Annotated in this window: 44 protein-coding genes (1 of these 44 only partly in view); 25 read left to right on the forward strand and 19 right to left on the reverse strand. The window is 50.0% G+C overall.

All coding sequences use genetic code 11. The features are described from left to right. Positions 1 to 691 carry the 5' portion of a lysophospholipid acyltransferase family protein gene (locus GK091_RS26825; protein WP_164043819.1) on the reverse strand. It extends 41 nt beyond the left edge of the window, so only the first 691 of its 732 coding nucleotides appear in the window; its start codon is at positions 689 to 691; its stop codon lies beyond the left edge, outside the window. Positions 692 to 815: 124 nt separating this feature from the next. Beyond that, complete coding sequence (gene purH, locus GK091_RS26830) at positions 816 to 2,360, reverse strand: bifunctional phosphoribosylaminoimidazolecarboxamide formyltransferase/IMP cyclohydrolase (RefSeq protein WP_164043820.1); 1,545 nt, start codon at positions 2,358 to 2,360, stop codon at positions 816 to 818. A gap of 177 nt (positions 2,361 to 2,537) precedes the next feature. Here purH and GK091_RS26835 point away from each other — a divergent pair, with 177 nt between their 5' ends. Next, positions 2,538 to 4,121: a polysaccharide biosynthesis C-terminal domain-containing protein gene (locus GK091_RS26835; protein ID WP_164043821.1), complete on the forward strand. Its 1,584-nt coding sequence runs from the start codon at positions 2,538 to 2,540 to the stop codon at positions 4,119 to 4,121. Positions 4,122 to 4,191: 70 nt separating this feature from the next. On the opposite strand, the gene GK091_RS26840 is transcribed toward GK091_RS26835, so the two are convergent. Both GK091_RS26840 and GK091_RS26845 read right to left on the reverse strand, forming a co-directional pair. Continuing rightward, the gene (locus GK091_RS26840) at positions 4,192 to 5,100 is read right to left on the reverse strand and encodes a DUF4249 domain-containing protein (protein ID WP_164043822.1); all 909 of its coding nucleotides are present in this window, start codon (positions 5,098 to 5,100) and stop codon (positions 4,192 to 4,194) included. 55 nt (positions 5,101 to 5,155) lie between these two features. After that, the gene (locus GK091_RS26845; protein ID WP_164043823.1) at positions 5,156 to 7,585 is read right to left on the reverse strand and encodes a TonB-dependent receptor; all 2,430 of its coding nucleotides are present in this window, start codon (positions 7,583 to 7,585) and stop codon (positions 5,156 to 5,158) included. Positions 7,586 to 7,810: 225 nt separating this feature from the next. On the opposite strand from GK091_RS26845, the gene GK091_RS26850 reads away from it, so the two are divergent. Beyond that, positions 7,811 to 8,665, forward strand: coding sequence for a TraB/GumN family protein (locus tag GK091_RS26850; protein WP_164043824.1), 855 nt, complete (start codon positions 7,811 to 7,813; stop codon positions 8,663 to 8,665). 72 nt (positions 8,666 to 8,737) lie between these two features. Here the strand turns inward: GK091_RS26850 and uvrA are convergent, their stop codons facing one another. Beyond that, positions 8,738 to 11,689 carry an excinuclease ABC subunit UvrA gene (gene uvrA, locus GK091_RS26855; RefSeq protein WP_164043825.1) on the reverse strand — a complete coding sequence of 984 codons (2,952 nt, stop codon included), beginning with the start codon at positions 11,687 to 11,689 and terminating at the stop codon, positions 8,738 to 8,740. A gap of 162 nt (positions 11,690 to 11,851) precedes the next feature. On the opposite strand from uvrA, the gene GK091_RS26860 reads away from it, so the two are divergent. Further along, positions 11,852 to 12,487: an MgtC/SapB family protein gene (locus GK091_RS26860; RefSeq protein WP_164043826.1), complete on the forward strand. Its 636-nt coding sequence runs from the start codon at positions 11,852 to 11,854 to the stop codon at positions 12,485 to 12,487. Positions 12,488 to 12,588: 101 nt separating this feature from the next. Next, positions 12,589 to 13,224 (forward strand): hypothetical protein, encoded by a 636-nt coding sequence (locus tag GK091_RS26865; RefSeq protein WP_164043827.1) that lies wholly within the window; start codon positions 12,589 to 12,591, stop codon positions 13,222 to 13,224. Positions 13,225 to 13,288: 64 nt separating this feature from the next. On the opposite strand, the gene GK091_RS26870 is transcribed toward GK091_RS26865, so the two are convergent. Beyond that, the gene (locus GK091_RS26870) at positions 13,289 to 13,762 is read right to left on the reverse strand and encodes an SGNH/GDSL hydrolase family protein (protein WP_164043865.1); all 474 of its coding nucleotides are present in this window, start codon (positions 13,760 to 13,762) and stop codon (positions 13,289 to 13,291) included. On the opposite strand from GK091_RS26870, the gene GK091_RS26875 reads away from it, so the two are divergent. The 4 genes from GK091_RS26875 (at position 13,763) to GK091_RS26885 (ending at position 16,473) form a co-directional block, all read left to right on the forward strand. Then, positions 13,763 to 13,948 (forward strand): hypothetical protein, encoded by a 186-nt coding sequence (locus tag GK091_RS26875; protein ID WP_164043740.1) that lies wholly within the window; start codon positions 13,763 to 13,765, stop codon positions 13,946 to 13,948. It abuts the gene before it with no gap. A 78-nt stretch (positions 13,949 to 14,026) separates the two neighbouring features. Continuing rightward, positions 14,027 to 14,383, forward strand: a complete 357-nt coding sequence (locus tag GK091_RS29765; protein ID WP_246202442.1) for a hypothetical protein — start codon at positions 14,027 to 14,029, stop codon at positions 14,381 to 14,383. Between the two features lie 42 nt (positions 14,384 to 14,425). Continuing rightward, positions 14,426 to 15,136: an alginate O-acetyltransferase AlgX-related protein gene (locus GK091_RS29770; protein ID WP_317166368.1), complete on the forward strand. Its 711-nt coding sequence runs from the start codon at positions 14,426 to 14,428 to the stop codon at positions 15,134 to 15,136. Between the two features lie 530 nt (positions 15,137 to 15,666). Then, positions 15,667 to 16,473, forward strand: coding sequence for an SMP-30/gluconolactonase/LRE family protein (locus tag GK091_RS26885; protein WP_164043828.1), 807 nt, complete (start codon positions 15,667 to 15,669; stop codon positions 16,471 to 16,473). A gap of 83 nt (positions 16,474 to 16,556) precedes the next feature. Here GK091_RS26885 and GK091_RS26890 read toward each other — a convergent pair whose 3' ends face one another. Both GK091_RS26890 and GK091_RS26895 read right to left on the reverse strand, forming a co-directional pair. Beyond that, entirely contained in the window at positions 16,557 to 17,222 is a 666-nt protein-coding gene (locus GK091_RS26890; RefSeq protein WP_164043829.1) for a phosphatidylserine decarboxylase family protein, read from the reverse strand. A gap of 105 nt (positions 17,223 to 17,327) precedes the next feature. Beyond that, entirely contained in the window at positions 17,328 to 18,602 is a 1,275-nt protein-coding gene (locus GK091_RS26895; protein WP_212593014.1) for a Glu/Leu/Phe/Val family dehydrogenase, read from the reverse strand. 332 nt (positions 18,603 to 18,934) lie between these two features. Between GK091_RS26895 and GK091_RS26900 the strand changes: the two genes are divergently transcribed. The 5 genes from GK091_RS26900 to GK091_RS26920 all read left to right on the forward strand — a co-directional run bounded on the left by GK091_RS26900 (position 18,935) and on the right by GK091_RS26920 (position 21,816). After that, on the forward strand, positions 18,935 to 19,321 hold the full coding sequence (locus GK091_RS26900; protein WP_164043831.1) for a TraR/DksA family transcriptional regulator: 387 nt from the start codon (positions 18,935 to 18,937) through the stop codon (positions 19,319 to 19,321). Between the two features lie 315 nt (positions 19,322 to 19,636). Further along, the gene (locus GK091_RS26905; RefSeq protein ID WP_164043832.1) at positions 19,637 to 20,062 is read left to right on the forward strand and encodes a phage holin family protein; all 426 of its coding nucleotides are present in this window, start codon (positions 19,637 to 19,639) and stop codon (positions 20,060 to 20,062) included. 58 nt (positions 20,063 to 20,120) lie between these two features. Continuing rightward, the gene (locus GK091_RS26910) at positions 20,121 to 20,660 is read left to right on the forward strand and encodes a hypothetical protein (protein WP_164043833.1); all 540 of its coding nucleotides are present in this window, start codon (positions 20,121 to 20,123) and stop codon (positions 20,658 to 20,660) included. Positions 20,661 to 20,688: 28 nt separating this feature from the next. Continuing rightward, positions 20,689 to 21,387, forward strand: coding sequence for a geranylgeranylglyceryl/heptaprenylglyceryl phosphate synthase (locus GK091_RS26915; RefSeq protein ID WP_246202446.1), 699 nt, complete (start codon positions 20,689 to 20,691; stop codon positions 21,385 to 21,387). A 3-nt stretch (positions 21,388 to 21,390) separates the two neighbouring features. Next, complete coding sequence (locus tag GK091_RS26920) at positions 21,391 to 21,816, forward strand: energy transducer TonB (RefSeq protein WP_164043835.1); 426 nt, start codon at positions 21,391 to 21,393, stop codon at positions 21,814 to 21,816. A 41-nt stretch (positions 21,817 to 21,857) separates the two neighbouring features. Here the strand turns inward: GK091_RS26920 and GK091_RS26925 are convergent, their stop codons facing one another. The 3 genes from GK091_RS26925 to GK091_RS26935 all read right to left on the reverse strand — a co-directional run bounded on the left by GK091_RS26925 (position 21,858) and on the right by GK091_RS26935 (position 24,691). Further along, on the reverse strand, positions 21,858 to 22,784 hold the full coding sequence (locus GK091_RS26925) for an AraC family transcriptional regulator (protein ID WP_164043836.1): 927 nt from the start codon (positions 22,782 to 22,784) through the stop codon (positions 21,858 to 21,860). A gap of 174 nt (positions 22,785 to 22,958) precedes the next feature. Beyond that, complete coding sequence (locus GK091_RS26930) at positions 22,959 to 24,128, reverse strand: acyl-CoA dehydrogenase (protein ID WP_164043837.1); 1,170 nt, start codon at positions 24,126 to 24,128, stop codon at positions 22,959 to 22,961. Positions 24,129 to 24,220: 92 nt separating this feature from the next. Next, entirely contained in the window at positions 24,221 to 24,691 is a 471-nt protein-coding gene (locus GK091_RS26935; RefSeq protein WP_164043838.1) for a MaoC family dehydratase, read from the reverse strand. Positions 24,692 to 24,771: 80 nt separating this feature from the next. Here GK091_RS26935 and GK091_RS26940 point away from each other — a divergent pair, with 80 nt between their 5' ends. Then, on the forward strand, positions 24,772 to 25,575 hold the full coding sequence (locus tag GK091_RS26940; protein WP_164043839.1) for an alpha/beta fold hydrolase: 804 nt from the start codon (positions 24,772 to 24,774) through the stop codon (positions 25,573 to 25,575). 19 nt (positions 25,576 to 25,594) lie between these two features. Here GK091_RS26940 and GK091_RS26945 read toward each other — a convergent pair whose 3' ends face one another. Further along, positions 25,595 to 26,266 (reverse strand): TVP38/TMEM64 family protein, encoded by a 672-nt coding sequence (locus GK091_RS26945; protein ID WP_164043840.1) that lies wholly within the window; start codon positions 26,264 to 26,266, stop codon positions 25,595 to 25,597. Positions 26,267 to 26,398: 132 nt separating this feature from the next. Here GK091_RS26945 and GK091_RS26950 point away from each other — a divergent pair, with 132 nt between their 5' ends. Beyond that, positions 26,399 to 27,538 (forward strand): cystathionine gamma-synthase, encoded by a 1,140-nt coding sequence (locus GK091_RS26950; protein WP_164043841.1) that lies wholly within the window; start codon positions 26,399 to 26,401, stop codon positions 27,536 to 27,538. A 38-nt stretch (positions 27,539 to 27,576) separates the two neighbouring features. Here GK091_RS26950 and GK091_RS26955 read toward each other — a convergent pair whose 3' ends face one another. Then, positions 27,577 to 29,988, reverse strand: coding sequence for a TonB-dependent receptor (locus GK091_RS26955; protein ID WP_164043842.1), 2,412 nt, complete (start codon positions 29,986 to 29,988; stop codon positions 27,577 to 27,579). 254 nt (positions 29,989 to 30,242) lie between these two features. On the opposite strand from GK091_RS26955, the gene GK091_RS26960 reads away from it, so the two are divergent. The 5 genes from GK091_RS26960 to serS all read left to right on the forward strand — a co-directional run bounded on the left by GK091_RS26960 (position 30,243) and on the right by serS (position 34,631). Beyond that, positions 30,243 to 30,470 (forward strand): DUF4926 domain-containing protein, encoded by a 228-nt coding sequence (locus GK091_RS26960; protein ID WP_164043843.1) that lies wholly within the window; start codon positions 30,243 to 30,245, stop codon positions 30,468 to 30,470. Between the two features lie 82 nt (positions 30,471 to 30,552). Then, positions 30,553 to 31,248, forward strand: a complete 696-nt coding sequence (locus GK091_RS26965) for a tetratricopeptide repeat protein (protein ID WP_164043844.1) — start codon at positions 30,553 to 30,555, stop codon at positions 31,246 to 31,248. 204 nt (positions 31,249 to 31,452) lie between these two features. Beyond that, a complete protein-coding gene (gene ribH / locus GK091_RS26970; RefSeq protein ID WP_164043845.1) occupies positions 31,453 to 31,953 on the forward strand; it encodes a 6,7-dimethyl-8-ribityllumazine synthase in 501 nt (166 codons plus the stop codon). Between the two features lie 29 nt (positions 31,954 to 31,982). Further along, positions 31,983 to 33,308: an aspartate kinase gene (locus GK091_RS26975; RefSeq protein ID WP_164043846.1), complete on the forward strand. Its 1,326-nt coding sequence runs from the start codon at positions 31,983 to 31,985 to the stop codon at positions 33,306 to 33,308. A 51-nt stretch (positions 33,309 to 33,359) separates the two neighbouring features. Beyond that, entirely contained in the window at positions 33,360 to 34,631 is a 1,272-nt protein-coding gene (gene serS / locus GK091_RS26980; protein ID WP_164043847.1) for a serine--tRNA ligase, read from the forward strand. Here serS and GK091_RS26985 read toward each other — a convergent pair. Both GK091_RS26985 and GK091_RS26990 read right to left on the reverse strand, forming a co-directional pair. Beyond that, complete coding sequence (locus GK091_RS26985) at positions 34,628 to 34,906, reverse strand: hypothetical protein (RefSeq protein WP_164043848.1); 279 nt, start codon at positions 34,904 to 34,906, stop codon at positions 34,628 to 34,630. The two genes, serS and GK091_RS26985, sit on opposite strands and share 4 nt — an antisense overlap. 154 nt (positions 34,907 to 35,060) lie before the next feature. Then, the gene (locus GK091_RS26990) at positions 35,061 to 36,338 is read right to left on the reverse strand and encodes a DUF349 domain-containing protein (protein WP_164043849.1); all 1,278 of its coding nucleotides are present in this window, start codon (positions 36,336 to 36,338) and stop codon (positions 35,061 to 35,063) included. Between the two features lie 75 nt (positions 36,339 to 36,413). Between GK091_RS26990 and ettA the strand changes: the two genes are divergently transcribed. Both ettA and GK091_RS27000 read left to right on the forward strand, forming a co-directional pair. Next, positions 36,414 to 38,081 (forward strand): energy-dependent translational throttle protein EttA, encoded by a 1,668-nt coding sequence (gene ettA, locus GK091_RS26995; protein WP_164043850.1) that lies wholly within the window; start codon positions 36,414 to 36,416, stop codon positions 38,079 to 38,081. Positions 38,082 to 38,150: 69 nt separating this feature from the next. Further along, positions 38,151 to 38,984 (forward strand): aminotransferase class IV, encoded by an 834-nt coding sequence (locus tag GK091_RS27000; protein ID WP_164043851.1) that lies wholly within the window; start codon positions 38,151 to 38,153, stop codon positions 38,982 to 38,984. A 46-nt stretch (positions 38,985 to 39,030) separates the two neighbouring features. Here the strand turns inward: GK091_RS27000 and GK091_RS27005 are convergent, their stop codons facing one another. Beyond that, complete coding sequence (locus GK091_RS27005; RefSeq protein ID WP_164043852.1) at positions 39,031 to 39,537, reverse strand: KdsC family phosphatase; 507 nt, start codon at positions 39,535 to 39,537, stop codon at positions 39,031 to 39,033. A 47-nt stretch (positions 39,538 to 39,584) separates the two neighbouring features. Between GK091_RS27005 and GK091_RS27010 the strand changes: the two genes are divergently transcribed. From GK091_RS27010 to GK091_RS27020, 3 genes are all read left to right on the forward strand, one after another. Next, positions 39,585 to 40,976 (forward strand): methyltransferase RsmF C-terminal domain-like protein, encoded by a 1,392-nt coding sequence (locus tag GK091_RS27010; protein WP_164043853.1) that lies wholly within the window; start codon positions 39,585 to 39,587, stop codon positions 40,974 to 40,976. Then, positions 40,973 to 42,025: an alpha/beta hydrolase gene (locus GK091_RS27015; protein ID WP_164043854.1), complete on the forward strand. Its 1,053-nt coding sequence runs from the start codon at positions 40,973 to 40,975 to the stop codon at positions 42,023 to 42,025. The genes GK091_RS27010 and GK091_RS27015 overlap by 4 nt, the downstream gene beginning before the upstream one ends. A gap of 143 nt (positions 42,026 to 42,168) precedes the next feature. Then, positions 42,169 to 42,990, forward strand: a complete 822-nt coding sequence (locus GK091_RS27020; RefSeq protein WP_164043855.1) for an enoyl-ACP reductase FabI — start codon at positions 42,169 to 42,171, stop codon at positions 42,988 to 42,990. Positions 42,991 to 43,083: 93 nt separating this feature from the next. On the opposite strand, the gene GK091_RS27025 is transcribed toward GK091_RS27020, so the two are convergent. The 3 genes from GK091_RS27025 to GK091_RS27035 form a co-directional block, all read right to left on the reverse strand. Beyond that, positions 43,084 to 44,106 (reverse strand): alkaline phosphatase D family protein, encoded by a 1,023-nt coding sequence (locus tag GK091_RS27025; RefSeq protein ID WP_164043856.1) that lies wholly within the window; start codon positions 44,104 to 44,106, stop codon positions 43,084 to 43,086. 103 nt (positions 44,107 to 44,209) lie between these two features. Then, positions 44,210 to 47,299: an AAA family ATPase gene (locus GK091_RS27030; RefSeq protein WP_164043857.1), complete on the reverse strand. Its 3,090-nt coding sequence runs from the start codon at positions 47,297 to 47,299 to the stop codon at positions 44,210 to 44,212. Continuing rightward, entirely contained in the window at positions 47,296 to 48,522 is a 1,227-nt protein-coding gene (locus tag GK091_RS27035; RefSeq protein ID WP_164043858.1) for a metallophosphoesterase family protein, read from the reverse strand. The genes GK091_RS27030 and GK091_RS27035 overlap by 4 nt, the downstream gene beginning before the upstream one ends. Positions 48,523 to 48,737: the final 215 nt, after the last annotated feature.

Genomic DNA, 48,737 nt, shown 5'->3' on the forward strand with positions numbered 1-48,737 from the left:
TTCGATACGTTTCCTCTTTCAGCCAATCGACACTATCCGCAGTAAGCCCTGTCGTTTCGATCGGCGGGTGAACAATGGCCCTGAGCGGGTGCCAGTGCATTCTGACTGTCTCCGTATCGGGCAAAATTTTATAGTTGGTCAGTAGCGTAATGGGCACGATGGGCACTTGCTGCTGAATCGCCATGATGAACGCTCCATCTTTAAACGGGTGGTGCATGGTAGGCAGTTCTTGCGCATGAATGCCACCTTCCGGAAAGATCATAATACTTCGGCCGGAGGCCAGCGTTCGTATCGACTTCGCCAGCGAATAAGCCCGGCTGTTGGGCTGGCCACGGTCTACCTGAACGTGCAGTTTGGCAAACATGTAACCCAGTAACGGAATTTGCTTCACGTCGCTTTTCCCGACGAAAGCGTAGTAGTTATCAACGACCACACCCATTGCCGCAATGTCCAGATACGAAAAATGGTTCGCGCAGAAGACATACACCTGCTTCGGATCGGGTTTGAAGCGCCGTTTGACACGGACCGGTATTCCGACACCCGCGAAGAACAGTATTCCCCAGATGCGATTGATCTGATGCGCCAAGGGCTTCCATGCCTCGCGTTGCAAACACACAAACTGTATCGGGAACAACACCAGATACAGTACGATCAAATAAACAGCACACCAGATTGTGTACAGCAGTCGCATAAGTGTCTGAACGTTAGTTAGTCTGATTCATCTGACCGACTATGATTTTACATTCGCTTCGTTGAAGCGCTCTGTAGCACAAAATCAGAGTCGGTCAGATAAATCAGACAAATCAACGTCCGGATTAGTGTTTAAAGTGTCTTACGCCGGTCGTGACCATTGCCAGACCGTGGGCATTGCAGTAATCGATCGAATCCTGATCGCGTACTGAACCGCCAGGCTGAACCACCGCCGTTATACCCGCTTGGCCAGCAATTTCAACGCAGTCTGCAAAGGGGAAGAACGCATCCGATGCCATAACCGCTCCGTTCAGATCGAAGCCAAACGAACCCGCTTTTTCAATCGCCTGTCGGAGCGCATCGACGCGGGAAGTCTGTCCCACACCACTCGCCAGCAACTGATCCTTATTCGCCAGTACGATCGTGTTGGACTTTGTATGCTTGCACACCTTCAGCGCAAATTCCAAAGCCTGCATTTCGGCATCGGTCGGCGCTTTTTGCGTAACGACTTTGAACTGACCGGTCGTTTCCGTCTGATTGTCCTTATCCTGTTCCAGAACCCCGTTCAGAATGGTTTTGAACATGACGGTTGGCAGCGCAACCGCGTTCCGTTTCAACAGAATCCGGTTCTTTTTCGATTTCAGCAAGGTCAATGCTTCCGGGGCAAAATCGGGCGCGATCAGGATTTCCATGAACAGCTTGTTCAGTTCTTCCGCCGTCGCCAGATCAACCGTTTCGTTCGTGATCAATACACCACCAAAAGCCGAAACCGGATCGCACGCGAGCGCATTCAAATACGCTTCTTTGGGGGTCAATGCCGTGGCAATACCACAGGCATTGGTGTGCTTAATAATTGCGAACGTACTGCCTGCCGACGCCTGAAATTCGTCGATCAAGCCCACACAGGCGTCAACGTCGACCAGGTTATTGTAGGACAGTTCTTTGCCATGCAGTTTTTCGAACATGGCTTCCAGATTGCCGTAGAACGTCGCCTGCTGATGCGGATTTTCGCCGTAGCGCAGATGATTGGCGGGTAGGTGTTTGAAATCGGTAATGGCTACCGCCGATTCGCTCTCTGCATTTGACTTGGCAAAATACGCCTGAATGGCAGTATCGTACTGCGATGTTACGGCAAACGCTTCCTTGGCATACTGCCGCCGGTCGCTGAGATCCGTTGCTCCTTTTTTCTCGTCCAGTAGTTTTACCACATCGGCGTACTGGCTCCTCGACGAAACGATCAGCACATCGTTATGATTCTTGGCCGCAGCCCGAATGAGGGAGATGCCACCAATGTCGATTTTTTCAATGATATCGTCGTCCGAAGCGCCCGACGCTACTGTTTCCTCAAACGGATACAGATCCACAATTGCCAGATCAATGGGTGGAATGCGGTGCCGTTCGGCCTGCGCCAGATCTTCGGGTAACTCACGACGGTAGAGAATACCTCCCATTACGGCTGGATGAAGTGTTTTGACACGACCGCCAAAAATGGAAGGGTATCCGGTCAGGTCTTCAACGGCCGTAACTGGAATGCCAAGTTGTTCAATAAATGCCTGGGTGCCACCGGTTGAATAGAGCTGTACATTGTGTTCGTGCAGAAGCCGTACCAGTGGTTCGAGACCGTCTTTGTAATAAACGGAGATCAGCGCTGAAGAAATTTTGAGGGACATGCTGTCGGGTGAAACAGCTATAGTGCTGTTTCTGAAAATGGTGATCAAGTAAAGCGAAACAATGAAGACCTGTTTCGAACTGATGCACAAAGATAACCAAAGGTCTTAACTTTGTCTGCCCAGCGCGCGAAAGCCTGATCTTGCCAAGGCGTCATTGAGTAAACGGGTATTATCTGAATGAGTACATTTAAAAAATTAGCCGGTGATACGGCTCTATACGGCGTCAGTACTATTCTTGGGCGAATGCTCAACTTTGCGCTGGTGCCGCTGCAAACCTACGTTTTCAAGCAGCCGAGTGAAATGGCCTCCAACGTCGAGTTATACAGTTGGGTCGGCATTTTGCTGGTTATTTACACGCTTGGGCTCGAAACGGCCTTTTTTCGGTTTACCGCCCGGTCGGGTGGAGCCAGCAATCCGGAGGATCGGATACGGGTATTCAACGAAACGCTCAGTATCGTTATCGCGGTTAGCGTCACGTTTACCACGGCGATCATACTACTGACTCCGCAGATTGTCGTGTGGCTGGGTTATCCGGGGCAGGAGTTGTCTGTTATCTGGGTTGCGCTTATTGTGGCCATTGATGCCATTATGGCGATTCCTTTCGCGCGGCTACGGGTCGAGAATCGGGCGCGTCGGTTTGTTCAGGCAAAGATCATCAACATTCTGATTGTCGTTTTCCTGAACGTTTTTTTTCTGATTATTTGCCGGGATATCTATGCGGAAAAATACCTGTCGTTTCTTAAACCGGCAATCGACCTGATCTACTACCCCAGCATTGGCCCCGGCTATATCCTGCTGGCTAACTTAGTGGGTAACGCTACCTATTTCGTTCTGCTGCGGGATGCCTTTTCCGGGTTTCGCTTCCAGCTCAATAAAGAACAGACAAAGGTACTTCTTGCCTATGCCGCACCACTCATGCTGACGAGTCTGGCCGGACTAATCAATTCCATGACCGACCGGCTGTTTTTGCAACACTGGCTTCCCGAAGGTTTTTACCGGGGATTGACCAGTAAAGATGCGCTGGGTATCTACGGAAATTGCCTGAAACTGTCCGTATTTATGGCGCTGGTGATCCAGTCGTTTAAGTTTGCCGCCGATCCGTTTTTCTTCTCCCGCGCTGAAGACAAAAACTCCCCCAAACTGCTGGCCGATGTTACAAAATGGTTCATTATCGTTTGTGTACTGATCTGGGTGGGCGTCAGCCTGAACCTGGATATTGTCGGGTTGCTAGTGTCGAAAAAGTATCGTTCCGGCCTGTCCATCGTGCCGTTGCTGTTACTGGCTAACCTGTTCCTTGGCGTCTATTACAACATTGCGTTCTGGTTCAAGCTCAGCGATAAAACGCAATTCGGAACGCTCATCACCATCGTTGGAGCGTTGATCACGGTTGCAGGAAACATTATCTTGATTCCGATTATTGGCTACATGGGCTGTGCGGTCGCGTTTCTTGTATCCAGCTTCGCCATGATGGTCATTTGTTACGGGCTGGGGGAGAAGTATTATCCCGTTCCGTACCATGTAAAATCGGCGGTGGGCTATATTCTGGGGGCGGGTTTGCTGATCTACGGGTCACAACAAGTGGAAATAGCCAATTTGTGGTTGTCTGTACCGTATCACATGGCCCTGTTCGGGCTGTTTTTTGCGGTCGTTCTAGTCGTTGAGCGCAGCACGTTCGTGCCCGCTTTGCAACGACTACGCAAACCGAAAGGCGCTGTTCCTACGCCCGTTGGCCCTACCGACGAGCCGATAAGTAAGAAGTAAAGAAGTCGGGTAATTGAGATAATTCAGTTGGTTGCCCAACGTGAATTACCTAACAACTATCGCTTGTTTCTTACAAATCCGGTCGTAAGTTTTCGGTGGCGACGCGGGCGGTGCGACTGCGAACCGCTGATGTCATGAAGAAGCCGACCGCCGTTCGACCGCTGGCGTTGGCATTCACAATATTCGTTGGCACATTAGCCGGCGGGGTAGCAAACAGGCCACCATTCGAAAGCTGCGTTTGTAGTTCCTCCCAAAAGTTAAACGCTTCCAACGTCAGCGACTGTACTTCCACTTTCACCACATCATCGAACGCATACAAGCTATCCGGGTTGATCGACCGACGGATTGGCGCGATAAAAATCAGGCCGTCAGTATTCGCGTTTCCGCGAAACGAGCCATCCTGCGACGTAATAATGTCACGGGCTCTATTAGCCAGCACGCCATTCCGAAAATAGCGAATCCGGTAGTAATCGGTCGCTCCGGCTATATCCTGGGCGTAAAACTGAGCCCGGTAGCCTTCCGTTTTTGATAAGGGATTGATCTTCACTTTGGAAAATACCAGCGAATCAACCGTCGGCACACGGTTCATTCTGGACGTGGCGTTGTACGTTTCCCCCTGAAAATTGATCCGGAGCTGATAGGTACGGCCAATATGCCCCAGCGTGTCCGTGGCTGACCGTGGCTGCCAGACGTAATAACCGTCGTTATCGGGGTCAGTAAAGGCAAATGTCTTTCCCGCATCATCCAACACGGTGACCGTTGCGCTGAGTGCGGCCGGGGGCGTACTGCTGTTGAAATAAGCCGCCGTCTGCGTGAGTCGTATCGTCTGCGGCCCCGGCAGATCGGTCAGAACCGCATCGACCGACAACTGTGTCGGACCCGTAGTAAGCTTGGCATCGATGACCGTCTCGCACCCTGACAGACTACAGAGAGCAAGCAGATAAAAGGCTAACGGATATAAGAAGGGGAGTCGTTTCATCATCTAAACTTGTTATGGAGCTGAATACCTGTAGTATAGGCAAGTACGACGCCCCTTAGAATTTGAAGTTGTAGGTCACGGAGGGGATCACCGTAGCAAACACGGAATATTTGATTGCTTCCGTTACTCTTGGATTGTCTTCGTTGGGTTGAAAAAACACGGAAAATGGATTCTTCCGCCCATAGGCGTTGTAGACCGAGAACACCCAGTTGTCATCTTTGCGCTTGCCGGGTCGTTTGCGCCCCTGTAGCGTGGCTGCCAGATCGAGCCGGTGGTAGGCCGGAATTCGGTAATTGTTGCGTCCGTCGATGACCTGACCAACCTGCCCCTGAAACTCGAATCGATTGGTTGGGAACGTGGCCGGTGTGCCACTGGCAAGGGTGAATGTCGCCGAAAAATTCCAGCGTTTCGCGCGCGGTGGATCGAACAGCAGGACCGATGTTAGTGTGTGTCGTTTGTCGAAGCGCGTGGGATACCAGTCGTTGTTATTGATACCCGCAACCTGCCGTTCCGTTTTTGCCAGCGTATAGCTAATCCAGCCGTTGACGACGCCCGTGTTTCGCTTCACGTAAAATTCGGCACCGTAAGCCCGACCCCGACCACTCAACAAATCCCCTTCCAGGTATTTATTCAGAATCAGACTTGCCCCGTCGATGTAATCGATCTGATTTTGAAGCCATTTGTAATAAACCTCAACTGATGCCTCAAATTCCTGACCTGTTCGGCCAAAGTTTTTGAAATAGCCGCCAGCGATCTGATCGGCAATCTGTGGACGAATATTGTTGGTAGAAGGTGTCCAGATATCCAGTGGCGTTGACGCGGTGGTGTTTGAGATAAGGTGGATATACTGCGCCAGTCGGTTGTAACTTAGCTTGAACGAGCTGTTATTAGCCAGCTCATACTTGGCCGCAAAGCGCGGTTCCCAGTTGCCGTAGGTCTGGATCATATTCTTTCCCCGATAAGCAACGGTCGTAATAACCGTCCGTCGTTCGCCAGCGGGAACATCCGTCTGAAACGTGTATGCTTCGCCCGGTCCAATGTAGTTGAACAGCGAATAACGAAGCCCGTACTGAAGTTGTAATTTCGACGTAACCTGTTGCTCGTTACCAATGTAGAGCGCATTTTCCAGCCCGTATTTACTTTCCAGTCCAAAGGTGCGAATGCTGCCTAAACTGGCTGCCGTTGCCTTGCCCGGCTGAAAATCGTGCAGGATAGACTGTCCGCCGAAGGTGATCGTGCTCTTACCCAGAAATAGGGAAAAATCGGGTTTTATGCTGTAATCGACAATTCGCGAATCGGTCTTGAAATAGTCATTTGGCCGTTTCTGCTTCAGATCGGAGTTGAGCGAGTAATCGTAATTGCTGTAATACGCCGTTGTGTTCAAAAACAGACGATCACTGAATACGTGGTTCCAGCGGGCCGAAACCGTTGTATTGCCCCAGTTGAATCCAAAGTCGGACCCGAAGACATCACGACCCAGATAGCCGGACAGATACACGATATTTTTGTCGTTGATGCGGTAATTTCCTTTCGCGGTTAGGTCGTAAAAATAGAATTTGGCACCTTTCAGATCGCTGTTCAGAAAAGGTTGCGCCAGAATATCGGCATAAGAACGCCGGGCCGCTATGATGAACGAACCTTTGCCGTTGAATAAGGGACGCTCATACGACAAACGACTAAAGATGAGGCCTATACCGCCGTTTAACTCCGGCTTTTTTGCGTTTCCTTCCTTTAGCCGCACATCAAGGATCGAGGCAATCCGACCGCCGTAATTTGCCGGAATACCGCCTTTGATGAGCTTGACGTCTTTAACCGCGTCGGGATTGAATACGGAGAAAAAACCGAACAGGTGCGACGAATTGTAGACAGGCGCTTCATCCAGCAGCACTAAATTCTGATCGATGCTACCCCCCCGAACGTTAAATCCTGTTGCCCCTTCGCCAACGGTCGAAACGCCGGGAAGCAGCTGAATGCTTCGAATAACATCTACTTCGCCCAACAGTGCCGGAATGCGTTTCAGCGTTTTGACATCAATCTGATTAACGCTCATCGCGATATTCTTGACGTTATCGTCTTCCCGTTTGGTCGAAACGACCACTTCCTGCAATTGCCGACCTTCTTCCTTTAATTCGAGGTCGAGCCGAATATTCCGATCGGTCAACGCTATCGTTTTCGTCTGTTTTTCGTAGCCGACGTAGGAGATAACCAGGTTGTAGTTACCGGGCGGCATGGTTACGGCGTAGAAGCCGTAATTGTTCGTGACCGCACCGGTGTTGGTTTCCTTAACGAACACCGATACGCCAATCAGCCCTTCGCCGTTGGCCGCGTCCTTTATGTATCCACTAATGGTCAGTTGAGCCGAAGCTGCTTTATCCGCATTACCCGCCCGAACACTTACATTCTGATCGGTCTGGGCTCGCACGATGTGGCTGCCTGCCAGCGTAAGAAACAGGACGAAGAACGTATTGAGTACATTGTTTTTCATTCGGTTGTTAGTAAATTACCAGACGGGTGTTTTTAATGAACCCGTCATTTTTACAGAAATGCAAAAGTAGGTCAGGTCTGGTTGGGCTTCACAGAAAAATAGATAAACCCACCGAATTGAGGGCTGAACGGCACCGTTTATCGTAGTAAATTACTAGTCCATCAGGGTATGAATGAATTGTATCCGGATGGATTTCCGCTTTTAACTGTTTTATCAACTAGTCTCATGCGCTTTATCCTTGTTATTTTAGTCCTGTTATCAAACATTGCCGTTGCCCAGTCTTTGTTGTGGGAAGTATCCGGAAATGGACTTAAAGAACCGTCTTACCTGTTTGGCACTTATCATATCCTGAAAGACAGTTACCTCGACAAAACCCCCACGGTAAAGACGGCTTTTAACGCGGCTCAGGGCATTGTGGTCGAAACAACCATCGATTCATCGGCGATGTTGAGCATGGCGATGCGGGCCATCATGCCGGGAAACAGCCTGAAAAAACTGCTTTCCGACGCTGATTACAAAGTAGTAGCTGACGAGTTTAAACAGGTTACGGGCTACGATCTGGCCATGTTCAACCAGATGAAGCCCATCATGACGGCTACGACGCTTACGATGAGTTACGCCGAGAAAGAAGTGGATACCCTGAGCAAATTTACCGGGCAGCCGCTCGATCTGTATTTTGCTACGGAAGCCAAAAAACGGGCCAAGGTTTTAACACCACTCGAAACGATGGAACAGCAAATGGCCTTTCTGTTCGATCACGATTCCGTAGAAAAGCAAGCGGCTGATCTGGTTAAACTGGTGAAAGAGAAAAAAGAGCTGGAAGACCAAAGTAAACACCTGACCAATCTATACCTGGCCGGTGATCTGGATGGCATGTGGAAGCTGAGTCAGGCGCACGAAAAAAAGCACGGCGATCTGTCATACCTGGTTAACGAGCGGAACCAGACCTGGATGGGAAAACTCCCTACACTGATGGCACTCCGACCAACCTTCGTGGCGGTTGGTGCGCTGCATCTTCCCGGCCCTACTGGATTGATTGCTCTATTGCGTAAAGGCGGATTTCTGGTGAAACCGTTGTGATCGGGTTCGCAATCAAGCAAACGGGGAGGCCGGTTCGTTAACCAGTCTCCCCGTTTGCTTGATCAAGTCATTTTATAGTTTGTCCCGCAGATACTCCGCCGTGTAATTCGCATCGGTCATTTTGACCATTTCTTCAGGCGTGCCCGTAAAGGTGACATAACCGCCCGTTTCACCACCTTCGGGACCGAGGTCAATAATGTAATCGGCGCTTTTGATCACTTCCATGTTGTGTTCGATGATGATGACCGAGTCGCCCTGATTGACGAGCGCGTTAATGGCCGAAAGTAATTTACGAATGTCGTGGAAGTGAAGACCCGTTGTCGGTTCATCGAAAATAAACAGCGTGCCGCCCTTGTTTGGATTGCCTTTGCTGAGGAACGAGGCCAACTTAACGCGTTGCGCTTCACCCCCGGACAGCGTATTGGCCGATTGACCCAGACCGATGTAGCCCAGGCCGACATCCTGCAAGGGTTGCAGTTTGTCGGCCATTTTGGGTTCTGATTTCCGGAAGAAGTCGATCGCTTCGTCTACCGTCATCTCCAGAATATCGGCGACATTTTTATCATGTAGCGTCACTTCCAGCACTTCCTGCTTGAACCGTTTTCCACCGCAGCCTTCGCACCGGAGGTAAATATCGGCCATGAACTGCATCTCGATCTTCACTTCGCCTTCGCCCTGACACACTTCGCAACGCCCACCATCAACGTTAAACGAGAAGTGACTTGGCTTGTACCCCCGCGATTTGGAAACGGCCTGGTCGGCCATCACCTGACGCAGATAATCATAGGCTTTTATGTATGTGACGGGGTTAGAGCGACTCGATTTTCCAATTGGATTCTGATCGATCATTTCAACCGATGATATCCGGTCGAGGGAGCCACTCAGGCTGTCGTATTTACCGGATTCTTCAGCGGCATCGCCCTTCTCACGCATAAGTGCGGGGTACAGCACCTTCCGAATCAGCGTACTCTTGCCGGAGCCCGATACACCCGTTACAACCGTCAGCATATTGAGCGGGAACCGAACGTCAACGTCTTTGAGGTTATTCTCACGAGCCCCTTTCAGTTCGATAAAATTCGTTCCTTTCCGGCGGAATTTGGGTACTTCAACAATTTCGCGGCCAGTCAGAAAGTCTAGCGTGTGGGATTGGTGAGTAACCGCTGTGTCCTGATCGTCGCTACCGATTTCCAGTCGTCGGGCCGCTTCGTCCTCAATCGTGTCCCACGTTCCTTGGAAGACCAGATGTCCGCCGAGAATACCCGCGTCAGGGCCAATATCGATCAACTGATCGGCGGCCCGCATGACTTCTTCTTCGTGTTCAACGACGATCACCGTGTTACCCATATCGCGCAGGGATTCCAGAACGCTGACCAGTCGTTTCGTATCGCGTGGGTGCAGGCCAATGCTAGGCTCATCCAGAATGTACATCGAACCAACCAGCGCAGAGCCAAGCGATGTCGCCAGTTTAATGCGCTGATACTCACCACCGGACAAGGAGTTGGTCAGGCGATTGAGCGTCAAATAACCTAGCCCAACGCGTTCCATATAATCAAGGCGGTTCCGAATCTCGATCAGAATACGGTTAGCGATCTGCCGTTGCTGGTCAGGGAGCTGAATGTCGCGGAAGAACGTAGTTACCTGGGCGAGCGGCATCAGCACCAGATCCGTGATGGACTTACCGGCAATTTTTACGTAGCCTGCATCCTTACGCAAGCGCGAACCCCGACACTCGGGACACGTTGTTTTACCCCGATAGCGGGACAACATTACCCGGTACTGCACCTTGAAGGTCTGGCTTTCGACGTAACTGAAAAACGAATTCAGACCGTCGAAATACGTGTTTCCTGTCCAGAGTAACTCCTGCTGAGCGGGCGAAAGTTCTTTGTAGGGGCGGTGAATCGGGAAGTCGAAGCGGATGCCATTCTTGAGCAACGGTTTCAGAAACTCCTGATTCATTTTCTCGCTGCGCCAGGGCGCAATGGCTCCTTCAAAAACCGACAGATTCTTATCCGGAATGACTAGATCCGGATCGATACCCAAGACCTTGCCAAAGCCATCGCACCGCCGACACGCACCGTATGGGTTGTTGAACGTAAAGAGGTTGACGCTCGGCTCTTCGAAGACGATACCATCCAGTTCAAACTTATCCGAGAAAACGCGGGATTGACCCGGATCATCGCCCCGGCCCACAATGGCTACGCGGCAGGTGCCTTCGCCTTCGTTGAACGCCGTTTGAACCGAATCCGAAAAGCGGTACTGGTTATCTTCATCGGGATTCCCCTTGTCGTCGTAGATAACGGTTCCGCGGTCAATGAGGATTTCGAGCGACTCATACGATAGGTTAACACCGCCCTCCTTCGTTTCATCAGTCAACAAATCTTCTATCTGGAGCACTTGCTGACCCGTCGGTGATGCGGCATTCTGACCGCCATCGACTACGATCCGGGTGTATCCCTTCTGAAGCAGGATCGTCAGCTCATAGGCCAGCGTCTTGTCGTCGCGAATGCGGAGCGGAGCCAGAATCATTACGCGCTGACCAGCCTCAAAACTATACATGAAGTTGACAACGTCCGTAACCGTATCCTTACGTACTTCGTTGCCCGACAGGGGGGAATAGGTCACACCCGCCCGGCCAAAAAGTAGTTTCAGATAGTCGTAGATTTCGGTCGAGGTGCCGACCGTTGAGCGGGGGTTGCGGGTCGATACTTTTTGCTCGATGGCAATAGCGGGCGAGACCCCCTTAATGTATTCGACCTCAGGCTTTTCCATCCGGCCCAGAAACTGACGGGCGTAGCTGCTCAGGCTCTCGACATACATGCGCTGCCCTTCGGCAAACAGGGTATCGAACGCCAACGACGATTTTCCCGAACCCGAAAGTCCGGTCAGCACAACTAATTTATTGCGTGGAATAGCGACGTCAATTCCTTTCAGATTATGTACTTTCGCCCCTTTGATGATGATAAACTGCTTGGGGTCGAGGTGATCAACCGACTGGATGTGTTCGGCTTTCGTGGTTTGAGTCATTCTTCGTAAACAGGGTAAACTCTATCTAGATTTTAACGGTTTATTTGACGATATGGTTTCTCTTGAGCGATATTCTTGAGGGGACTTCCCGCAATATTAAACCGTAGTTGACGGACCGATGCAACAACCTGGTATTTATGCCCGTATTGGGTAACGAGAGTAATGGAGTTTGCAACTGAAGATATCATTCGCCTGAGTGCCGCGCTGCTTATTGGCGGACTGATTGGAATAGAACGGGAGTATCACGGCAAATCAGCGGGCTTCCGTACGATGATCATGATTTGTGTCGGGTCCGCTTTATTTACGCTGGTATCGGGTCGCATGGGTTCGGGTACCGCCGGCGATCGTATTGCCGCTAACATTGTCAACGGCATTGGTTTTCTGGGAGCGGGCATCATCTTTCGGGACGACAACCGGGTAAAAGGCTTGACCACTGCGGCCACGGTCTGGGCGGTGTCGGCCCTGGGCATGTGTCTGGGTAGTGGTCATTACGACATTGCCCTGATCGGGTTCGTATTTATTATCAGTTCTCTGCTGTTTCTGAACCGGTTTGCCCGCCAGATTCAACGGCTGAACCAGACCCGGGATTACAAGATCGTCACCCAGTTTCGGAACAAGACGCTCAGCCAATACGAAGAATTCTTCGAGGAGTGTGGTCTATCGCCAACCCGTAGCCATCAGCAGCGGATTGGTACCGAAATAATTGGCCAATGGCGCGTGGATGGGACGGAAATAAACCACGAAAAGTGCATTAAACGTTTGTTAAACGATCCTGAAGTAAAAGAATTTACGTTTTAATTTCGTTACATTCGGGACGCTGGATAGTAAACGGTCAACAAGTCAATTAATCCTGTTTTAGTCCGTAGTCTGTACCAGCTTCCTATTTACAAAAACCGACCATGAGTTATAGTCAGAAGTTACTGTTTGTTATCGCTTTATTGAGCAGTAGCGTTGCGTTCGGGCAACTAACAGAAGATCCTGAAGATCGCCGGGATCAGGGCAAAGACCCGCTTAAAACACAAACTGTAGACGGGCAGCCCTTGCCGTTTTCGCAACGACTGCGGTTTGGTGGTGGCATCAACGGATTTCGTTTCGGCAATCCGTTCAGTCTCGGTGTTTCGCCAGTTATCGCGTATCAAGCCACTGAGCACCTGATCGTTGGGATTGGTGGAACATACAATTATACGCGTTACAAGCCTTATTTTAATGGCGTTGGTAACGTTGGCGGACAGACCTATAACCAGTATGGTGGCAGAGCGTTTGCTATGTACGAATTTATTCCATCCATACTGCCCAATCTCTATTTACACGGAGAAATAGAGAACAGTACGGTTCAGCAAAAGATCGATGGCGTCGGTGGTAGCTATACCGGACAGGTGACCGCACCACTGGTTGGCGTTACGTATTCGCAGCCAATATCGCGTCGGTTCGGGGTGAACCTGACCGCGCTGTATAACCTGAATTATGATGCTAATGCGGGTCTATCTCAATATGTATACGGCAGCCCGCTTGTTATTCGGCTGTCGTTCTTCTAGAGTAAGCATCCTCTAAGGCAAAGAAGGCGTTTCCCATCCGGAGACGCCTTCTTTGTTTAAATCCTTACTGAATTTTGGCCCAGATCAGTTCCGCAATTCGATCCATTCCTGAATCGTTCGGATGCGCTGCCACGCCCGGATTCGTATACTGGCTGGCGAAATACTGCCCCTGACCGACCATACAGCTTAAATCAACGAGCGTATGGCCTTTTTCCGCCGTCACTTTTCGTATAACAGCGTCGGTTTGTGGCCGATACCAGACACTTGTTGTTATAACGATCTTCACCGGCTGGCCGTATGTAGCCAGTCGATCCAGAAGCTGCTGAAACTGTGACTCGAAATGACGGCTCTGAACGTCATCATCGGCTACGTTTTCACCGAGTCGGACAATGATTAAATCGGGCTTGATCTGTTGCAGCGGAGCGTTGAATTCATCGATGCTGTAGGTGGCCTTACCGTAATCGCGTTCGAAATCGACACCCAGCTGAAGATTGACGCTCGCTGGTGGGTAAAGTTTTGTAAAATGACCCGAGAGCAGATGAACAAAATCTTTTTCGGGGGCCGATGCCGCCGTCCCATTCGTATTGTCTTGCGGGCTGGGGTCACCTCCGTTCGACTGCTTCTAGACACGGTGTATGTGTTGGGATTGGCGGGTTTGTTCGTGATGGCCGTGTCTTACCTGGCCGCTGATACGTATAACCCGTTTATCTATTTCCGATTCTAACCAGTGCCTTGGCTGCCGTTTAAAACACCCCGATTCATGACCGCATGACGGTAAAAACTGAAAGAGCGCTCCTGCTTTATGATAACACGAATACGACTCAAACTGACTGCTTTTCTCTTTGCTGTCCTGCTGTTTTTACCCGGTGTCGACCAGCTTCTGGGACTTTCGGCGCGATTCAGTAGTACTGAGAACCGTCAGCTGAGGCCGATGCCTTCGTTACACTTTCCGCACGTTCGCAGTTTTGCGCATCAGTTCGATCCTTATTACAAAGAGAATTTTGGCTGGCGAAATGCACTGTTCTATCTCTACAGCCGCTGGAAGTTCTGTGTGTTGGGCGTATCGCCATTACCGGAAAAAGTAGTAATAGGGAAGAAGGGCTGGCTTTTTTTAGGGAATACGGGCAACAACGTGCTGGACCAGCATCGCGGATTATAACCGCTTTCGGTCGATTCTGCCCGACTCATCGCCAGTCATCTGGTGCAGCGTCAGCAGGAGCTAAAGCAACAGGGAGTAGAGTTGTATGTGCTGGTTGCACCAGATTCGCATACCATTTACAGTGAGTACTTGCCAGACTATCTACATCAACAGCCGGCGGTCTCCCGACTGGATAGGCTTAAGCAGGAAGTAGCCAAAACGGATCTGCACTTTACCGATCTTCGGGATACACTCCGGATCGCTAAACGCAGTCACGTCGTTTATTATCAGACAGATACCCACTGGAACGAGTATGGAACGCTGGTGGGCTGCGCGACTCTGCTCAAAGCCGTTAAACAGAATCGACTTAGTTTGCCGCCCGTTCGACTATCGAATTACCGTATTGAAAAGCAGCAACGTGGCGTTTCCGGCGATCTGATTAACATGCTGATGCTCCAGGATCGGTATCCGACCGATAGGTTCTGCTATGCCATTAAACCCGTTCCCAACTATATGGGTCGGCAGGTTTCCGTTGTACTGGATAAGGAGACGGCTCTGCCTTCCACACGGTTCATGGGGGCTGGCTCCGACAAATTATTGCTGATCGGTGATTCATTCAGTGAAGGGATGATGCAGTACCTCGCCGGCTACTTTCACGAATCGTATTTTGTCCGTGACAGTAAGCTAGACCGTTCTCTGGTGAAGACGGAACACCCGGCTATTGTCGTTATCGAGATCGTAGAACGCAACATCAGCCAACTGGCCAGATTCTGAAGCGTTTCCACTTGCTTCATTGACCCAGTAGTCAGTCAGCCGCTTTTTCGGCGATTCAGGCCTGTTTTGCCGCACGGTTGGTCGTCCGATGTCCATTAATCGTTGCCTGCGGCTCGATTCAGAAGACCCAGTCGACGGCTGCGCCATGAAGTTTTGCGCAAGCCGCCAGAATCCGTAGTTCCATTTTTATGTCTGGTCCACCTGTCTCCAGAAGCAGAACAGACACGGAAGAATCGGCAGAACGTCTATTCCAATGATGATGTAATCGAAGATTATGGTGAATGGGTGTAGTTTACTTTATTATTAAGGTACGATTAAATTGTCTTAAAATTATTCCAACGCCTATCTGTACCAGCTTGGCTGGGAATTGTTGTCATGTCGTTTCCAAATTCGAAAAACGCGTTTAAAAGAATTCTTAAACAAAGGCCAAAGATTCCAACTTTTCAGAGGAATGGAAGGCTGTTTCTCGTGGATGACGGCCAAAACCAGCACCTTAAAATACGATAGAACTACTTAATGAAAGGAAACGTATGGACAAAATACGTGTACTGGCAACTGGCTTACGCTTTCCCGAAGGTCCGGTTTTTGACGAAACCGGTTGCCTGTGGTGTGTAGAGCAGGAGGGGGAAGGCTTGTTTTGCCGGAACTTAAATGGAGAAATACTACGAGTTCCAACGGGCGGAAGGCCCAACGGAGCAACCGTTCGCGATGGCTATGTGTGGTTTTGTGACTCAGGGCAGCATGCAATCCGACGGCTAACGATCAGCTCAAAAGAGGTAGAGACAGTACTTGATCGAATCGGGGCAGACCCGCTGCAATGGCCTAATGATCTGCACTTCGATCAACGGGGGAATTTATTGTTTACATGCCCCGGTTCTTCCGAAGACGACATGCCGGGCTACGTGGCTGCCTATTCGCCGGATGGTTTGGTTGAGATCGTTGCTGATGAACTCAATTACCCGAACGGATTGACGTTGTTGCCGGGTAGTCAGACATTGCTCATTTGTGAAACGCACAAGCAGCGTATCTGGCAGGGCTATTGGGACGAAGAAAGCTTGAGCTGGGAGAATATTAGCGTCTGGACAACCGTGATCGATGTTCCGGATGGCGATTCAATTCCCGGACCCGATGGGCTGACGGTTGGTCCGGATGGTGACGTGTACGTAGCAGTTTTTGGGGCCGGGCTGATCAGGGTGTTTTCGGCGGATGGATACTTTAAACGGGACATTACGTTACCGGGACAAAACCCGTCCAATTGTGCGTTCGATCCGTCGGGTGAGCTGGGGCTGATTGTCACTGAAACAGAGCGGGGTGAACTGCTAAGTATCACATGGTGAGCAACTTGCACTAGTTTATAAGCAGAAAAGGGAATCATAGCTGATTCCCTTTTCTGCTTATAAACTAGTGGTAAACTTGGTTCCTACTTATGTAATTCAGCCAGAACGGTGACGCCACCTTTCATGCGATCACCAATCTTTACCTTGACGTCAGCGTCGAGAGGGACAAAAACGTCAACTCGTGATCCGAATTTGATGAACCCCATCTCCTCACCCTGATGAACAGGCTGTCCTTCCCGAACATACCAGATGATGCGTCGGGCCACCGCACCGGCAATTTGGCGAAATAGGACTTCTACACCGTTGGCCAGTTCAATAACTACGGTCGTGCGCTCGTTTTCGGTGCTGGATTTAGGATGCCAGGCTACTAGGTATTTGCCCGGATAGTACTTGAAATAGCGGACAATGCCCGTGACCGGATTTCGATTGACGTGTACGTTGAGCGGAGACATAAAGATCGAAATTTGCCGCCGGTTGGACTTGAAATATTCGTCTTCGCTGGTCTCCTCAATAACGACAACTGTACCATCGGCAGGTGCAATCACCTGGGACTCATGAAAGGTTAATTCCCTGGTTGGAACGCGAAAGAACTGTACGATCAACCCGAACAGAATTAAACTGGCTATGACCAACAACACGATAGCTGTCGTGTTATCGGAGAACAGAAAGAAGTAGGCCAGCAAATCCAGAGCCAGCAAAACCAGCCCTGTCGTGATCATTATGGTGTAACCTTCGCGGTGTAAGCGCATAGAAAGAACGTAGACGTTAAATGATGAACAGGAGACGAGAGACTTGCATCACTGGTTCGCCTGTAATCCAGCGTATTCTATCTAACGTCTATTTAAGCCACAAAGTTAATAGCCCCCGCGGAATTTATACGTACTGGAGACTTTATCAATGGCTACAATATAGGCCGCTAAGCGCAAAGGAACCTGAAACCGCTGTGATGTTTCGAATACACGGTCGAAGGCATCTTTCATCGCCCGATCGGCCCGGCGATTGACGCGGTCCAGTGTCCATTTGTAACCGATGCGGTTCTGAACCCACTCAAAATAAGAGACCGTAACACCACCGGCATTGGCCAGAATGTCGGGTACCACCAGAATCCCTTTGCTATTTATTATCTCGTCCGCCGACGCTGAAGTTGGCCCATTGGCTCCTTCAACAATCATTCGGGCCTGAATCGAAGCCGCGTTATCGTCAGTAATGACATCTTCCTTGGCCGCTGGCACCAGCACGTCGACGGCCAGTGACAGCAGTTCTTCGTTCGATATTTTTTCTGCCCCGCCGAATCCCTCGAGCGTGCCTTTATTCCCGTTCCGATAGGCTACGGCTGCGGTAATATCGATGCCGGCTGCGTTGTAATAACCACCGGAAATATCACTGACGGCTACCACCGTAACACCCCGTTCGTGAAGCAGTTCAGCCGCAAACGAGCCGACATTGCCAAATCCCTGTATAGCTGCTGTAGCCCGGTATGGATTCATCCGGAGTTTATCCATAGCAGACAGGGCGGCTACCGTAACACCGCGACCGGTGGCCTCCGTACGGCCCAGCGAACCGCCCAGCACCAGGGGTTTACCGGTAACTACATTGTTGACCGTCATGCCCTTCGCTTTTGAATATTCGTCAACAATCCAGGCCATTTCGCGTGGACCCGTGCCCATGTCAGGCGCTGGAATGTCGCGGTCAGGACCAAACACGTCGAGCATCGCAACGGTGTACTGCCGGATAAGCCGCTCAATTTCTCCCGCCGACATGTCGCGTGGGTTACAGGCAATGCCCCCTTTAGCACCGCCGTAAGGAATGTCGACAACGGCGCATTTCCAGGTCATCCAGGCGGCCAGCGCTCGAACTTCGTTCAGGTTGACGCCCGGATCGAGCCGAATGCCTCCCTTGGACGGTCCTAGAATGTTGGAGTGAATAACCCGGTAACCTTCAAACACTTTGATGGCTCCATTGTCCATCGTAACAGGGAGGCCGACAATGACTTGCCGGGCCGGTACTTTCAGAATATCGTACATTTCGTCCGAAATGCCCAGCAGACGGGCAGCCGCGTCGAAGCGCGACATCATGGACTCAAGGGGATTCTCTTTATCTTTTATTGGGGCTGGTTCAATGTATGCCATGGCCATAGTTTTACTTCACGCTAATAAACCATTTCTGTTAATGAAGTGTGTTGCAAAATTAACAAAAGCGCTGTATTATTATGAAAACTATATTTATTCTAAAATTAATCTAATATAAAAATCCCAATAATAATTTACCCCTATACGTATTGCCAAAATTGTAATATACTGATAGTAGCCACTACAAAAGAAAAATCGGTAATTGGTTATTATGACAACTTGATAAAAATTTACAGAAAACACATTCTTACTCAGTGGTACATTGAAAATCAGCGTAGAAAGCGTTAATTTTGAGAATTAGTACACACCCTGTCTATTACCAGCTATTAACTATGGTTCAGGAAGAAAAGAACCGCTACTCGGAGGATGACCTGAAAGAGTTTGAAATCTTGATCGGTCGGAAACTGGAAGCAACCCGTAGTGAGTTGAATTATATTAAGGAGACACTCAGCAAACGCAATGATAGTGGCACGGATAATACATCCGGCAATTCTAAATTGCTCGAAGATGGTGCCGACACCAGCGAACGTGAAAACCTTAGTCAATTAGCAGCCAGATTGCAGAAATTTACGCAACAACTTGATGCCGCTATGGTGCGGATCAAAAACGGGACATACGGTGTTTGCAAGGATACCGGAAAATTGATTCCGAAAGAGCGTCTGCGAGCTGTACCGCACACGCAGCAGACAATCGAGGCCAAGTTGCGCCAGTCGAACTAGCGTTTGCTAACCAAATCATCTAGCCAGTCTGTCGCCGATCAGGGTGTACAGATAGTTTGCTGACGTCTAAACACACGTAATTAGAAAGGTCTGGTGGCTAGTCCATCGGACCTTTTTGTTTTCTGAAAACGGTTAAAACGCTAAAGAAACTCACGGTCATTCGACGCATGGATTGGATGAACCCTCCAGCCAGTGTAAAAAGAAAGGCAACTAGTTGGCATAACAAGGATAGGATTAGGCCTTAACGCTATAATTTCTAAACAAAATGAGCGGTTTTTGGTAAATAACGCAGAGTAAAACTAAAAATCGACAATCATGCTGGAACGCCTTGAAGAAGTTCGGGAAAATATATTCCGCTATCTGGAGGCTCGCATCGAGTTATTCACGCTCGAAACAAGGAGCAAAGTGGAGGAAGGGGTTGTAGTAGGGATTCATGGCGTCGTATTGGCGCTCTTGGGTACTATGACGCTTATATTCTTATTTAGTCTGCTGGCCGCGTACCTGAACGAGGTAACCGACAGCCGGTATTTGGGTTTTCTGATCGTAGCCGTCTTTTTTCTTGTGTTAACTATAATCTGGGCGACCGCCAGTAATTTCGTTAAATCGAAAATTAGGGTAGCTGCTTATAGCGCCATTAAAAAAAGTCAGGAAAAAAAGACAGAGGAAAAATCGGAAGCTGTCCACGACCTGATGGAAAAAACACGGGCGAGTTTGAACGAAAGTGGTCGCCTACCTCGGTAACCGAAAAGAGTTAACCTATTAATTACAAGCTACATACCTTACGTTAAGGAAACAGATTATGGAAGATCCTAAGGTTTTTTTTGCTGATACAACCGCCCGACGGGCGCAGTTGATGGCCGCGACTGAGCGATTCAAATCGTCAATTACCGACAGTGTTGATACAATAAAAGATGATGCTGCTGAAGTTGGTAAAACGGCTGCATTTGTAGCAGGTGTTGGTTTAGCCGTATATTTGGTAGTAAATGCCATTCTGCCTAAGTCGGATGAGTACCGGTACGCCGAAAAATACGGAGAACCGGATGACGATGATTTCAGCTACTATGAGGAGCATGAAACCGAAGGAGGGCCATCGGCGTACCCAACTCGTAAGGCAATAAAGCAGCAGGCGGAAAAGACACAAAAAACAGCGGCCACGAGTGGCTTAATCGGTGGTTTGATAACTACCGTGTTAACAAATATTGCCCGCGAGCAGCTAACCGGCTTTTTAGCCCGTATCCGTCAGAATAATGCGATCAACCCAACCGCAGACCCCACGATTGGAAGCGAATACCACCAGAAGGCACCCACTCGGCCTGCAGACTATACTACGGACTTATAAATCATATGGTCGGAAAGCATTGGCCGTCTTGCTTGATCCTGATAAGGTCAGTCAAGACGGCCTTTCCGTATTATTAACGCAAACGAAGCAGTACGCGGTTGACCTGTTTCTGGTTGGTGGCAGTTTAGTTACCGATTACGCCCACAAAGAAGTCATTGCTTCCATTCGTCAGCACACCGATATTCCAGTCGTTTTGTTCCCTGGCAATCCACTGCACATTGAACCGTCGGCTGATGCTATCCTTCTTCTTTCGCTCATTTCGGGCCGAAACCCTGAATTTTTGATTGGTCAGCACGTGATTGCCGCTCCGCTCCTGAAGCGAAGCGGCTTAGAAATACTGCCGACTGGATATATGCTTGTTGATAGTGGGACGCAGACAACCGTTTCATACATTAGTGGTACGACGCCACTACCCCACGATAAACCCGATGTTGCAGCCTGCACGGCCATGGCGGGAGAGATGCTGGGCTTGCAATTGCTCTATTTAGATGCCGGAAGCGGTGCGCGCTGGCCGGTTCCGGCCGCTATGATTGCCGCCGTACGTGCTGCCGTTGACACGCCTATAATCGTTGGTGGGGGTATCAACTCCGGGGAGAAAGCGTATAATGCGTTGAAAGCAGGTGCCGATGTAATTGTCGTTGGCAACGGAATCGAGCAGAATCCGGATCTGTTACCCGAATTATCGGCCGTAATCCGGGAATTTAACCAGTCAGTCGTACAAGCTTAATCCATGAAAGCTACTACTTTTCTATGCCTCCTGGGCATCGTTTTTTTGGTGCCCTCGGTCCGTACCGTTGCTCAGTCGAACAGTAAGTTAGTCTATACCGTTGTGGAGCAGCAGCCTGAATTTCCGGGTGGCAAGGCCGCGTTAAGCCGCTACCTGGCTGAAACGATTCGGTTTCCAAGCTCCCTGATGCGAAAAAATTACAACACTGGATTCGTGTCTGCCAAGTTCATCATCGAGAAAGATGGCTCCGTACGTGACGTTCGAATCACGACGAAACCCCTCGACAAAAAGGCGCAGAAAGGAATGCAGGATTTTATGACGACCATTATTACGGCCGTGGAGCAAATGCCTCGCTGGCAGCCGGGCGAAGTGAAAGGCCAACCGGTTGCCGTCTTTTACACGCTGCCGATAGAAGTTAACGTTCAATAAGAACTAACAAAAAAGCCGCCTGATAACAGGCGGCTTTTTTGTTAGACGTTCATCAGCGATTCCCGACGGCGCATTTTGCCGGCCGGAATGCCAAACATCATTTTAAACCGGCGGCAGAAATAAGCCGTGTCTTTGTAGCCAACTTCGGCCCCGATACCACGAATACTCTTCTTGCTCGTGCGCAACAGCCCTACGGCTGCCTCCATGCGTTGGTATTCGATATAATCCTGTGGATTGATACCCGTCAGCATTTTGAAATACTGACCAACGTAATCTTCGGAAACGTTCGCTACATTGGCCAGAACTTTGTTTGACAGATCACCACCCAGATTTTCCTTGATATAGGCGAATATATCGATTAAGCGAGGATCTTTAAAATATGTACTGTTGGTAACCAGCTGCTCGACGAACAGCCGATTTTTCAGAATATACCGGACAACTTCAATAACGATTTCTTCGGTTTTGATCTTGACGATGCGCCCTTTCCCGGCCAGATCCGTCATGTCTTCCGCCAGAATCTGATCGATCGTGTTGGCCAGATGATCTTCCCGTTTGATGATGAATGGCGGCACGTCGAGTGAATTGAAAAAATTCACCGAATCGAAGACCTTCGCTTCAAAAGAGACATAGCCGAACGAATTTGGCAGATGACCGATGAGCTTAGGATCGTGATTACCTTCCCAGTACGTTTCCCGGTGCGTCATAAACTCCTCATTCGAGACAGTTTTAGAGGTTGTGGGGTCTCCGTAGGTCACAGTGACGTGTTTGCCGCCCGGAATGAAAAGCATATCGCCCACGTCAACCCGAACGCGTTCCTCGCCAATCGACACTTCGCCGTTATATAAGATCAGCAGCGTATTCTCAACATCATAGAAATTTTTGATGGTGATCGGCTGCAAAATCCGAATGTTACGGGCCTTAATAAATTTAACGCCCAGCGACTCAATGATTTTATTATAATCTTCCATAGCTGAAAGGGGAGTGCGTGTGAATGCTACATGCTCTCAAAGTTGCACAAAACTAATAATTTGTACAAAACTAATACAAGTATAAAAGTTTCCAAAAAATAAAAAAAATAGTGCGTATTCGTATCGAACACGCACTACCCCTTTTAAAAAAATTCTATTTTACTAAGAAAACACTTATCGGATGAGTTCGCGGGCAATTACCAATTTTTGGATTTCGGATGTACCCTCGTAGATCTGTGTAATTTTCGCGTCGCGCATCAACCGCTCCACGTGGTATTCCTTTACATAACCGTAGCCACCGTGTATCTGAACGGCTTCTGTCGTTGCCCACATCGCCACATCCGACGCAAATAATTTGGCCATCGCTGCGGCTTGAACGTAATCTTTATGCTCGTCTTTTAGCCGTGCCGCTTTGTAAACCAGTAACCGTGCCGCTTCAATTTTGGTCGCCATTTCAGCCAGTTTAAATTGAATAGCCTGATGGTCAAATATTTGTCGGCCAAAGGCTTTGCGTTCCTGTGCATACTTCAGCGATAACTCGTAGGCACCAGCCGCGATACCCAGCGCCTGAGCCGCAATACCGATTCGGCCACCATTCAGCGTTGACATCGCAAATTTGAAACCAAAACCATCTTCTCCGATTCGGTTTTCCTTGGGTACTATAGCATCCGTGAACAGCAGAGAGTGTGTGTCAGAAGCCCGGATTCCCATTTTATCTTCTTTCCTGCCAACAACAAAACCGGGCGTTCCCTTTTCAACGATCAGGCAATTTATTCCCCGATGTTTTTTCTCCCGGTCGGTTTGGGCAATGACCAGACAGATACCGGACGAGTTGCCGTTGGTAATCCAGTTCTTAGTGCCGTTTAGTAAATAATAATCACCCTTGTCTTCGGCAGTGGTGCTTTGCGAGGTCGCGTCGGAGCCGGCTTCGGGTTCGGACAGACAAAAGGCACCGAGGGTTTCGCCCGTAGCCAATCGGGTCAGGTAGGTTTGCTTCTGCGCTTCGGTGCCGAAGGCTTCCAGTCCGTAACAAACCAGTGAATTATTCACCGACATGATAACGGAAGCAGATGCGTCAATTTTAGAAATCTCCTCCATCGCCAGCACATAAGCCACTGTATCCATGCCACCACCCCCGTACTCGGGTGAAACCATCATTCCCAAAAAACCCAGCTCACCCATGCGCTTGACCTGTTGCGCGGGAAAACGAGCTTCATTGTCACGTTCAACAATGCCGGGCAAAAGTTCATTCTGAGCAAAATCGCGGGCGGCTTCCTGAACGGCCAGGTGTTCTTCCGATAAATTAAAATTCAATCCCTGTAACTCCAGCGCTGCCGTTGCCATCTGAATTGCTTTGTTTTAGTGAGTTGTAACCGCTTGTTGTGAATTGTGTAAAGATAAGAAAAAGTTGAATGAATAGTATGCTTGCATACTATTCATTCGAACAGAAGTACAACTAATTCGGCAACGCAGGCTGGTTTCTGTTCACCGGCGACTTCAAATACACATTCAATAATGGCTCTGACGCCATTCGTACTTTCGTTGCTGTTTTGTGGCTCAACGTGGTGTAACCAGGCTTTCATGCGTAGCTGACTGCCAACGGGCACGGCATTCGCAAAGCGAATTTTGTTGGCTCCGTAATTGACCCCGAGCTTTACTGTGTCAACCCGATACAGTTCAGCCAGTAGCTTGGGGGCCAGCGAAAGGGTTAGAAAGCCGTGCGCAATGGGTGCTTTATAGGGTGATTCACGCGCTGCCCGCTCCGGATCGGTATGAATCCACTGGTGGTCACCCGTCGCTTCGGCAAATAAATTAACCGACTCCTGCGTGATGGTTAGGTAGTCCGTTTCGCCCAGAGGCTGGCCTGCGTGTGCGGCAAATTCGGTTAGGTCTGCAAAGACTTGCATAGGTATGTAAGAATAAAGAATGATTGGTGAATACGGCCGCAGATGAGTGTCTTACGGCATTGTTTTGCAACTTTGTAGGAATGAGTAACAGGGCCGACACCGAATTTTTCGAGTTTGAGAACAACCGACTGGCCTACCGGCGATTTGGCAACGGAACGATTACGCTACTGGCTTTTCATGGTTTCGGGCAATCGGGTCAAGTATTTTCCGCGCTCCAAAAGTCACTCGGCGAACGATATACCATTTTGGCGATCGATTTGTTTTTTCATGGCCAAAGCAGTTATCATACTACCCAACTGTTGAGCAAGCCCGACTGGGCGCGGTTGATCGATGCTTTTTTACAACTACGTCAGGTCAATCGATTCTCACTGGTGGGTTTTAGCCTGGGCGGTCGATTTGCGCTGGCAACCGTTGAATCGTTTGCCATCCGAATTGATCAACTGGTGCTGATTGCGCCGGATGGCATCACGCGCAACGTATGGTACTGGATAGCAACCGGCTCGTCTGCCGGGCGCTGGCTATTTCGGCGCTTGCTTACCCATTTGCCCTTGCTCAACGCAGTTGGACACGGCCTCACGAGCATCGGGCTGTTAAACCGAACGGTCATGCGCTTCGTCGAGATTTCGTTAAGTACCCCTCAACAGCGTGAACGGGTTCATGTGAGCTGGACACAGTTTCGCCTGATCAAGCCTGATCTCGATCAAATCCGCGGTCTACTGCATCAGTATCCGGTGCGGGTTCGTTTTTTTACGGGCGCTTTCGATCGGATCGTGCCAGGTCGATACATTCTTCCACTGACTAAACAGCTTCATCACTACGAACTAACTGTTTTTCAGACGGGGCATAACCATCTCATTGAACTAGCTGGTGAGCAGTTGGACTAACCTCCTTTTCGCGTCCCGATTATTTTAGTGCCCGCTGAACAACCTGCCACAGACCAGCAATGGACACGATAACCAGCACGACGACAATAATTTGCGTCCAGCTGCTCTGATTCGGGTTTTCCAGTAAGGTCCGGATCTCGTGCGCTTCGTGACCCGACCAGATGGCTAGTAATGTGCGGGGAGCCATACCAAGCATACCGCCCAGCAGAATATTTTTCAAGTGGGCCCCTGATAGCGCAAACAATAAATTGGTCAGGCCGAAGGGAAGAATAGGGGAGAGCTTGGCAAAAAAGATAACTTCTAACTCCTTGTCCAAAATGCGATCGAGCACCGATTGCGCCTTAGGATTTCGTCGTAAAAATTGAATAAACCGATCATGGTCGAGCCAGCGAACGAGTAGGTTGATAAATAATATACCACCCATGTTGATCGCGAATAACGGCAAAACGGCCTGCCAGCCTAGAAAATAACCGAAGATCAGGGCCAGCATGGTTGGAGGAGTTAACGCGGCCGATGTGATCGAGCAGATCAGCGTGATAACGGCCCATTCCCAGGCCGTGAAATTGGCAATAGCGGCTTCATGGACTACGGCGTAATAGGTCAGCAGTGACGTAAACACAATGGGTGTTACCGACAGAACGATGCCTGCAACGACTGGACCGGTGAGGTTCTTGAGAATGGCTGATTTCACAATATAGCAAACTACGAAAGGCGTGATGTGTTTTTGGTGATTCTCTCGTGCATAAAGGCTGAGGGATGCGGAACATTACTCCGCTTTCTGTCCGACGGGCCGAATGTCCACGTTACTTTGTTACCTTCGGGCATGAAATTCGGAACCAAAGCCATCCATTCCGGTGTAGAGCCGGACCCAACGACGGGCGCGATCATGACGCCTATTTATCAGACATCGACCTACGTTCAGGAGTCGCCGGGGAAGCACAAGGGGTATGAATACGCCCGGACTCAGAATCCAACGCGGAATGTCCTGCAAACGAATCTAGCCGCTCTCGAAAATGGTAAACACGGTATCTGTTACTCATCCGGATTAGGCGCGACCGACGCGATTCTGAAGCTGTTTAAGCCGGGTGATGAGATTATCGCCAGCAACGACCTGTACGGCGGCACCTATCGGATCATGGTGCGCGTATTTCAGGAATTCGGGCTTACCTTCAAATTTGTCGGCTTGGAGAATCCAGCGAATCTGGAAGCGGCTATTACGCCAGCCACAAAAATGGTCTGGATCGAAACCCCGACGAATCCGTTATTGCGTCTGGTCGATATTGCGGCCATTGCGGCCATCACCAAACCGCGCAACATCCAGCTTGTGGTCGACAATACATTTGCCTCGCCGTATCTACAAAATCCCCTCGATATGGGCGCTGACGTGGTCATGCATTCGGTTACGAAATACCTGGGCGGTCATTCGGATACGGTTATGGGCGCTATCGTGTTGAACGACGACGAAACGGCTCAGCGACTGGCGTTCATTCAGAATGCCTGCGGGGCTGTACCGGGACCACAGGATTGCTTTTTGGTGCTTCGGGGTATAAAAACGCTGCACGTTCGGATGCAGCGCCATTGCGAGAATGCCATGAAGGTCGCCCAGTATCTGGAACAACATCCCAAAGTGAGCCAGGTCTATTACCCCGGTCTGGAGTCGCATCCCGCTCACGAGCTGGCCAAGAAGCAAATGCGTGGCTTTGGTGGTATGCTATCGTTCGAGCTGAAAGGCGACTCGATGCCCGAAGCCGTTCACGTGATGGAAAGCTTCCAGGTGTTTTCGCTGGCCGAATCATTGGGGGGCGTCGAGTCACTTTGCACACATCCTGCCAGCATGACCCACGCCAGTATTCCGAAAGAAGAACGCGTGAAGAATGGACTTAAAGACACGCTCATCCGGCTGAGCGTTGGCATTGAAGACGTTGAGGACCTGATCCAGGATCTGGAACAGGCAATCGGGTAAGTCTGAACCGCCCGGCGATCTGCCGGGCGGTTCAGCCATTAGAAGCGTACTCGAACCCCGGCCAGGAAATTACGTCCGGCCTGTGGATAATAGCCATTATCGGCGGTTACTTTCCCTTCGGAGATGTATGCGTAGGTGTAGCCATTCGACTCATACAGTTCGTTTAGAACGTTATTGAACAGGAGGGTAAAGGCAATTTCCTGCGCGAACTTGGGCTTGATGGAATAGATGATCCGGATGTCGTTCGTGAAGTATGGATTTAGCTTCCGGCTTTCATTCGACGTATTGTCCATGTACTGTTTCCCAACATATTTCGAAAGTAACCCCAATTCCAGCCCTTTGGCGGGGGTGAACAGCAACTGCGATCCGGCAATGATGTTCGGCGAAAATGATATGTCCGTTTCGCTGTAGGTCCGTCGCTCCTGGGAACCGTTGTCAAAATTATCCAGATACTCGGTAAAGTTTTTGACCCGGTTGCGGCTAAAGGTCGCATTGACGTTCCAGCGAAGTTGTTTGGCCAGTCGTGCGCCAGCTTCCAGTTCCAGCCCAGCCCGGTAGCTGATCGGAATATTTACCCGGTTATACGCGCCAACATCGTTGAGCTGACCCGACAATACCAGCTGATTGCGGTAATTCATGTAGTACGCATTGACGGTAAACGCCACTTGACTGGTCTGAATTTTGTAACCCGCTTCATAATCGATCAGTCGTTCTGACTTCGGACGGCTCTCCGGCGTCGACTGGGTGTAATCATCGCGGTTTGGTTCGCGCTGGCCTACACCAACCGAGGCATAAGCGGTACTGCGATCATTGAGCACGTAGGTGAACCCCGCTTTGGGATTAAAAAATGTCAATTTTGCATCCTGCTGTACATTTTGCAGTTGGCTGTTGAAACCCAGAAATGAGTAGTCGATCGTCCGAACCTGTACGTCGACGAACGCATTCAATGGCTTGCTGATCTGATAAAAGGCCTTCGCGTATAGATTGAAGTCACGTTTCGTCGCATCATCGCTGTAGTACCGGTCGCGGATGTTCGTGTTGCCCGCCACACGCGCCCAGATAATTTCGCCGTAGTGCGCGCCCTGGTAATTATTCCAGCCTCCGCCAATGTTAGCGGTCAGCTTACCGAAGCTATTGTAATCGAGCGAAAAAACAGCGCCGTAGAAATCGTTGCTCAGCCAGCGACGGCGAATAATATCAGTCCGGCTAATGGTCGAATCGCCAATAACGACGTTCGGTAGTCCGTAATTGCTGAATCGGTCATTGGGTCGGTATTGTTCGTAATAACCCTTTCCTTTCGTGTAGAAAGCCGAAACATTCAGTCGCCAGTTCCGGCTTAATTCGTGCGAGGTGATAAGCTGGTAATTATCCTGCTGGTAATTATCCGTTTCGTTGTCGTACGTATACACGTTGTACGTACGGTTCGTTTTTAGCAGGTTTTCGGGCACCCCGCCCCACGATTGGTACGTTTGCTCCTGACCCGAAAACACGTTCAGCCGGAAAAAACTCTTTTTTGTGTAATAACCACCTGAGATATAGAACGACCGCAAATCAGAGAAAGCCCGATCGACATAGCCATCGGAATAAATCTTTGATAGTCGGGCATCGAGTACGAAGTGGTTACTGAGCAACCCCGTTCCAGCCAACACATTGACCTTGCGCGTGCCGAACGAGCCACCCGACAGGTTGACTTCGGCATAGGGTTTTTCTTCCAGCTTGTTTGTCTGAATATTGACCGACGCCCCGAAAGCACCTGCGCCGTTGGTCGACGTGCCTACGCCCCGCTGAATCTGAATGCTGCTCACCGAGGAGGCAAAATCAGGCATGTTCACAAAGAAGGTTCCCTGCGATTCGGCATCGTTGTATGGAATGCCATTGAGCGTGACGTTTACACGCGTCGCATCGGACCCGCGAATACGGATACCCGTATACCCAACACCCGCACCTGCGTCGGAAGTTGTCACGATGGAAGGGGTAAAATTGAGAAGCTGCGGAATATCCTGTCCCAGGTTCAGCTTGTTCAGGTCCCGGCGCGTAACGTCTGTGTACGCAATGGCTGATTTCTGATTGGCGCGTGTCGCGCTTACGACCACTTCGTCGACAGCCACCGCCGTTCTGGCCAGACTAACGGAAAGCGTTTTGTTTTGCGTTACGTCCAGTACCTGCGTTTGGGGCTCATAGCCCAGGAGCGACACACGAAGTAATACGGAGCCCGGCTTCACATTTGTGAGCTGAAACGCACCGTTCGCATCCGTAAAAGTCCCTTTGTAGGTGCCTTCAATGGTGATTGCTGCGCCGGGTAACATACCGCCCTCGGCATCATTGACCGTGCCCGAAATGGCGTATTGGGCCCAGGCAGGTAGGCTGACTAGCCATAGCAAAGCTGTTGAAAGAAGTAAATAGACAGACTGTTGTCTTGAGTACTGTAGCTCAATCGTCGGTTTTTTCATGATGAAAAACGTGACGATAGGCAAGGGGCCAAACCTATCTCTGGTTAGATATAGTTGTTGGTTAGTTCTGACCACGGTATGAAACCGTGACTACATTTCCCTTCGCAGCATTACCCGCGCAGGTTCAATGGGTATAATCTCAGCCCGTTGTTATGAGGCACCCCTTAGAAGATTAGCGACGCAAAGTTAAGGTAAATTTAACAAAACAAGATTTCGCGTCGATCGTTTTTAGCAATATACCAGTATATTGACGTATGAGTGAGTTTGATTTGGTTGTGTTAGAAGAAGATACGGACAGTGGTCGTTTGAAAGTGGGCGACGTTGGTACTATCCTGACCGTTTACAATGAAGGGAAAGCCTTTGAAGTCGAATTTGTGACGTTGACCGGCGAAGCCGTGGCGATTGAGACACTGTTAGCCCACCAGATTCGCCCCGTACGACCCTCAGAAGTTATGGCTGTACGCGATATGGCTGTTGAATAAACAATTCTTCTGTAAACTTTTGAGCATTACGCTTTTCCGCAATTACAAATATTCCTAATTTTGCAGTCCAAATTGCAAACAGATGAGCAAAAAGAACAGCGGACTGGATTTTTTGGAAGACCCGGACGCATTAGAGGGGCGATTAGAGGATGTTGGTGACTTTTTCCAGCAGAACCGAAATATTGTTTTAGGCGTGATTGGCGGCATTGTATTGCTGGTCGTCGGTTATTTCGGCTATCGGTATTACGTCAGTAGCCAGGATGAAACGGCACAGGTCGAACTGTTCCCATCCGTCTATCAACTCGAAGCCGACTCCCTTAAAAAAGCCCTCAACGGCGATGGTAGAACCCCTGGCTTGCTGGCTGTTGCAGACAACTACGGTGCAACGAAGGGCGGTAATCTGGCCGAATTCTATGCTGGCGTTGGTTTGTTGAAACAAGGTAAATATGACGAAGCTATCGATCACCTGAAAAGCTTCAGTTCATCGGATTTGCTGGTGCAGGGTCGTGCTTACGCCCTCATTGGTGATGCATACGTAGAAAAGAAGAGCTACGATGAAGCGGCTGATTATTACCAGAAAGCCGTTGATTACAAACCGAATAAATTCTTCACACCTGGCTATCTGCTGAAGCTGGCTGTTGCCCGTGAGCAGGCAAAGCAAAACGATAAAGCCCTCGAAGCATACACTACGATTATTGACAAGTATCCACAATCTGCCGAGGCCGTTAGTGCCAAGAAGTACAAATCCGTGCTTGAAGCAACGGTCGGCGAGTCATAGGCGTACTTGAATAACTCAATACTGCAAAGGACAAAGCCGACCGAGGTTTTGTCCTTTTTTTGTTGACCGGAATTGCGCTGAGCTACGGATTAGCCGAATTAAAGGCTTAGGTTTCAACAACTGACCACTCTGTAAATCAGCGCAATTTCGGTCGGAAAGTTAGTTTACTTAGCAAAATCCTGCCGGGTAACCGGTACAATTTATATGGCATCTGACTTAAAAAACCTTAGCGTCTTTTCAACGGACGCGCTTCCTGATGTAAGCGAACGTCGGTTTGCAATTCTCGTTTCCGAATGGAACACAGAGATAACGGAAGCTCTGTTCAGGGGCGCTTATGATACGTTGCTGGCTCACGGCGCAAAAGCCGACCATATTATTCGGGGCAATGTGCCGGGTAGTTACGAGCTGACTTTGGGCGCACAGTGGTTTGCCCAGCGCGACGATATCGATGCGGTTATCGCACTGGGTTGCGTCATTCAGGGCGAGACAAAACACAACGATTACATCAACCATGCCGTAGCGCAGGGCTTGACGACCGTTGGCCTGAAAACGGGTAAGCCGGTTATTTTTGGCGTCTTGACCCCGAATGATCAGCAACAGGCACTAGACCGGGCGGGCGGCATTCACGGCAACAAAGGCGACGAAGCAGCGATCACGGCCATCAAAATGCTGGGTTTGCAAAGACAGGTTTACACTCAATTTTAACTGCTCATTCACCCTTTCACTTTTTAAAAATGCACGTCTGGAAATTTGGCGGAACATCGGTTGGAAAGCCTGATCGCATGCAGTCCATCCGTAACTTGATTACTGAAGATACTACCCGTAAAATCGTCGTTCTGTCGGCGCTTTCCGGCTCTACCAACACGCTATTGGCCATCGGCGAGGCAGCCAAGGTTAATGACGAAGCGGAAGTTGATGCCAAGATCGACTCGCTTAAAACGCATTACGATGCGTTTATCGATGAGCTATACAAAACGCCGGAAGGTAAGGCGGCAGGACAGCAGATCGTTGATACTGAATTCTCGTTCATTCGATCGCTGACCGGCATCAAACCGTTCACGTTAAAGCAGGAGAAGGAACTGGTTGCGGAAGGTGAGTTATTAAGTACGCAGATTTTCCAGGCGTTTCTGGTTGAAGAAGGTGTGCCCTCAACATTGCTGCCCGCGCTGGAATTTATGCGGATCGATGCGGACAACGAACCCGAAATCCACTACACGGAAGAAAAGCTAGCTGAGTTACTAGCTCAACATACTGACAAACAAATCATCGTAACGCAGGGCTTCATCTGCCGGAATCCGCGTGATGAAGTCGATAACCTCAAACGGGGTGGCTCCGATTATACGGCTTCCCTGATCGGAGGAGCCATTCGGGCCGACGAAATTCAGATCTGGACGGATATTGACGGGATGCATAACAACGATCCGCGGATTGTGAAAAACACATTCCCGGTTCGTGAGCTGACGTTCGATGAAGCGGCTGAACTGGCTTATTTCGGTGCCAAAATTCTGCATCCGTCCACCATTACGCCTGCCCGTATGTTCGGCGTTCCCGTGCGGCTCAAGAATACGATGGACCCCAGCGCACCTGGTACGCTCATTGCCGACAGAACAAGTGATCAGGTATTTAAGGCGATTGCTGCGAAAGATGGCATCACGGCCTTATACATCCATTCAACCCGTATGCTGAATGCGTACGGATTCCTGCGCCGTATTTTCGAAATATTCGAGAAATACAAAACCCCGGTCGATATGCTGGCTACGTCGGAAGTATCAGTGTCGGTTACGATCGATAATACAGATCGAATTCAGGAGATCTCGGATGAGTTAAGTCAGTTCTGTACGCTTGAAGAGCCAGATTCTGACCAGACGATTATCTGTATCGTTGGTAATTTCAGTGCTGACAATGAGGGAGTAGCCTTGCGGGTGTTCAATGCTATGAAGAATATCCCGATCCGGATGATTTCGTACGGCGGCACCGAAAGCAATCTGTCGTTGCTTGTTCACAGCCGATACAAAGCAGACGCGCTCAACGCGTTGAATGACGGACTTTTTTCGCTGTAAACCATCACAGCAAATACAAGACAAAAACGAGCGTTGGCTCGTACAATCGCAATGCTTCAACTGAATTTCATCCGCGACAACAAAGAAACCACCCTAGCCGGGTTACGCAAGCGGAATTTTGCCAATGCCGAAGTCGTGGTAGAGCAAGTACTGACACTTGATCAGCAACGACGCGATACACAGCGCGAACTTGACGATGTACTGGCTCAATCCAATATGAAAGCCAGCCAGATCGGCGCCTTGATGAAGGCCGGTGATAAAGCAGCTGCTGAAGCTGCTAAAGCTGAAACGGCCGAACTAAAGACGCGCTCGAAGGAGTTGGCTGATACGTTACGCCAGGTAGAAGTGGACATGCAGGCTGTGCTGGTAACCATTCCCAACCTGCCCCACAGCAGTGTTCCGGAGGGTCGTACGCCGGAAGATAACGAGGTGCTGTTAGAGCATGGTGAAAAGCCGGTACTGGCTGAAGGCGCTCAACCGCATTGGGAGCTTATCAAGAAATACGACATTATCGATTTCGAGCTAGGTGTCAAGATTGCTGGTGCGGGTTTTCCCGTGTATAAAGGAAAGGGCGCGCGGATTCAGCGAGCGATGATTAATTTCTTCCTCGACGAAGCGATGAAAGCCGGTTATCTGGAAGTACAGCCGCCGGTTGTCGTCAACGAAGATTCTGGTTTCGGGACAGGTCAACTGCCTGACAAAGAAGGACAGATGTATTACATCAATGAGGAGAAGCTCTACCTGATTCCAACGGCAGAAGTACCCATCACGAACATGTACCGCGACGTGATTTTACCGGAAAATCAGCTACCGGTGAAAAACGTAGGGTATACGCCCTGTTTTCGGCGCGAAGCGGGTTCGTGGGGGGCACACGTTCGTGGCCTGAACCGATTGCATCAGTTCGATAAGGTTGAACTCGTGCGGATCGAAAAACCCGAAAATTCGTATGCCGCTCTGGAGGAAATGAGTCTGCATGTGCAGTCACTGTTGCAGAAGCTCGAGTTGCCGTATCGGGTATTGCGGCTGTGTGGTGGTGACATGGGTTTCACCTCAGCCCTGACGTATGATATGGAAGTCTGGTCGGCCGCTCAGCAGCGGTGGCTGGAAGTTAGCTCGGTGTCTAACTTCGAAACGTATCAGGCCAACCGACTCAAACTACGGTCGAAAGTAGAGGGGAAAATGCAGTTGCTCCATACGCTCAATGGGTCGGCGCTGGCGCTGCCCCGGATTCTGGCGTCAATTCTGGAAAATAACCAGACAGCGGAAGGCATTCGCATTCCAGCCGTTCTGGCTCCGTATTGTGGCTTCGAGGTAATCGACTAACAATCGCAGGAGTAATTTCCGTAACCGGGATAACGGGGCGACAGGTTGCCCGAAATGCTGACGACACGATCAAGGGCAATCTTGTCGCCCGTTGCCAGTTCGAGCCACTCAGTTCCGTCCTGCTGAACGAGTTGCTTGATTGTGACATCGGCTTTGATGAATTCGTTCAGGTCCGTCAGGTACTCGATGCGGACGAATTTTCCGGGAATGATCGCATCGCGGAATAACGTATCGGATGCGACGAAGTCAGGAGCGGTAATCGGTGAAGTTTCCATACGCATAGAACAAGATACACAAACGAAACGTGCCCCAGTTCAGAACGGAGGCACGTTTCGTTTGTACGGAGTGATCGCTTGCTGACTTGTTTTTCATATGCCGTATCTCCAAGATACGGCATATGAAAAACAAGTCAGCGAAAAACCCTGTTGATTAGTAACCTACTGTTTCCAGTTGCTTCTGAAATTCGCGCAGGATCGTTTCTTTCATAGCGATCTTACGCTTCTGCGTATTGATTTTATTCAGAACCTGCTTGTCGGCGTCGTTATTTGGATCGAGACCATCAGCGTCCTGGAGTGCAAATTGAAGATCGCTCTTTTCCCGTTTGACGAGGTATTCCATCTCCCGGATTTTGGTCCGAATCTGCTCAGACTGGCTTTTCAGCTCAAACGCCGGATACTTGCGGGACAGCACGCGTCCGAGGTAGCTTAACTCAAAAATCTTGTCGCAGGCCGCCCGGAAACGTTCGTTCAGAACCTTATCCTGTAATTTAAACGGCACCCGAACCTCTTTCCAGCTGTTCAACAGGACTTTAGCGCGCTCGGCAGCGGCAAAAATATCCGACTGTTTCGCCAGACTTTCGGCCTCATCGGCCATTTTCATCTGAGCCTCAATGCGCGGATCGACCTTCTTCTCGATGACAATGCCCTTCACGTCATTATATTTCGTGTAGAACATGGTCGTCGCTTTCTTGAACTGCTTATACAGCTTTCCGCTTTTCTTGATCGGTACTTCACCGACCGCTTTCCAGGCGTTGTTCAGCCGACGTACTTCCTGAAAAGCCGCGTCGAGGTCGCCTAGCCGGTTTGCCCGGAAGGCCAGCCGGATTAGCTCATCGTACTTGTCCAGCCGCTCCTGAATGACCTTGTTCTGCTCGTTGAAGAATTCGCGTCGACGCTGGAAGAACCCATCCAGCAGTTCCTGAAACCGCCCTTCGATTTCGGTTTCTGTGCCTTTATCGACGGGCCCGGTCTTGATCCACTTCGTTTTGATTTCCTGCAACTCGTCTGCCGTTGTCCGCCAGTCGGTACTATTAACGATCGCTTCGGCATCGGCAATCAGCGCGCGTTTGATCTCCAGATTTTTGAGTTGATTGACCGTAATCAACTCGGCCAGCAACTGCTCCTGGGCATCCAGCCGGTCGAGCAGGGGAGGAAACTCACCGAGGGCATCAAAGCCAAGCAGTTTTTTTCGGAGCTGAACCAGTTTTGTCAGGTAAGAACCCTTGTTCTGTGCCTCGTCAATGTCTTTCTCTAACTGGCTGACCTTATTTTCGGCGATGATGAAGCGATTCTTAAAATAGTCGAGCGCTTCCTGCTCAGTTCGTTTAACTTCGCCAATCTGGCGATCTTCGTAATTCAGGTAGCCTTTCAAAAATACCTTTCCGTCTTTGACGTAACCGTATTCATCTACCAGTGAAGCGTTTTCCATTACTATAACTTGGTTAAGGCTGCGCTGTGGGTTAATTTTGGGAATAATTGCCAACCACAAATCTATTAGAAATTAATGAGTCAGGAAACCATAATTTTCTCCATGGCGGGCGTGAGTAAAAATATTCCGCCTAACCGACAAATCCTAAAGAACATATACCTTTCCTTTTTTTACGGTGCTAAAATCGGTGTTTTGGGATTAAATGGCTCCGGTAAATCCACCCTGTTGCGCATTATTGCCGGTATCGATAAGAGCTACACGGGTGAGGTTGTTTTTTCGCCTGGTTACTCGGTTGGTATGCTCGAACAGGAGCCACAGTTCACGGCTGGTAAAACCGTTCGCGAAGTGGTGGAGGAGGGCGTGCAGGAAGTCGTTAATCTGCTCAAAGAATTCGACGAAATCAACGAAGCGTTTGGTGATCCTGACGCTGACTTCGATAAACTGATTACCCGTCAGGGCGAAGTGCAGGAAAAACTTGATCACTATAACGCCTGGGAACTCGATCAGAAACTCGAACGGGCCATGGACGCCCTGCGCTGTCCGCCACAGGATGCGCTGATCGATAATCTGTCAGGGGGCGAAAAACGCCGGGTTGCTTTGTGTCGTCTATTGCTCCAACAACCCGATGTATTGCTGCTCGATGAACCGACCAACCACCTGGATGCGGAATCGGTTCTCTGGCTGGAAGAACACCTGCGTCAGTATAGCGGTACGGTTATCGCCGTGACCCACGATCGCTATTTTCTGGATAACGTAGCGGGCTGGATTCTTGAACTCGACCGGGGTGAAGGTATTCCCTGGAAAGGCAACTATTCGTCGTGGCTGGATCAGAAACAGCAGCGGCTCGCTAAAGAAGAAAAGACCGAATCGAAGCGGCAAAAAACGCTTCAGCGCGAGTTGGAGTGGGTTAAGATGGCTCCCAAAGCGCGTCAGGCCAAGTCGAAAGCCCGGCTTGGGGCGTATGAACGATTGCTGGATGAAGATAATCGCCAGAAGGAGGAACGGCTCGAAATTTTCATTCCGTCGGGGCCACGTCTGGGCGCGAAAGTTATTGAGGCCGAAGACGTTTCCAAAGCTTATGGCGATAGATTACTCTTCGAACATCTAGGGTTCCGATTACCCCAGGGCGGCATTGTTGGTATTATTGGCCCGAATGGAGCCGGTAAAACGACGCTCTTTAAACTGATTACCGGTCGTGATAAACCCAACTCGGGAACGTTCGATGTGGGCGAAACAGTGAAAGTTGCCTACGTTGATCAGGAACACGATGGTCTTGACGCCAATAAGACGGTATTCGAAACGATTTCGGGCGGTAACGAATGGATTACAATTGGGGGCAAACAATCGAATGCCCGCGCGTATGTAAGCCGGTTCAACTTCGCTGGTGCCGATCAGGAAAAGAAAGTCGGGACGTTATCCGGTGGTGAACGAAACCGTGTTCACCTGGCCATGACGCTGAAGGAAGGCGCCAATCTGCTATTACTAGATGAGCCAACCAACGACTTGGACATCAATACGTTACGGGCATTGGAGGAAGGACTTGAGAATTTTGCGGGATGCGCTGTCGTCATCAGCCACGATCGCTGGTTCCTGGACCGTGTTGCCACGCACATACTGGCGTTCGAAGGTGATTCGCAGGTCTACTGGTTTGAGGGTAATTTTTCGGAGTACGAAGAAAATCGACGCAAACGCTTGGGCTCAGACGCAACGCCAACCCGGATCAGGTACAAAAAACTCGTTTAACGTATCCTTGTGTTGACGGACTTTTTCGTTAAGTCCGTCAACACAAGGTATAGATTGGGCCAACCCATTATGTATTACGGCTATTTCAACGGCACAATTGCCCCCACCGACCAGCTCGCTGTTGGTATCACCGATCTTAGCCTGCTTCGCGGTTATGGGCTGTTCGATTATTTCCTGACATACAACGGTCGCCCCTTTCAGTGGGATTGGTACTGGGAGCGTTTCCAGAATTCGGCGACGCGTATGCATCTGCCGTTGCCGATCGGCAAGCAAGAAACGTATGCTGTGCTCATGGATCTTATGGAACGCAGCGTTGAAGCGGGCTCGCCTGCCGACATGGCGTTTCGGTTTGTGATGACTGGTGGTTACGCGCCCGATAGCATCAGCATTGTCCGGCCAAATCTGCTCATTCTGGCTGAAGAAATTCATCCAACTCCACAAATCCAATACGAACAGGGAATCGCCGTAATACTGGATGAGTATGTGCGGGAGATGGCTGAAGTGAAAAGCACGGATTATAAGCGGGTCATTTTGATGGCGCAGGCCATTCGATCGGCGGGGGCGTCTGACTTGCTTTACCAGAAAGGGGGAGAAATCAGCGAGTTGAGCCGGAGTAATTTCTTTATTGTCAAAGGAAATCAGCTCATTACACCCAACCGGAACATTCTTCACGGAATCACCCGCCGAACCATTCTGCAATTGGCACAAGGCGATTTCGACGTGCAGGAGCGACCCGTATTGCTTTCCGAACTGTACGATGCCGAGGAAGCCTTCACCACCAGCTCGACTAAAAGGGTGCTGCCGATTACCCAGATCGGCGAATTAACGATCGGTAATGGGCACGCTGGCCCCAAAGCGAAGTTTCTGTTGGAACGATTCGATGAACTGGTGAAGAACTGGTAAATACACGTTGGCTACTGAAGAGTAAATGAATTGTTCAGTACCTCAGTCACCATTTCCCCTGTGCTCTAAGCACCTGCTCGATCACATCACGAACCGCGCCCCGGCCACCAACCATCGGCGATATGTAGTCGCATACCGCCTGCACGTCATCGACCGCGTCGGCGGGACACGTACTAAAAACGGCAGCCCGACTCAAAATGGTTAGGTCCGGAATATCGTCGCCCATGTACAGGATGTCAGCTTCGTTGAGGCCGTCGCGGGCAATGTAGCCGAGGTACGCATTTTCCTTCTGATCGGAGGGGCCACCCATAAAAACATCTTTTACGTTCATGGCCGCCAGCCAACTGCGAATACCATCTGCGTTTGCTGACGAAACAATGCCAACCCGAAAGCCCGCTTTTAAGGCTCGTTCAATGGCGTAGGTATCCCGAATAAAAACCGTTCGGAACCGTTCGCCGGAGGCCAGCAGACCGACGCTTCCATCGGTCAGGACACCGTCAACGTCGAAAATAAATGTCCTGATTTGCGTAAATCGTTCTTGTAGCGCTACCATCTGGCAAGTTTAATGAAAACCGACAGACACTTGCGTATTTTTGCTAGATGAATATACATGGATTGTCTCCGGCTGGACTGCCCCCGGCGTTTCGTGAACAGATGCAGGCGCAACTAGGCGCAGACTTTACTGCTTTCGAGTCGGCGCTCACGCAGGAAACGCCTGTCAGTATCCGGATAAATCCGCGAAAACCACAGTACAATACGGCTGATCTGGAGCGTGTTCCCTGGTGTTCAGAAGGCTTTTATCTGCCGGAGCGGCCAAGTTTTACCCTCGACCCACTCTTTCAGGCGGGCGCTTACTACGTTCAGGAAGCGTCGTCGATGCTATTAAAAGAAGCGTTAACGCAAACCACGAATCTGAACCGACCACTACGAGTATTGGATCTTTGCGCAGCTCCCGGCGGAAAAAGTACCTTGCTGGCTTCCTCACTGCATCCCGATAGTCTGTTGATGTGTAACGAAGTCATTCGAAGCCGGGTGTCGGTCTTACGCGAGAATATGGATAAGTGGGGCTATCCGAATGTCGTCATCAGCCATCACGATCCCGAAGATATGGGCAATCTGGCGGGTTTTTTTGATGTGGTCGTTGTCGATGCGCCGTGTTCGGGCGAAGGTCTATTCCGCAAAGATCCCGATGCCATGCAGGAATGGTCGGAAGCGAACGTGCAGCTTTGTTCGGCCCGGCAGAAACGTATTTTATCGGCGGCAGCCCCTTTGCTCGATGAAGGGGGTGTTTTAATTTACAGCACCTGTACGTACAACGATGACGAAAATACGGCCAATGTTCGCTATCTGACGGAACACGGATTTCGTAATCGTCTGCTTATACTGCCATCGGAATGGAATGTAGTCGAGAAAGAAGTTGACGGTGCGGTAGGATACCAGTGTTTTCCGCATCGGGTGCGGGGCGAAGGATTCTTTATCAGCGTATTCAAGAAGACAGCATTCACGGCCACGGTAAAACTGGATGCCCGTACATTCCGCAGCATTCGTGCGCTACGGCCCCGCGAAACAACATCGGCCCTGAAATGGCTACAAAACCCGGCTGATTTTTCGTTGTGGGAAAAACCCAATGGCGACGTCATGGCCTTACCGAAGGCGCTGGAAAAGCAATTCTTATTGCTGGACAGCGCAATTCACAACAAAGGGTTCGGCCTGGAGATGGGTCAGTTCAAAGGGACCGATTTTATTCCATCGCACGCGCTGGCATTAAGTGCCGCCATCAACCAGAGTCTGCCGACCAAACCATTGAGTAAGGAAGAGGCATTGCGTTACTTTAAGAAAGAAAATCTGGTTTTCGATGAGCCCATTAAAGGCTGGCAACTAGCGCAATACGAAGGCGCAAACCTGGGCTGGGTGAAAGGCGTTGGCAATCGGGTCAACAACTATCTGCCCAAAGACTGGCGCATACGGATGGATATCAAAGAATACATATGAAGCGGATTTTCGCCATTACCGGCCTATTACTGGCCGTTATCGTTGTGGGCTACACCCTGGGGCCATCGGCGCACTATGATGCCATAAAAGATGAACCGATTACGCTCGATCCGGATTTAGTGCGGTTAGAAAAAAGTATTGCCGATTCGGAGAGCAAGGCCAACCTGCGTCCTGATAACGAAGCGCGCATCGTGTGGGCCGATAGTCTGCATAAGGTTAAGACGCCCTACAGTATCGTATATATTCCCGGCTTTGGGGCAACCTGGGCCGAGGGCGATCCGATTCATAAGCAACTGGCACAGCATTTCGGCTGTAATCTCTATCTGGCCCGTACGTATGGTCACGGAGTAGATTCACCCGATGCGCTCAAGGATCTGACACCCGGAAAATATGCCGGATCAGCGGAACGGGCGCTGGCCATTGGGAAGGAACTGGGCGAAAAGGTGATTGTCATGGGAACCTCGGCGGGTGGTATGCTTTCGCTTTATCTGGCTGCCCATCATCCCGAAATTCATAGCCTGATTCTCTACTCGCCCTGTATCGCCGTGGCAAATCCGGCCTTAACGCTGGTGACCAAACCCTGGGGCAAACAGATCTTGCATCAGGTATTTGGGGGCGATTATGTCGTTAGTTCATACAAGCAACCCGGACGCAGTCGGTACTGGCTACCACAATACCATACCAATGGGCTGATTACGCTTCAAACGATGCTGGAGGAATACATGACACCGGAGCAGTTTCAGAAAGTGAAGCAGCCCGTGTTCCTTGGCTATTACTACAAGGATGACGCCCATCAGGATAAAGTCGTTTCTGTTGCGGCTATGCTTACCATGTTTGACGAACTGGGTACCCCCGTTGACAAGAAAGAAAAGGTGGCTTTCCCCGACGCGGGTGAACACGTTATTGCGTCTCATTTTACCTCGGGCGATTTGAAAGGCGTTTATCAAGCCACCGAAAAATTTATGAGCGATGTCCTGAAATTACCGGCGGCCCCCTTGTCAACGCCTGCTGTTGCATTTCGTTCAAACGGTGGTGCGACCAAAAAATAACCTAACTTTGGCGTCTCATTGTCCTTTTGATCAGCCTCAGAATGGATCAGGCACGGGCTTAGGTCGAAGTGTCTGGTACAATGAACCGGTAAACGTCATAAACTGAAAATCGCACCGGGTTACCCGGTACAAACTTACTATCAATGGCTTACGGATTACTGAACGGAAAACGCGGCATCATTTCCGGTGCCTTAGACGAAAAATCAATTGCTTGGAAAGTCGCTTTGAAGGCGAAAGAAGAAGGGGCTACCTTTACCTTGACCAATGCGCCGATCGCTATGCGTATGGGCGCTATCAGGCAGTTGGCCGAGCAATGTAGCGCCGAAATTATTCCGGCAGATGCTACGTCGGTTGAGGACCTCGAAAACCTGTTTACCAAATCAACGGAGGTACTTGGCGGTAAAGTTGACTTCGTACTCCATTCGATTGGTATGAGTCCAAATATCCGCAAAGGCAAAGCGTATACCGATCTGAATTACGACTGGTTCAAGCAGAGCATTGATATTTCGGCGTTGTCGTTCCACAAAATGCTGCAAACGGCGTATAAGCTCGATGCAATCAACGAATGGGGATCCGTGGTGGCTCTGACTTACATGGCTGCCCAGCGCACATTTCCGTTCTACACGGACATGGCCGATGCGAAAGCGGTTCTGGAATCCATTGCCCGCAGTTTTGGGTATCGCTATGGCAAAGAGCGTCATGTGCGGGTAAATACCGTTTCGCAGTCACCTACACCAACAACGGCTGGTGGCGGCATTGGCGGCTTCGACAAATTTTATGATTTTGCCGACAAAACCTCGCCCCTCGGTAACGCAACTGCCGATCAGTGCGCCGATTACGTAGTAACGCTTTTCTCTGACCTGACCAAAATGGTAACGATGCAAAACCTATTCCACGATGGGGGCTTCTCGATGACGGGTATTTCGGAGGAAGTGATGCAGCTGATAACTAAAGAAGCAGAGTAGAATAGCTTCGCACTAGCTTACAAGCAGGAAGGCGGCTGGTTCTGATATAATGTCAGAACCAGCCGCCTTCTTCGTTGAATGAAGCCTGATCAGTTAGAATTTGATTTCCTGCGTCAGGTACGTCGCCTGTTTGTCACCTTTGATCTGTACCGTCGCCGTTAGCGGTTTCGCTTTCCAGTTAACGGTGATCAAGCCATAGTTTAGCTCGCTTACTATTGGGCCAACGCGGTAGCTGTTTGGTTCTTCGTGGGGTGCCGAAACGTGCGTTAAACCACTACTGGTAATGTCGAAAAGGTCGTAGTTTAGGCCCGGTAGTTTGATCTTCGATACTTCGGCCATGTGGCGATCTCCGCTGATGAGCATTGCTCCTTTCGGTTTCGTCTTGCTCAGCAAATCCAGAAACCGTTGGCGCGACGTGGGGAAGTTACCCCATTTCTCGTAAACATGTTCGTTGGGCAAAAACTGGATGCCGCAGCCGATAATGTGCACATCGGCATCAGAGTTGGTCAGTTGTTGTTCCAACCATTGCCACTGAGTTTCGCCCAGTATGTCGCCGGATGGGTCCGGTACGTTCTTTTTACCTTCTTTCTTCAGCGGATCACGGAAGTAGCGGCCATCGAGCAGAATCACTTTAACCCGTTTACCCTGTGGTCCATACACGTTGGCCGAGTAAGCGCCTTCCTGACTGCGCAATGGGCTATTCGTCGGAACATCCAGAAAATCGAGCATCAATTGCTGACTTTCTTTCCGGCGAGGATATTCTTTACCCCCGTCGTTGACGCCATAATCGTGGTCGTCCCAAACACCAATGACAGATGCCGATTGCCGTAATTGCTGGTAGAATGGGTCCGATTTTTGATTGGTATACTTAGCTTTCAGCGTGTCCATATTCTCCGAATCACCGTAAATGTTGTCACCCAGCCATACCCAGACATCGGGTTTCTGCGCGGCAATATCATCCCATAGGGGTCTTGGCCGTTTCTGGTCGCTGCACGATCCGAAAGCGATTGTGGTGATCGGTTTTTGTTCCTGCGAAGAGGCCGTATCTGGTTTGGATGAACGACATCCGGCTAATGCAACGCATCCAATAAGTCCCAGCGTGATAAATTTTCTCATTCGATCGATTGGGTTATCTACAGCGTAAAAATAAAGAAGCCATTCTGATACGGCATCAGCTTCAAGATTTGTTAACACTGGGCCACGATCGGATCATACGAATCTACTCGTCCCAGCTTCGTATGATCCGACTGCCACTTTCAGTGGCCTCAGCGCGAATAAAACTGTCCACTTCCTGCTGAAGCTCCTCGACGTGCGAAATAATACCGACTACCCGATTTTCGGAACGTAGGGCTTTCAGGGTTTTAAAGACGGTTTGAAGCGCGTCTTTATCCAGCGTTCCAAATCCCTCATCCAGAAAGAACAAATTCTGTTTAGCCTTCGTCAGATGCTGAATGTTGTCCGACAGCGCCAGGGCGAGCGATAACGCAGCCTGGAACGTCTGCCCACCCGAGAGTGTCTTAACGCTTCGAACCTCGCCCCCGTTGAGGTAATCGCGCACCTGAAAGCTGTTCTTATCATCCAATTCCAGCTTCAACTGGTTGTTGGTCAGCTTGAAGAAACGCTCATTGGCCGATTCGCAGAGATTGCGGAGGTAAACCGACGAAACGTAATTGACAAAACCCTGCGCCCGGAACAGTTCGTCCATCTTCTTCAAATCCTGCCGTCGAAGATCCAGTTCGTCATAGCGTTTCTGGTGTTCCTGTTTCTGCTGCCATTGTGCTTCCAGCGTAGTTAATACCGTAGTAGCCCGACCGTGGTCTTTGTTGAGCTCGTCTTTCTGGGCATGCAACGTGGTCAGCTGTCGTTGAATGGCCGCTAATGCCGCCGGGTCGAAGGGATGTTCTGCCAGTTCCGTTTCCAGCGTTTCGACCTGTTGCTGTAGACCACTGCGTTTTTCGTTGTACTCCTTGATTCGCTGTTTTTCCTGACGCACATCCAAGGCCGATCCTAGGATACGGGTCACCTGTTCGCGAATCAGCCCCTGCTTCGTAAGGTTATTGTCAATCGTATTGTCTAACGTCTGGATGTCCTTGGCAATGTCGGCCAGTTGATTGGCTAGTTCCTGAAGTTGGGCCTCCGTGGCCGCCACTTCTTTCTCGGCGTTTCCCTTCTGCTTATCGGCATCGTCAAAATTGAGCTTTGTCTGGTCATACGACCGGGTCAGTGATTTGCGCAGACCGTCAATCTGATTCAAGTCCCAGGCGTTCACTTCGTCAAGCCGGAAATGTTCCAGTGATTCGATGTCACGCTTCAGCTGACCATTTAATCCCGCGATGGCGTTATCGGCTTCCGCCACTTTTTTCGCTACTGTGTTATAGGTCGCTTCGGTTTCTTCGATGAGTTTTTCCAGTTCCCGAACGGCTTTCTGCGCAGCCTGAAGCTTTTGTTGTCCATCGCTTTCCTGTTTGATAGCCTGTACGATTTGCCCCTCCTGCTCTTTGGAGAACTCCGGCCAGACAAACGTATCCTCATGTTCAGTAAGTTGCTGAACTACCCCGGCTCGTTCCTGCATCAGCCGCTTCCCGTTAGTTAGTTCACCGCGTAGCTGCGTTGTGAGTTCCTTAATGGTCAGTTGAAGGGTAGTTGTCTCTTCAATGCGTTGCTTGACTTTTTGCAAAGCCGCCCGGCTTCGTTCCAGATCGTCCGCTTCGGCATTGCCTCTGTGTCGGGCTGGATGATGGTCTGAGCCGCAAAGGGGACAGGGCTTACCTTCAGTCAGGGTGTCAGCATACTTTCGTAGTTCATCCTGGACCAACATCTGCCGGTGTTTTGTGTCCCGCTCTTCGCGAATAACTTTCAGCTGCGAAAGGGCCTCGTCAATCTGGTCAGGTAGCACCTTCAGTGCCAACTGAGTCCATTCGGATTTAAATCCGACTAAGGCTTCGTCTTTACGCTGCTTGAGTTGCTCAAGGGTCAAATCATAGTTGTCCAGCGCCGTTTGTAGGTCGTCAGCCTGTTTCTTTAGCGGTTTATAGGCCGTAAACCAGTTTTGCACCTTATACAATCGTTCGAGATTTGAGGTTTGCCCGAGGGCCGTGTCGAGAACAAGTTGTTGCTGCGTACGATCTGTCTTGTAACGGTCGAGTTGACTGGTTTGCTGATTGAGCTGTGTTGTCAACGAATCTCGGTTACGTAGTTGGAGGCTGATCGATTGCTGCACCGTTCTTATCGTCTGAACCGTATCTAACTCATCGATCTTTTGCTGTAGTTCGTTGCGTGTCTCGTATGCCTGTTTGGCTGCCTCATAGACACCCTGCAAACTAGCCAGCCGCTTCGTTATTGCACCAAGCTGCTGGTTGGCGGTACGTTCGGCCTCGGTCAGTGTTGATTGCTTACGGATGAGTTTTTCCAGACTAGCAAGATCGGCCTGGAAAAGCAGTAGGCAACTTTCGTAAATCGCTATATCACTCTCCAGCTGGCGGTATGCAGGTGCCTGCGTAAGCAACTGGCCAAGTTCCTGCTGAATGGTCATTAAAGTCTTGCTTCGGCTCTGGCTGTCGAGTAACCGCTTTTCGTCGGGGAGCAGCGCTTTAATTTCATCGTCTTTGCGCGTCAATAACGCTGAAATGTCCTTAATACTGACCCTGGCGAGATCGATCGCTTCCGGATTCACTGTTTCCAGTGGGGCCAGCAGACCACGTAACTCCGAAAGCTGTTCATCATTGGCTTTGCTCAAGCGCCCAACCCGACCGGCCAGATCGTACTGATCCAGCTTGAATAATCGGTTCATCATTTCTGTCCGCTCACGGGGACTGAGTTCCAGAAACTCCCGAAACTGGTTTTGGGGAATGATGATTGTTCGCTTGAAGTTGTCGTAATCCAGGCCTAAAATTTCCTTCGACAGCAGCGAAATCTCTTCTTTCTCGTTACCAATCGGTTTCCAGTCGCCTTCCTGATACATGAACATCCGGCGTTCGCCGGGGCCTATCTCATGATGCTTCTTGGGATGGCGTTTCGCTTCATAGATAAATTTATACAGGTTCTGGTCGGGCCCCGCCTGAAACTCAAAATCGATAAGCAAATGCTTTGATTTCAGATTCATCATATTGTACTGGCGGTTATCGCGGCTATTCAGGCGCTCTGTTTCGCCGTATAGGGCAAAGCTGATGGCTTCCAGTAGTGACGTTTTGCCGCTGCCTACTTTACCAAAAATGCCAAAAACGCTCGACTGAATTAATTGCCGGAAATCAATTTCCTGTTTGTCCTGGTATGAATAGAGCCCTTGAATCGATAGTTTAATAGGTATCATTCCGATTCGGTTGCTAAAATCTCTTTGAACAACTGCTGAAGCCGGTCGTTCGGCTCCTGTCCTTTGTTCTTGCTCTTAAAATAGTCGGCAAATAACGATTCCATACTTTGGGTCAGGTCGATGGCCTGAGTGGTTTCCTGTTCGGGCAATTCAATATCCCGAACGTCGGGAATAATGGTCACTAGCGATCCATGTGCCTGCTGAAGCTCACGCCGTTCTTCACTGGTCAGATACGTTGGCGTTTGTAACGTAATTTCGGCGTAGCAGTCAGGGTTCTCTTTAAGCCAGTCGACCGCTTCATCCACCCGTTTGAATCGGGGGCGTAACAGGCGTTTCCCTGTTTTCAACGGGATTGGTGTAATCGTTACGGCTTGTCCCGGTTCGGCATCGACCAAAACCACGTATTTCTGCTGGTCCGCTTCCGCAAAACTGTAGGCCAGGGGGCTACTGCTATAAACAACAGGACTAGGGCCACCGGCAATTTCCTGGTATCGATGCAAGTGGCCGAGAGCCGTGTACTGAACTTGCGGAGGAATCATATCCGTGTAAACGACTGAGGCACCCCCAACCTGTAGAATACTCCGCTCATCGTCCGACTCTTCCGGTTGCTCGCCACCCCGTTTCATCACGAACAAATGGGCGATCAGAAGATTAATGCCTTTAGCGTCCATATAGGTGTCAGCCAATGTTGCCCAGTGGTGCTGGAGCTGTTGGCGAAGTTCATCACCAAAACTTGTCTGACCGAAATAGGACCGCATCCGCGCTTCATTAGCGTAGGGCGTAAGAATCAAGCGCACGGGCGCACCCTGCCCTGGTAACTTCAGTTCAATGAATCCCGGCGCAGAGCGAAGTAGCTTGGCTTCACAGCTTAGTGCGTAGGCGCGAACCTCCGTTTTAGGAAAACCCGCAAAGATAATGCCGCACTCGCGGCCAAAGTGATCCTGCGCTTCTATCCGATCCGGATTGTCGTGGTTACCCGCAATAACTACCACGGGTCGGTTACCACCCGCCGTTAATTGCTTCAGTGTACTATATAATAAGTCTTCTGCTCTAGGGTCGGGATTAAACGTATCAAACAGGTCGCCCGCTACAACGATTAGGTCAACTTGTTCGCGGTCGGCAATCGCAATGATTTCTTCTAATACGGTTTGCTGTTCCTGAAACCGCTGGAAATCCAGCAATCGCTTTCCCAAATGCCAATCTGCTGTGTGTAGTATTTTCATCGATTTGTTGTTACACGGGTCTATTCATCATAAATAGAAGGATGCAATATAATTCATCACGCCTTTAAAACGGGCAAAATGACCCTGGTTTGCGGTTTATTGGGTAATAAAGCGGGTTATAACTGGCTTTCGCTGGTGTTGTTTCAAAATATTTGAAAAATTATTTTGTTACGTAAGTAGTTGAGGGTTGGCGAGTTACCGACTCGTAGTCAATA

The sequence above is a fragment of the Spirosoma agri genome (assembly GCF_010747415.1).
GTDB classification, from domain to species: Bacteria; Bacteroidota; Bacteroidia; order Cytophagales; family Spirosomataceae; genus Spirosoma; species Spirosoma agri.

What these genes read in the sequence shown, in the direction of transcription:
- GK091_RS26990 (WP_164043849.1), bottom strand. Translation starts at nt 36,338, where the DNA reads ATGGAAAACGCTTCACTGGTAGATGAATACGGTTACGTCAAAGACGGA.
- GK091_RS26930 (WP_164043837.1), bottom strand. Translation starts at nt 24,128, where the DNA reads ATGGCAACGGCAGCGCTGGAGTTACAGGGATTGAATTTTAATTTATCG.
- GK091_RS27005 (WP_164043852.1), bottom strand. Translation starts at nt 39,537, where the DNA reads ATGGTAGCGCTACAAGAACGATTTACGCAAATCAGGACATTTATTTTC.
- GK091_RS26975 (WP_164043846.1), top strand. Translation starts at nt 31,983, where the DNA reads ATGCACGTCTGGAAATTTGGCGGAACATCGGTTGGAAAGCCTGATCGC.
- GK091_RS26955 (WP_164043842.1), bottom strand. Translation starts at nt 29,988, where the DNA reads ATGAAAAAACCGACGATTGAGCTACAGTACTCAAGACAACAGTCTGTC.
- GK091_RS26965 (WP_164043844.1), top strand. Translation starts at nt 30,553, where the DNA reads ATGAGCAAAAAGAACAGCGGACTGGATTTTTTGGAAGACCCGGACGCA.
- GK091_RS26920 (WP_164043835.1), top strand. Translation starts at nt 21,391, where the DNA reads ATGAAAGCTACTACTTTTCTATGCCTCCTGGGCATCGTTTTTTTGGTG.
- GK091_RS26895 (WP_212593014.1), bottom strand. Translation starts at nt 18,602, where the DNA reads ATGGCATACATTGAACCAGCCCCAATAAAAGATAAAGAGAATCCCCTT.
- GK091_RS27000 (WP_164043851.1), top strand. Translation starts at nt 38,151, where the DNA reads ATGTATTACGGCTATTTCAACGGCACAATTGCCCCCACCGACCAGCTC.
- GK091_RS27025 (WP_164043856.1), bottom strand. Translation starts at nt 44,106, where the DNA reads ATGAGAAAATTTATCACGCTGGGACTTATTGGATGCGTTGCATTAGCC.
- GK091_RS26960 (WP_164043843.1), top strand. Translation starts at nt 30,243, where the DNA reads ATGAGTGAGTTTGATTTGGTTGTGTTAGAAGAAGATACGGACAGTGGT.
- GK091_RS29765 (WP_246202442.1), top strand. Translation starts at nt 14,027, where the DNA reads ATGATAACACGAATACGACTCAAACTGACTGCTTTTCTCTTTGCTGTC.
- GK091_RS27020 (WP_164043855.1), top strand. Translation starts at nt 42,169, where the DNA reads ATGGCTTACGGATTACTGAACGGAAAACGCGGCATCATTTCCGGTGCC.
- GK091_RS26845 (WP_164043823.1), bottom strand. Translation starts at nt 7,585, where the DNA reads ATGAAAAACAATGTACTCAATACGTTCTTCGTCCTGTTTCTTACGCTG.
- GK091_RS27030 (WP_164043857.1), bottom strand. Translation starts at nt 47,299, where the DNA reads ATGATACCTATTAAACTATCGATTCAAGGGCTCTATTCATACCAGGAC.
- GK091_RS26835 (WP_164043821.1), top strand. Translation starts at nt 2,538, where the DNA reads ATGAGTACATTTAAAAAATTAGCCGGTGATACGGCTCTATACGGCGTC.
- GK091_RS26935 (WP_164043838.1), bottom strand. Translation starts at nt 24,691, where the DNA reads ATGCAAGTCTTTGCAGACCTAACCGAATTTGCCGCACACGCAGGCCAG.
- GK091_RS27015 (WP_164043854.1), top strand. Translation starts at nt 40,973, where the DNA reads ATGAAGCGGATTTTCGCCATTACCGGCCTATTACTGGCCGTTATCGTT.
- GK091_RS26950 (WP_164043841.1), top strand. Translation starts at nt 26,399, where the DNA reads ATGAAATTCGGAACCAAAGCCATCCATTCCGGTGTAGAGCCGGACCCA.
- purH (WP_164043820.1), bottom strand. Translation starts at nt 2,360, where the DNA reads ATGTCCCTCAAAATTTCTTCAGCGCTGATCTCCGTTTATTACAAAGAC.
- GK091_RS26905 (WP_164043832.1), top strand. Translation starts at nt 19,637, where the DNA reads ATGCTGGAACGCCTTGAAGAAGTTCGGGAAAATATATTCCGCTATCTG.
- GK091_RS26985 (WP_164043848.1), bottom strand. Translation starts at nt 34,906, where the DNA reads ATGGAAACTTCACCGATTACCGCTCCTGACTTCGTCGCATCCGATACG.
- GK091_RS26900 (WP_164043831.1), top strand. Translation starts at nt 18,935, where the DNA reads ATGGTTCAGGAAGAAAAGAACCGCTACTCGGAGGATGACCTGAAAGAG.
- GK091_RS26940 (WP_164043839.1), top strand. Translation starts at nt 24,772, where the DNA reads ATGAGTAACAGGGCCGACACCGAATTTTTCGAGTTTGAGAACAACCGA.
- uvrA (WP_164043825.1), bottom strand. Translation starts at nt 11,689, where the DNA reads ATGACTCAAACCACGAAAGCCGAACACATCCAGTCGGTTGATCACCTC.
- ribH (WP_164043845.1), top strand. Translation starts at nt 31,453, where the DNA reads ATGGCATCTGACTTAAAAAACCTTAGCGTCTTTTCAACGGACGCGCTT.
- GK091_RS26875 (WP_164043740.1), top strand. Translation starts at nt 13,763, where the DNA reads ATGAACAAAATCTTTTTCGGGGGCCGATGCCGCCGTCCCATTCGTATT.
- GK091_RS27035 (WP_164043858.1), bottom strand. Translation starts at nt 48,522, where the DNA reads ATGAAAATACTACACACAGCAGATTGGCATTTGGGAAAGCGATTGCTG.
- GK091_RS26885 (WP_164043828.1), top strand. Translation starts at nt 15,667, where the DNA reads ATGGACAAAATACGTGTACTGGCAACTGGCTTACGCTTTCCCGAAGGT.
- GK091_RS26925 (WP_164043836.1), bottom strand. Translation starts at nt 22,784, where the DNA reads ATGGAAGATTATAATAAAATCATTGAGTCGCTGGGCGTTAAATTTATT.
- GK091_RS26910 (WP_164043833.1), top strand. Translation starts at nt 20,121, where the DNA reads ATGGAAGATCCTAAGGTTTTTTTTGCTGATACAACCGCCCGACGGGCG.
- GK091_RS26860 (WP_164043826.1), top strand. Translation starts at nt 11,852, where the DNA reads ATGGAGTTTGCAACTGAAGATATCATTCGCCTGAGTGCCGCGCTGCTT.
- GK091_RS26865 (WP_164043827.1), top strand. Translation starts at nt 12,589, where the DNA reads ATGAGTTATAGTCAGAAGTTACTGTTTGTTATCGCTTTATTGAGCAGT.
- GK091_RS26840 (WP_164043822.1), bottom strand. Translation starts at nt 5,100, where the DNA reads ATGAAACGACTCCCCTTCTTATATCCGTTAGCCTTTTATCTGCTTGCT.
- ettA (WP_164043850.1), top strand. Translation starts at nt 36,414, where the DNA reads ATGAGTCAGGAAACCATAATTTTCTCCATGGCGGGCGTGAGTAAAAAT.
- GK091_RS26890 (WP_164043829.1), bottom strand. Translation starts at nt 17,222, where the DNA reads ATGCGCTTACACCGCGAAGGTTACACCATAATGATCACGACAGGGCTG.
- GK091_RS27010 (WP_164043853.1), top strand. Translation starts at nt 39,585, where the DNA reads ATGAATATACATGGATTGTCTCCGGCTGGACTGCCCCCGGCGTTTCGT.
- serS (WP_164043847.1), top strand. Translation starts at nt 33,360, where the DNA reads ATGCTTCAACTGAATTTCATCCGCGACAACAAAGAAACCACCCTAGCC.
- GK091_RS26850 (WP_164043824.1), top strand. Translation starts at nt 7,811, where the DNA reads ATGCGCTTTATCCTTGTTATTTTAGTCCTGTTATCAAACATTGCCGTT.